General features: G+C 52.4%; 44 protein-coding genes (2 of these 44 cut by a window edge). 22 read left to right on the forward strand and 22 right to left on the reverse strand.

The window, feature by feature from the left end:
• A protein-coding gene (locus KP707_RS09145) for a TonB-dependent siderophore receptor (RefSeq protein ID WP_211503127.1) crosses the window boundary here: on the reverse strand, nt 1-1,077 show its 5' portion. Its footprint begins 1,452 nt before the window's first position; only the first 1,077 of its 2,529 coding nucleotides appear in the window; it begins with the start codon at nt 1,075-1,077; its stop codon lies beyond the left edge, outside the window.
• 848 nt (nt 1,078-1,925) lie between these two features.
• Here KP707_RS09145 and KP707_RS09150 point away from each other — a divergent pair.
• A complete protein-coding gene (locus tag KP707_RS09150) occupies nt 1,926-4,394 on the forward strand; it encodes a Hint domain-containing protein (protein ID WP_215751580.1) in 2,469 nt (822 codons plus the stop codon).
• Between the two features lie 149 nt (nt 4,395-4,543).
• On the opposite strand, the gene KP707_RS09155 is transcribed toward KP707_RS09150, so the two are convergent.
• Nucleotides 4,544-5,284: a helix-turn-helix transcriptional regulator gene (locus KP707_RS09155; RefSeq protein ID WP_252348847.1), complete on the reverse strand. Its 741-nt coding sequence runs from the start codon at nt 5,282-5,284 to the stop codon at nt 4,544-4,546.
• A 276-nt stretch (nt 5,285-5,560) separates the two neighbouring features.
• On the opposite strand from KP707_RS09155, the gene KP707_RS09160 reads away from it, so the two are divergent.
• The 5 genes from KP707_RS09160 to KP707_RS09180 all read left to right on the forward strand — a co-directional run bounded on the left by KP707_RS09160 (nt 5,561) and on the right by KP707_RS09180 (nt 12,699).
• Complete coding sequence (locus KP707_RS09160) at nt 5,561-7,627, forward strand: TonB-dependent receptor (protein ID WP_373687795.1); 2,067 nt, start codon at nt 5,561-5,563, stop codon at nt 7,625-7,627.
• 1 nt (nt 7,628) lies between these two features.
• Nucleotides 7,629-8,912 (forward strand): MFS transporter, encoded by a 1,284-nt coding sequence (locus KP707_RS09165; protein WP_215751583.1) that lies wholly within the window; start codon nt 7,629-7,631, stop codon nt 8,910-8,912.
• The gene (locus KP707_RS09170) at nt 8,909-9,277 is read left to right on the forward strand and encodes a cupin domain-containing protein (RefSeq protein WP_215751584.1); all 369 of its coding nucleotides are present in this window, start codon (nt 8,909-8,911) and stop codon (nt 9,275-9,277) included. The genes KP707_RS09165 and KP707_RS09170 overlap by 4 nt, the downstream gene beginning before the upstream one ends.
• 164 nt (nt 9,278-9,441) lie before the next feature.
• Nucleotides 9,442-10,224, forward strand: coding sequence for a helix-turn-helix domain-containing protein (locus KP707_RS09175; RefSeq protein WP_215751585.1), 783 nt, complete (start codon nt 9,442-9,444; stop codon nt 10,222-10,224).
• 261 nt (nt 10,225-10,485) lie between these two features.
• A complete protein-coding gene (locus KP707_RS09180) occupies nt 10,486-12,699 on the forward strand; it encodes a TonB-dependent siderophore receptor (protein WP_211503121.1) in 2,214 nt (737 codons plus the stop codon).
• Nucleotides 12,700-12,780: 81 nt separating this feature from the next.
• On the opposite strand, the gene KP707_RS09185 is transcribed toward KP707_RS09180, so the two are convergent.
• Nucleotides 12,781-13,686, reverse strand: coding sequence for an AraC family transcriptional regulator (locus KP707_RS09185; RefSeq protein WP_064274858.1), 906 nt, complete (start codon nt 13,684-13,686; stop codon nt 12,781-12,783).
• Between the two features lie 479 nt (nt 13,687-14,165).
• On the opposite strand from KP707_RS09185, the gene KP707_RS09190 reads away from it, so the two are divergent.
• The 4 genes from KP707_RS09190 (at nt 14,166) to KP707_RS09205 (ending at nt 22,322) form a co-directional block, all read left to right on the forward strand.
• Nucleotides 14,166-17,351 (forward strand): efflux RND transporter permease subunit, encoded by a 3,186-nt coding sequence (locus KP707_RS09190; RefSeq protein WP_211503120.1) that lies wholly within the window; start codon nt 14,166-14,168, stop codon nt 17,349-17,351.
• Complete coding sequence (locus tag KP707_RS09195) at nt 17,344-18,525, forward strand: efflux RND transporter periplasmic adaptor subunit (protein ID WP_249210219.1); 1,182 nt, start codon at nt 17,344-17,346, stop codon at nt 18,523-18,525. Before KP707_RS09190 ends, KP707_RS09195 begins: the two co-directional genes overlap by 8 nt.
• A gap of 2 nt (nt 18,526-18,527) precedes the next feature.
• Nucleotides 18,528-19,994, forward strand: coding sequence for an efflux transporter outer membrane subunit (locus KP707_RS09200; RefSeq protein ID WP_211499220.1), 1,467 nt, complete (start codon nt 18,528-18,530; stop codon nt 19,992-19,994).
• Nucleotides 19,995-20,147: 153 nt separating this feature from the next.
• Nucleotides 20,148-22,322, forward strand: a complete 2,175-nt coding sequence (locus KP707_RS09205) for a TonB-dependent siderophore receptor (RefSeq protein WP_211503119.1) — start codon at nt 20,148-20,150, stop codon at nt 22,320-22,322.
• Between the two features lie 21 nt (nt 22,323-22,343).
• On the opposite strand, the gene KP707_RS09210 is transcribed toward KP707_RS09205, so the two are convergent.
• Complete coding sequence (locus KP707_RS09210; protein ID WP_338085326.1) at nt 22,344-23,057, reverse strand: helix-turn-helix transcriptional regulator; 714 nt, start codon at nt 23,055-23,057, stop codon at nt 22,344-22,346.
• Between the two features lie 190 nt (nt 23,058-23,247).
• Between KP707_RS09210 and KP707_RS09215 the strand changes: the two genes are divergently transcribed.
• The 5 genes from KP707_RS09215 (at nt 23,248) to KP707_RS09235 (ending at nt 28,661) form a co-directional block, all read left to right on the forward strand.
• On the forward strand, nt 23,248-24,015 hold the full coding sequence (locus KP707_RS09215; RefSeq protein ID WP_249202923.1) for a class I SAM-dependent methyltransferase: 768 nt from the start codon (nt 23,248-23,250) through the stop codon (nt 24,013-24,015).
• Nucleotides 24,016-24,153: 138 nt separating this feature from the next.
• The gene (locus KP707_RS09220; RefSeq protein WP_249202922.1) at nt 24,154-26,094 is read left to right on the forward strand and encodes an adenine deaminase; all 1,941 of its coding nucleotides are present in this window, start codon (nt 24,154-24,156) and stop codon (nt 26,092-26,094) included.
• Nucleotides 26,095-26,217: 123 nt separating this feature from the next.
• Nucleotides 26,218-27,306 (forward strand): HupE/UreJ family protein, encoded by a 1,089-nt coding sequence (locus tag KP707_RS09225; protein WP_249202921.1) that lies wholly within the window; start codon nt 26,218-26,220, stop codon nt 27,304-27,306.
• Nucleotides 27,307-27,578: 272 nt separating this feature from the next.
• Nucleotides 27,579-27,998: an SRPBCC family protein gene (locus KP707_RS09230; protein WP_211503117.1), complete on the forward strand. Its 420-nt coding sequence runs from the start codon at nt 27,579-27,581 to the stop codon at nt 27,996-27,998.
• A 51-nt stretch (nt 27,999-28,049) separates the two neighbouring features.
• A complete protein-coding gene (locus tag KP707_RS09235) occupies nt 28,050-28,661 on the forward strand; it encodes an NAD(P)H-dependent oxidoreductase (protein ID WP_211503116.1) in 612 nt (203 codons plus the stop codon).
• Nucleotides 28,662-28,693: 32 nt separating this feature from the next.
• Here KP707_RS09235 and KP707_RS09240 read toward each other — a convergent pair whose 3' ends face one another.
• The 10 genes from KP707_RS09240 to KP707_RS09285 all read right to left on the reverse strand — a co-directional run bounded on the left by KP707_RS09240 (nt 28,694) and on the right by KP707_RS09285 (nt 40,632).
• Complete coding sequence (locus KP707_RS09240) at nt 28,694-29,899, reverse strand: MFS transporter (RefSeq protein WP_249202920.1); 1,206 nt, start codon at nt 29,897-29,899, stop codon at nt 28,694-28,696.
• 125 nt (nt 29,900-30,024) lie between these two features.
• Nucleotides 30,025-30,981: a BadF/BadG/BcrA/BcrD ATPase family protein gene (locus KP707_RS09245; protein ID WP_211503115.1), complete on the reverse strand. Its 957-nt coding sequence runs from the start codon at nt 30,979-30,981 to the stop codon at nt 30,025-30,027.
• A gap of 56 nt (nt 30,982-31,037) precedes the next feature.
• The gene (locus tag KP707_RS09250; RefSeq protein ID WP_211503114.1) at nt 31,038-32,234 is read right to left on the reverse strand and encodes a serine hydrolase; all 1,197 of its coding nucleotides are present in this window, start codon (nt 32,232-32,234) and stop codon (nt 31,038-31,040) included.
• Between the two features lie 30 nt (nt 32,235-32,264).
• Nucleotides 32,265-33,029, reverse strand: coding sequence for a GntR family transcriptional regulator (locus KP707_RS09255; RefSeq protein WP_244974248.1), 765 nt, complete (start codon nt 33,027-33,029; stop codon nt 32,265-32,267).
• A gap of 5 nt (nt 33,030-33,034) precedes the next feature.
• Complete coding sequence (locus tag KP707_RS09260; protein ID WP_211503113.1) at nt 33,035-33,964, reverse strand: N-acetylmuramic acid 6-phosphate etherase; 930 nt, start codon at nt 33,962-33,964, stop codon at nt 33,035-33,037.
• A gap of 5 nt (nt 33,965-33,969) precedes the next feature.
• Nucleotides 33,970-35,493, reverse strand: coding sequence for a sodium:solute symporter (locus KP707_RS09265; RefSeq protein ID WP_249202919.1), 1,524 nt, complete (start codon nt 35,491-35,493; stop codon nt 33,970-33,972).
• 203 nt (nt 35,494-35,696) lie between these two features.
• On the reverse strand, nt 35,697-38,063 hold the full coding sequence (locus KP707_RS09270; RefSeq protein ID WP_211503111.1) for a TonB-dependent receptor: 2,367 nt from the start codon (nt 38,061-38,063) through the stop codon (nt 35,697-35,699).
• Nucleotides 38,064-38,428: 365 nt separating this feature from the next.
• The gene (locus tag KP707_RS09275; protein WP_211503110.1) at nt 38,429-39,043 is read right to left on the reverse strand and encodes a nitroreductase family protein; all 615 of its coding nucleotides are present in this window, start codon (nt 39,041-39,043) and stop codon (nt 38,429-38,431) included.
• Nucleotides 39,044-39,070: 27 nt separating this feature from the next.
• Entirely contained in the window at nt 39,071-39,796 is a 726-nt protein-coding gene (locus KP707_RS09280; protein ID WP_211503109.1) for an ABC transporter ATP-binding protein, read from the reverse strand.
• The gene (locus KP707_RS09285) at nt 39,793-40,632 is read right to left on the reverse strand and encodes an ABC transporter permease (RefSeq protein ID WP_211503108.1); all 840 of its coding nucleotides are present in this window, start codon (nt 40,630-40,632) and stop codon (nt 39,793-39,795) included. The genes KP707_RS09280 and KP707_RS09285 overlap by 4 nt, the downstream gene beginning before the upstream one ends.
• A gap of 262 nt (nt 40,633-40,894) precedes the next feature.
• Between KP707_RS09285 and KP707_RS09290 the strand changes: the two genes are divergently transcribed.
• Nucleotides 40,895-42,067 carry an acyl-CoA dehydrogenase family protein gene (locus KP707_RS09290; RefSeq protein ID WP_211503107.1) on the forward strand — a complete coding sequence of 391 codons (1,173 nt, stop codon included), beginning with the start codon at nt 40,895-40,897 and terminating at the stop codon, nt 42,065-42,067.
• Between the two features lie 20 nt (nt 42,068-42,087).
• Here the strand turns inward: KP707_RS09290 and KP707_RS09295 are convergent, their stop codons facing one another.
• Nucleotides 42,088-42,903 carry a class II aldolase/adducin family protein gene (locus KP707_RS09295; RefSeq protein WP_306792306.1) on the reverse strand — a complete coding sequence of 272 codons (816 nt, stop codon included), beginning with the start codon at nt 42,901-42,903 and terminating at the stop codon, nt 42,088-42,090.
• Between the two features lie 24 nt (nt 42,904-42,927).
• Nucleotides 42,928-44,034: an LLM class flavin-dependent oxidoreductase gene (locus KP707_RS09300; protein WP_211503105.1), complete on the reverse strand. Its 1,107-nt coding sequence runs from the start codon at nt 44,032-44,034 to the stop codon at nt 42,928-42,930.
• Nucleotides 44,035-44,171: 137 nt separating this feature from the next.
• On the opposite strand from KP707_RS09300, the gene KP707_RS09305 reads away from it, so the two are divergent.
• From KP707_RS09305 to KP707_RS09330, 6 genes are all read left to right on the forward strand, one after another.
• The gene (locus KP707_RS09305; protein WP_215769415.1) at nt 44,172-45,056 is read left to right on the forward strand and encodes a LysR substrate-binding domain-containing protein; all 885 of its coding nucleotides are present in this window, start codon (nt 44,172-44,174) and stop codon (nt 45,054-45,056) included.
• A 111-nt stretch (nt 45,057-45,167) separates the two neighbouring features.
• Entirely contained in the window at nt 45,168-45,710 is a 543-nt protein-coding gene (locus tag KP707_RS09310) for a flavin reductase (protein WP_211503103.1), read from the forward strand.
• 563 nt (nt 45,711-46,273) lie between these two features.
• Nucleotides 46,274-46,996: a response regulator gene (locus KP707_RS09315; RefSeq protein ID WP_099212967.1), complete on the forward strand. Its 723-nt coding sequence runs from the start codon at nt 46,274-46,276 to the stop codon at nt 46,994-46,996.
• Nucleotides 46,993-48,393 carry a cell wall metabolism sensor histidine kinase WalK gene (locus KP707_RS09320; protein ID WP_211503102.1) on the forward strand — a complete coding sequence of 467 codons (1,401 nt, stop codon included), beginning with the start codon at nt 46,993-46,995 and terminating at the stop codon, nt 48,391-48,393. The genes KP707_RS09315 and KP707_RS09320 overlap by 4 nt, the downstream gene beginning before the upstream one ends.
• Before the next feature lie 223 nt (nt 48,394-48,616).
• The gene (locus KP707_RS09325) at nt 48,617-48,979 is read left to right on the forward strand and encodes a hypothetical protein (RefSeq protein ID WP_211503101.1); all 363 of its coding nucleotides are present in this window, start codon (nt 48,617-48,619) and stop codon (nt 48,977-48,979) included.
• Nucleotides 48,980-49,053: 74 nt separating this feature from the next.
• On the forward strand, nt 49,054-49,761 hold the full coding sequence (locus KP707_RS09330; RefSeq protein ID WP_211503100.1) for a DUF3313 family protein: 708 nt from the start codon (nt 49,054-49,056) through the stop codon (nt 49,759-49,761).
• Nucleotides 49,762-49,838: 77 nt separating this feature from the next.
• Here the strand turns inward: KP707_RS09330 and KP707_RS09335 are convergent, their stop codons facing one another.
• The 6 genes from KP707_RS09335 to KP707_RS09360 all read right to left on the reverse strand — a co-directional run.
• Nucleotides 49,839-50,852, reverse strand: coding sequence for a LacI family DNA-binding transcriptional regulator (locus KP707_RS09335; protein WP_211503099.1), 1,014 nt, complete (start codon nt 50,850-50,852; stop codon nt 49,839-49,841).
• A 137-nt stretch (nt 50,853-50,989) separates the two neighbouring features.
• Nucleotides 50,990-52,609 (reverse strand): ABC transporter ATP-binding protein, encoded by a 1,620-nt coding sequence (locus KP707_RS09340; RefSeq protein WP_211503098.1) that lies wholly within the window; start codon nt 52,607-52,609, stop codon nt 50,990-50,992.
• 10 nt (nt 52,610-52,619) lie between these two features.
• Nucleotides 52,620-53,459 carry an ABC transporter permease gene (locus KP707_RS09345; protein ID WP_211503097.1) on the reverse strand — a complete coding sequence of 280 codons (840 nt, stop codon included), beginning with the start codon at nt 53,457-53,459 and terminating at the stop codon, nt 52,620-52,622.
• A complete protein-coding gene (locus KP707_RS09350) occupies nt 53,456-54,415 on the reverse strand; it encodes an ABC transporter permease (protein WP_249202918.1) in 960 nt (319 codons plus the stop codon). The genes KP707_RS09345 and KP707_RS09350 overlap by 4 nt, the downstream gene beginning before the upstream one ends.
• Nucleotides 54,415-56,079, reverse strand: coding sequence for an ABC transporter substrate-binding protein (locus KP707_RS09355; RefSeq protein ID WP_249202917.1), 1,665 nt, complete (start codon nt 56,077-56,079; stop codon nt 54,415-54,417). Before KP707_RS09355 ends, KP707_RS09350 begins: the two co-directional genes overlap by 1 nt.
• A gap of 43 nt (nt 56,080-56,122) precedes the next feature.
• Nucleotides 56,123-57,671, reverse strand: the 3' portion of a protein-coding gene (locus KP707_RS09360) for a TonB-dependent receptor domain-containing protein (protein WP_211503096.1). Its footprint extends 710 nt past the window's final position; 1,549 of the gene's 2,259 nt are visible here — the last part of the coding sequence; the start codon falls outside the window, past its right edge; the stop codon is at nt 56,123-56,125.

Raw genomic sequence — 57,671 nt, forward strand, 5'->3', positions numbered from 1 at the left:
CAAGCCAAGGGTGACGCCATAGTCGAGTTCGTCATCGCCCGTGATCGGACGTAACTCGTCAATTCCCATGGCGGGCACGACGTAAGGGTATTTGTAGGCCCGCATGCCTGCATGGCGATAGGCGAGAGTTGCCTGTCCATAAAGCTCGATGTCAGCCCCGAGTGGCTTTCCGAAGTTCAGGCCGAAATTTTCGCGCGTTTCTTTAGGGGTGCTCAGATAATCGGTCTTGCGACCTTTCCACTTTTCTGAACCCGGCTTGACGCCGACAAAGTAGTTTTTTGTATCGGCGCCTGCTGGCCAGTAGCCAAGGAGCGCGTGATCCGGCCCCCACGCGACTGCATGTTCGCTGTGATAGATCTGCGCGCCAAGGTGCACATAGCCATCGCGACCAAGTTTGAAGCCGCCGTCTGCATTGAGCTGGAACTGCTCTCCGCTCCCAAGATACGCATTGGCTCCACCCTGTCCTGATAACGACAGGCCGTGATCCTTCTTTTTGGTTATAATATTGACCACACCTGCAATCGCATCAGAGCCATACATCGCGGCGGCGCCGTCTTCGAGAATTTCGATATGATCAATCATGTTCTCGGGAAGCATGTTGAGATCGACACCCGAAGACGCAAATTGCGGGCCTGGCTTCTGCACAATGTTCGCAGTGCTATGCCGACGCTTTCCATCTACCAGAACAAGCGTCTCATTCGGTCCCAGCCCTCTCATCTGGATGGATGACACCAGTGAGTTGGTATTCGATCCGCGGGCGCTCATTGTGATGGATGGATAGATGCGCGTCAGAGCATTGGCGACGTTCATTTCGGCTGAACGTGCGAGGGCTGCCGATGAGATGATAACGACGGGGCTGATGCTTTGTCGAGCCTTGACGTGGGATTCACGCGTTCCCGTTACGATGACCTGTTCGCTCTCGTCTTCATGGGCAGTCGTCGTTCGTTTTGATTTTCCTTTGGCCTTAGCAGGTTTGTCGTCTGTCGTGGCTTGACTGGAGAGCGGTTGAGCCTGCGCGGGCACCAGGAATGCGCCGGTAGCAGTTGTTGCAACCAGAATTAAAACCGTCTTTTTCATCGGAATGTTTCCCAAAAACGCTATTTGTAACGCCTTGGTACGGATTGTTAGTTGGAAGAAATAAAGCAGAAAAGTTAAGGTTTTGTGTCATTATTATTATGTTTCTGGTGTATTTTTTAATATTTCTATATTTTTAGTTCAATATAATATTTGAAATAATAATAAACAATTTTGATATACTTTGAATAATTGAGGGATGTCTGTGACCCTTACAAGGTAAGTGTGCCGCATATGCTGCTTCAGCAGATACAGAAAATTACGCTCTCTGCCGGGTCATGGTTATGCCTCGAATGTGAATAGGTGCGCACTCAGTGATGATGACAGCGGGGCACAAACTTGGTCCGCCTACTCCTATTTTTGGGACTTCCCATTCGTCATTTTTCGAAAATTGGCTTTTTTCCAAGGCCGAAACGCAGCAAACTTCGTGACAAAATATCATTAACTTACGTTCGAATTGACGAAATTTGGGGAATTTCTCTTCGTGAAATTATTATAAAAACCGTATAAATATATGATTATAAAAGAATTTATTAATGTTTTTTCTATGTCACCCACTGGGGTGTCAACTTTTTTTTTACCTTTGGAAAATTCATCCATATTCCGGCCCCTCAAAATTGTGTCTCTATCTCCATGACAAGATTCTGCAAACAATCTGAATGGAGCCATATTCTGTTAAATTCGCCCCTTTACGTAGGGCTGGTTGCGCTAGCCGCCAGCGATCGAATTTTACAGATATCAAAGAAATTCTGACTGTCCGTCCGCAGGGTCACAAAGAAACACCATCGAGAAGTTTGAATTTCTCACGCTCTGGGTGGTTGTACCGTTAACGAATTCTCTTGGAGGGAATTATGAGCCACGTAACGAACGGCGTTCTGTATGTTGATGATACCGTCAACGGAGGAACAAACCCTGGAAGTTTCTATACTTCAAGCTTCTCTTCGGTATCTGTGTCTTCTGGTGGTACTTACGGAAGTGCTTCGATTGTGTCGGGTGGCACAGTCGTGGTCCAGAGCGGTGGCTCAGCGTTCAATGATACGGTCTCTTCAGGCGGCGTATTGACAATTTCTGCCGGTGGTAGCGGCAGTTATATCAGCCTGGCTGCGGGCGCGACATTCAATGTCGGCACTAACTACGACAACCAGCACATGACCTCCCTGACAGCTCTGTCAGGAACAAAAATTAATGTCTTGTCCGGTGGCATTCTCTCCAACGCAGACGCAGGTTCCTCTGGAACCATCGTTGTTAATGCTGGCGGAATTCTACGAAACGCTATCGTTTCCAAAGGCGGCGGGCTGGCAGTAACTGGAACAGCTTCCAACACAACCATTAATAATGGCGGTGTAATGGATATCAGCTCCGGCGGTCTGGCCTTCGGGGGCACCATCAATAACGGCGGCCAGGTCTTTGTAGGCTCTGGTGCGACCCTTTCAAGTGTGATCATCAACACGGGCGCTTCCGCTGTTGTCTCCGCAGGCGCCTCAACCGGCGCCCTGAAACTGAATGGCGGCACGCTCGATACGTATGTTGTCCCCTCGTTTGTCGCCGGTGGAGTTGTTAGCGGGACACTAATCTTTGAAAGCGGGGTCAAAGACGGCGGCTACCAGAAGCTTGGAACTGGGGTCACAATCAACCTGAAATCTGGAGCTGCTCTTTCCAACAGCACCATCGGTTCGGGCAATACTGTTGCAGTTTATTCCGGCGCTACCGCGAGTGGACTGGTTATCAGCGGCGGCGGTCTCGGCGTTCAGGGTGCGACATCAAACACGACCGTTATCAGCGGTGGCGTGGTGGATGTTGGATCTGGGGGCAACGCGACAGGAAACACAGTCAGCAATGGCGGGTACCTTTACGCTGAGTCTGGTGGCACGATTGGTACCACCACCCTTCAGAGCGGTGCAATCCTGAGCGCTAAGGCTGGATCAACGATTTCTGGTACTGTCACAGCCGCCAAGGGCGCTACACTGACAATCCCGACCACGGCTGGTGGCACCATCGACCTGCAGGGTAATGGGAATGTTGGTCTGACCATCACAGGTTCGGGTAACCCGACGACGGTTATCTCCGGTTTCTCGGAAGATAAAACGGCAGGAACCGCAGACGGCATCACGCTGACGAACGTCAAAACCGCCAACGTTGCTTCCGTCACCTATCCTGACGCTGACCATGTCACGTTCACGCTCAAGGACGGTTCAGCCGTCACGCTGAACATCATTGGCGTCCAGAACGTAGGCTATACGCTGGCTTCAGACAGCAGCGGCGATCTTGTCTACGAAGTGTGCTTCCTGGCTGATACCCTGATCGCAGGCCCGAATGGTAATATTGCCGTCCAGGATCTTGCACCAGGCGACACCGTCACGTCCTATCGCGACGGTCAGGCATACAGCAGCACGGTTTCCTGGGCAGGTAAGGCACATTGCGTCGTCCGTCCGGAAAAGGCTGATGATGAGGCCGGCTATCCAGTGCGGATCCTTGAAAACGCGATTGCTCTGGGTGTTCCCTTCCAGGACATGCTCGTGACGTCTGAACATTGCCTCTTCCTGGATGGCAAGTTCATTCCGGCCCGTATGCTCGTCAACGGTCGGTCGATCTATTACGACAAGTCCTTCACGTCCTATGACTACTTCCACATTGAGACGGAAGATCATTCGGTCATCATGGCAAACGGTGCATTGACCGAGAGCTATCTTGATACGGGCAATCGTCGTGCGTTCGAACAGAAGAGCAATGTCTTCATGTTCGGCCAAAAGGCGAAGTCCTGGGAGAACGATGCTGCTGCTGCTCTGACGGTATGCCGTGATCTGGTTGAGCCTGTTTACCGTCAGATCGAACAGCGTGCACAGGAGCTGCAGTTCGCAGTTCAGGCACCGGCTGCTACGACGGTCACGGAAAGCGGCCTGCACCTGGTGTCTGATCGCGGTCATCGCATCCAGCCGCTCCGCACGGTCGATAACCGCGTCATGTTCATGATCCCAAGCGATGTGTCTTCGGTTCGTATCGTCTCGAACTGCAGCCGTCCGGCTGATGCGATTGGCCCGTTTGTTGACGACCGTCGTATGCTGGGTGTGTTGATTGGCGATGTTTCCTTCTTCGACAGTGGCGTCACGGTGAACATCAAGACGCACCTCACGAAGGAAAATCTGAGCGGCTGGCACAGTGTGGAGCACATTCCGATGCGCTGGACGAACGGCAACGCCTATCTTCCGCTTGGTGCACGCCTGCCGGGTGGCATCGGTCTTCTTGCCATCAAGGTCGAGGCTGCTGGCCCTTACGTTGTTGCTCCGGCAGATGACGTGGAAGTCGCTCTCAAGACAGCCTGAAGGTTATTCCCCTGCCCGTAAGAATTACGGGCAGGTTTTCCCTCCCAGCCTAATTAAAATTTTTTCTTTGGCTGGGAGGTTCTTAATATTCAAAAACTAAAGAGTAAGATTTACTAAATCAGTTTCGTGCAAGTCGAAGATGACATTTTTTATTTGCAAGAATGCAGTTGCTTCACTCTGCTTGGCAGATAGCCAAATTTTCTCTGAAAAGCAGCGCTGAAATGACTGACGTTGCTGTATCCAAGTTCCATCGCCGTTTCTGTTACGTTCAAACGCTCTAAAAGGCTTCGCGCGTATTCCATCCGATGGGATTGATACAGCGTATAGGGCCCGCAGCCGTACTGTCGGCTGAACAGTTCTTTAAAACGCGTGGGACTAAGGTCGCAGAGAGCCGCAAGCTGTGGGATTGTCGGAGCTTGGTCGAGACGCGCCAGAAGCGCCTTACGAGCATTTTCCAATCCATGGATTGTTTTGGCAGTTAACTGCGAACGAGCTGTTTTCTGCGCCGTAAACGCATAACCAAGCATAGTCATCGCTAATCCGTACCCCACGAGAGCTTCAGGGGACTGCACGGCAGGAATAGTTCGCAAATAGCCAAAGAGTTTCTTGGCTGTTTTCAGAGCCGGATCCTGAAGTTCGAGAGATCGCCTCTGAATTCTGGGGAGGTGCTCGATTTGCATCTGCTCCAGCAGTGGCGATGGTACGTGAATTTCAAGAGCCGAGAATTCAGCACTGTTTTCGAAGGTAAAAGATTCAGCAGACGTGCGTGCCATAATAAGATCGCAGGCCTGAAAATGATGCACCTGACCGGCTGCCTTCATGCTGCATGCACCTGAGAGGATGACAGTACAGCGGGTGGTTGATCCCGGTTCATCAAAATAGCCATTCAACGCCCCCGCCTCCGGAGCCAGAAACCCGCTTGTGAGCAGGCCACCAGAAAATCCGCGGGAATGCGGATGCAACAGAGATGTGCCTGCTACCCGGTCGGGGTGTGGTTGATGAACCTGAGTTGAGCTGACTTCTGCCATCACAGCGCGGTCTTTCCTGTCCGATCGGGGTAAACAGACTGATCCGGGTAGCGGAGATAATGAGAATTATTATCATCCCGCTCCATGAAAGAAAACCTCTCCCTTCCATGGCTCAGGAGCAGCGTCCGTTTGCGGAGCGTGAGTTCACTGGCTTTCGTCTGTACGGCGCTGACGGCATTACCTGTCCCTGGATGGGCGGCCGCATCCCCTGCGGTGAAGTGCACCGGCGACGATAGCCCTGAAACATCCTGCATCTCTGCAAAAGAGGCCTTGACCGTCTGGGGTAAGCGCGCCGCTTTCGTGAACCCCACGAGCACAACACATCTGTCTGCACAGGACATTCAGGCATACAGAATGCAGACTTTGGGGGACATTGCCGAACGTGTCCCGAACCTGTCATTCACCAATACAACGCCCAACAATCCGGTTCTGATGGTACGAGGACTTGGCGGCACGGAGGATGAAGGGCCGGTTCTCTACACACCCGTCCTGATCGACGGCATACCTGTTCCCAGCTTTGCCCTGGGGCAGATGTTCGATTTCAGCAATGTGGATGTCATGCGCGGCCCTCAGTTGACAGAAGGGATCAATGCATTTGGAGGCATGGTTTCTGCGCAGTCGCGAGACCCTGGAAATCGTCTCGGCGGGGCATTGGACTTCGAGTACGGAACGGGAAATCGCAAAAGAGCGACATTTTCTGGCGACCTTCCGATTGATGCATCCACCAGTCTCCGCCTTTCCGTGGGAGGAGAAACTGCCGATGGTTACATTCACAATCGGGCTCTGGACCGTCGAGATACTGGCGGCTGGCATGGCTGGTTTGGCCGCATCAAACTGCTGCATAAGGATAGTGCTGGCGGAGAATGGCGCTTCAGCTTGCACCATATGTTGAACCATGGGGGTAACGACTTCTTCGAAACGCCGCAACATGCCCGGAACCATGTCTCTTACAACACGTCGGAAGGCGTGAATGACACCGAATATCTCATTGGTTCAGCACAATATCATCGACGCTTCAGTCAGCGCCTGATCTTGGACGTTACGTTCGGAGGAGCCTCTACCGATTGGCGTTATAGCAACCCCTACTCTGTCTTCTCTGCCAACTCTGGCTTCACGCTACCAACACGCCAGATTGGCGGGTCTGTCATGTTCTCCGGGAGTTCAGGAACACTGGACTGGAAAGGCGGGATTTACGGGCAGCAGGCTAAGCGTTGGGCACCCTATACCTTTGACATGTCACCCTATTATGCCAGTCGTACAACTGCGACATTGGGAACAGCCAACGTTGCCTTTATGGGGGAACTAGGGTGGCATTTCTCGAAGAGCTGGCGCCTTGTGGCATCGCTGCGTATCGAGCATGTCGATAGTTCGCTCAGCAACTGGACAAGCTCCATGAGCGGGGACACGCCTTATGCGTATAGCATGCAGGACAGTCTTCCTCGTCAGACACTCTCCAAGACCGTTCCGCTTCCGGGCCTTAAAGTCGAGTATAATCCTCAGCCTTCTGGTCAATTGAGCCAGTTCGGCTGGCTGAGTTACTCCCGCTCCTTCCTGCCGCCAAATTATAGCCCTTACGGTTCCTACAGCAGTACCGTCTCGGTGCCGTATGCTTCCAGTTACGGCAATAATCTGGAACTGGGGTACCGTCTTGGAGATCTCACCGGTCGGTGGTCCGTAGAGGCAACCGGATTTGCGAATTTCCTCTCAAATTTGCAGGTCTCGGCCACCAATGGTGCGGGAGAATCCCTTATCGGGACGGCCGGTACCGCCCACTCACGAGGGGTGGAAGCAACCGCACATTGGAAGCCACTCAATACACTTCAGCTTAACGCGTTCCTTGGGCTGACCTACGCCGCATATGATCGCTTCGTCTTTGGTGGCTCAGATTATAGCGGCAAACAGATGGCTGGCACTCCAAGAAGCAATTTCGGTTTTTCAGGCGAATGGCATCCCGTTCCGGGATGGACCGTCAATGCCAGCGTGGTCAGGCGCGGACGAACAACCCTCTATCCCAGCAGCAGTATTCAGAATGCACCCTACATCCTTGTGGATGCGCAGATCGAGAAGCGCTGGAAGCACTGGAATGTCGCGCTTTACGGCCACAATCTAACCAATTCGAGCTATTTTACGCGTGGCCTGTCGGGTGGGTACGTCGTGGCCGCCAACCCGCGTCAGCTTGGCTTCCGTGTTGGGGTAAATTTCTGACATGAAGAGCGCATCCTATCTCTGTCGGAGTGACCACTCTGAAACCAGGACAACGATCTTAACGCGGCTTCTGGCAATCGGGCTCATGTATGGCTCGCAGGGTATCCCTGCGGGGCTGGCTTTCAACGCATTTTCAACCATTTTGCGCCATAGCGGGACGCCATTGAAGGATATCGGCCTGACAGGGCTGGTGTTTCTGCCGTGGGCGCTGAAATGCTTCTGGTCCGGTATTGCTGACAATGCTGGCAAACGATGGGGCTATGGAGCCCTCGCCTTATGGACGCATATGTCAGCGGTCGTGGTCTGCCTGCTTCTGGGCTTTGCCTCACCTGAGCATCAATTTCTGTTGGCACTGTCAGGCATTCTGCTTCTGAACACGATTTTTTCCACTCAGGACATTTTTACGAATGCGTGCGCCGTTTCACATATGAAGGGACGTAACGCAGGGCTAGCGAATGCCTTACAGGTCATTTCATTTCTTCTGGGCATGGTGGTTGGTGGTGCAGGATCACTGTTCATCTATGAGCGGCTTGGCTGGTCCGGTGCGATGTGGGGTATGGCATGCGAACTCTTCATCCTGTGGCTCGCACTTCTGCCATTAAGAGCTGGCATTGAGCCTAACAGGGTATTCCAGCAGCCCTCCCGTCTTATGGATCTTTTCCGGCAACCGGGTTTTCGGTGGGCGCTTTTGATGGCGCTTACCTTCAAATTTGCAAGTTCAGCGCTCGCGATGCTGCTCCAGCCCTGGCTGATGGACCGATCTTTCAGTCTGGATTTTGCCGGAACACTTCAGATGTCCAACATCATCTGTGGCGCCCTCGGTGGCGCGGTTATCGGCTTCCCGGCAGTCAGGTTTTTGGGTTGTCGTCGCGCGGTTGCACTGCTCATCTGGCCGTCCACTTTGCTGCTTGGAACGCTGGTGTTTCTGCAGGCTGGGAAGATGGCAACACCGGTGCTTCTTTATGCCGGTCTTGGCATGGAAAACTTTCTTGATGGAGGCTTTTACGTTTCCGTCTGGGCCACACTGATGAACTGGTCTTCAGAAGAGCGGCCCGGAACGGACTACAGCTTTCTTCAGTGCGGAGAAAGTCTGGCAAACGTCCTCGCAGGCATGTCGATCGCTCCGTTGGCCTCAGTCATTGGATACAGCAGAACGTTTCTGGTGGCCTGGATCGCTGGCGCGTTCGCACTGCTGCTTGTCGTGACGGCGGCCAGAAAACTCGCAGGCTTATGTGAGGACAATGAGCCTTCCAAACAATCTTTCAAACACATGAGACATTCATGACGATATTCAATCTCCCCAAAGAAGCTGCCGATCTGTCACTTATTGATATTGGCAAAAAAACAGAAACGGTTTCCACAAACGGGTTGAAGATGCTTTTCCCTTTTGGAACCCATGACGTGGGATTACTGCGTTTCAAAGGTTCAACCCCTTGGGAAGAGCATCCAAACGATGAATTTCTTCTTGTGGTCGAAGGAGAAACTACGCTGACACTTCGAACAGAACAGGGCGAGGTCAGTTCTACAGCCAGAAAGGGTGACGTTCTGGTTGTTCCGGGAAAGATCTGGCATCGGCAGGATGCACCCGTTTCGGTCACTCTGATGTTCATTACGAATCATGAGGGTAACCGCCATCATGCCGCCTCTTGATAAAAGTCTGACGACGACGGACAAATAGGCATTCACGTTCTGGCGGCATGTTCTTGATCAGACATTTTTGCCGCTACTGCCAATTCGTACGTCCAGCGTCAGGGGAGCCGTGGCCGGTCTTTGCGAAAGATGTTCTCGCAAAGACCGGCCCAGATCATAACACTATGAAGCGTTCCGCCGATTTACCTGCAAACCCACCTCCCGTTGTCGGTTTTGCAGATTATTATGTCGGCGGCTTCGTAGATGGCTTCCACACACATGAGCGAGCTCAACTGTCCGTGTTCATGGCAGGGAGTGTGACAGTCACTACACATGAGGAAAGCTTCGTCCTTCGCCCCGGACAGGCGCTCTGGCTTCCTGCCCACACGCAGCATCAAGCAACCTGCCGCACCGACCTGTCGTTTCAGGTCATCTATGTTGATCCTGATTTCCCCGGCGCGGGCACGCTTCCATGCAAGATGTTTGATGCATCTTCTTTGATACGAGGCCTGATGGACGAGATCATTGCCATGAGCTTTGAGTTTGCCATGGACAGCCGCATGTCAACAATTGCCGGGCTTCTCATCGATGAAGTGGAGCGCGCACCACGGCTCGCCGAGCGCGTGCTTCTTCCTGCCGACCCTCGTATGCGGCGGGTTTGTGAAGCGATTATCGCCAAGCCGGGAGATTGTCGCGACATCGATCACTGGGCGCGTGAAGCCGGTATGGCGCGGCGTACTTTTACCCGCCTCTTTCAGTCTCAAATGGGTATGGGCTTCGCGGCATGGCGGCGGAGAGTACGGGTTGTGGAAGCCGCTTCCCGAATTGCGACGGGCCAATCGATTGCCGAAGTCGCCTTCGATCTAGGCTACGATAATGCCAGTAGCTTCAGCAGTATGTTTCACAGAACTTTTGGTGTCTCCCCGCGCGAGCTGAGAGCCAACTCGCCTATGGCTGCGAGGCTATAAAGCATCGGGTTACCACACCTGATTGTTCGAGCCTTCCTCTCCTCCACAGCTAAAAATCGGTAACAAACCGTTTCTTTTCCGCTCTGAAAGTGACCCGTTACCAGTGATCGGGCCTTATTCAGTTGCGTTTGGGCCAACTGCGCGCTGGCTGCTTGAAGCTGTTTCCGAAGATGTCTAGGAGCGCAATTAAGTATCATTCTTAACAATAAAGCCGGTCTCTGCCTCGCAACCAGCACGAGCCGGTAACGAAATGAGTTGGGTATGCAGCGCAGCAGGATAGTTTACACGTTTCTTTTCTCCCTCATTTTGAGCGATACGGCTTTCGCGGCTGAGCAGGAGAATAAAGCCAAGGATCCGCAGCAGTCTGGGGCGCCTGCCCCGGCTCAAGAAAGCGCTGACAATGCCAAAGCACGGAGCGCAAGGGTGGAACGGGTTGAGGTTCATGCTCGCAAGTCTTCAACCATTGCTTCTTCCGCTACGAAAACAAACACACCTCTTGTTGAAACCGCGCAGTCCGTCACCGTCATCACCCGTGACGAAATGGATGCACGCGGTGTTCTGACACTGAATCAGGCTGTGCGGTATGCAGCAGGCGTTACAGCGGATACGCGCGGTGGTGAAGGCACTCGCTATGATCTCTTCGATCTTCGCGGCTTTACAGTGCCGACTTTTCTGGATGGACTGAAGTTCCAGGATAGCCCGACCGGCTTCGCCGTCGCCCAGACCGATACATTCCGGCTTGATCGCGTTGAGCTGCTTAAAGGGCCGGCTTCTGCCCTTTATGGGCAGTCCAGCCCAGGTGGTCTGACGGCATTATCCAGCAAGCTGCCGACGGATCAGCGGTTTTATGGCAGTGTCAATACAACTGGCGGCATGTTCGATCTGTATCGTGTGGATGCGGACGTCGGCGGATTTGCGACCAAGGACGGTCTCGTTCGCTACCGGCTTTATGGAACAGTAAACGGGCAGCATACCCAGCTCAGCAGAACCGGTAGCCGACGCTTCAGCATTAGCCCGGCCTTTACCTTTGGAGGCGACGGCCCGACCACCCTCACCCTGCTGGGTAATTACCAGTACGATCCTGAGAGTGGTTCTTATGGCGGCGTACCGCTCATTGGGTCGCTCAAACGCGCTTCCTACGGCTATCTGCCCCGGAATTTCTATGACGGGGATGTCCCATCAGAAAAATTCAATCGCAAACAGGGCGCAATTACCTATATCTTCAATCATCGCTTCAACGATGACTGGAGCTTCAGTACGCGCGGCCGCTACGATGATATCAAGACCATCTATCGCAGCGTGTATAACAATGGCTACTACGACAGCGATGACGGTACGAGTGGGCAGATGTTATCCCGCTCTGCATATGGAACGCACGAACACACCTATAATCTGGCGTTTGACAGCCAAGTCAAAGGTCGCGTCCGCACTGGCCCGTTGCGGCATGCCCTGATGTTCGGCTTCGACTATATGCAGCAGAAGGCCAATGACACAGAAGCCTATGGCGATGCTCCGGATCTGGATGTGCTCCATCCCGATTATCACATGGTCATTCCGGACCTGTCCCCGTATCTAAACTATGTCACTCATTCTCATCAGATCGGCGCGTATGGTCAGGATGAAATCCGCTGGCATCGGCTGATCCTTACGGGAAGTATTCGCAATGACTGGTATCGCTCGCATCAGGTTGAGTCTCTGACACCCTCTGACAACCGCCAGAGTTCAAGCCAGATTACATGGCGTACTTCCGGTCTTTATCACTTTGACTTCGGCCTCTCACCTTACATCAGCTATTCGACGTCTTTTCAGCCGCAGTCAGGCTCTGTTTCCAACGATGGCGGGGCGACCGTTCGCCAGGCTAATCCATCTATGGGCAAGCAGCTTGAGGGTGGTGTGAAATATCAGCTTCCTGGAACATCCATCCTGCTGACAGCAGCGGGATTCCATATCGAGCAAAGCAACGTACTCGTCTCGGTTGCGAACACGGGGTACAGTGTGCAGAGCGGACTTGTTCACTCGGACGGTTTCGAATTTGAAGCCCATGCTGAGCCGTTCCGTAACCTCATGCTGACAGCCGCAGTGAGTTTCCAGAAGATTAAGGATGATTCAACAGGTAAGCCGTTGATCCAGTCTGGGAAAGGGAATGCTTCCCTCTTCGCGTTCTACACAATGCCCTCCGGGCCATTGAAGGGGTTCGGATTTGGTGGCGGTATGCGCTATTCCGCAAAAACTTACGGCGGCGAAGCAACATATGGCAGCGTCTGGCTTCCTCAATACGCTCTCTTCGATGCGTCCGTGAGCTATGATCTGGCGAACATGTCTCATTCGCTTCACGGTTGGAAAGCCTCTGCTAGCGTTCGCAATCTCTTTGACAAGAAATATATCGCGAACTGCTTCGCTTACGGTGCAGACGGACAATATTGCTACTACGGCGAGCGCCGGAATGCCCAGGCCAGCATAGGGTATAGCTGGTAATTCCTTCCGGAGAGGGTTGCCAGAATAGTCTCTCGCAACCCCTTTCAAGAGGCTCATACCGCCATTTTTTAAGCCTTTTCGTTAGGCTGGAAGCATTCCGTCTCCCGCATATTTAAGGCGTTGTGCGTCCCGTGCGGGAGGAACCCCAAACATGCGCCGGTACTCTCTACTGAATTGGGACGGGCTGTCGTACCCGACCGCAAATCCGGCCTCAGCAGCATCGACCGTGGCACTGAGCAGCCTGCGGCGCGCCTCCTGAAGGCGAAGACGCGTGCGATACTGCAAGGGGCTCATCATCGTGGCTGCCCGGAAATGCCGATGGAATGATGAAGGGCTCATCCCGGCAATTTTCGCAACAGATGCAATGTCGAAAGATTCTGCGTAATGCGTTCGTATCCAGCCAATCGCCCGATTGAGCTGGGAGAGATTTGTCCCCGCGGTGGCAATCTGCCGCAGAACATAGCCTTGAGGCCCTTGCAACAACCGATACAGCAGTTCGCGGAGGATGGCGGGCTGAAGAATGGGAATGTCTTCCGGATTTTCCAATAGCCCTACGAGGCGGGTCACTGGATCCAGGATTTCATGGGTGAGTGCACTGACCGTCATGCAGGATGGGCATGTCGTCCCGTTTGTAGGAAAGGCATCCTTCATTTCGAGTAGCAAATCAGCAATTTGCGCAGGGTCCAGAGCCAGGCAGAGCGCCAGATATGGCTTCTCATGCGTGGCTTGTGTCACCTGCCCGGTAACGGGAAGGTCAACGGCCGTTACGAGATACTTGCTGGCATCATAATCGAAGACCTTGTCACACAGCATGACCTGTTTTGACCCCTGGACGATCACACAGAAGCGGGGTTCGTACACCACATCCATTGGTGTCGTGGGGGCATCGGCACGAAAGAGCAACAGGCCCGGCACAACCGAGCGGGTTGTTGGTTCGACGCAATGGCGGTCGATCGTGTCTCGAAGCCGTGACAGAATATCCTGCATGAAGCGAAATTTCCGATTTTTTCAGTCAGTCGTTTGGGTATTGCACATTTATGGGCATGCCTGATCCGCCCAGAAGGGTAGTGTGAGACTTTGGTCGGATTGTGCAAGTATATGATCGAATCAGGCATCTTTTTGAAGTTTCGTTCTAATCCATTATGGCACTGCACCCACTTTTGATAGCGCTTTAGGGACTATTGGCTTTATTTCATCTCCTCGCCTTCAGCTCGATATGGCAGGATTGTGCAATCATCTGATTGGATTGCTCTACCGGATGTTGCGCGTGGAGTTGCATGATCCGCCCAAGCCTTCCGCGGCGGTTATGCTCCTTCCCTGAGAACGTCGTTTCCGGTGGGAAGACGGCAAACGCGGCGCGGCATCATGTCATGGCGAAAAGCTTGCCGATTTGTCCGCACATGGATTGTGCCGGACAAGCGGGGTGCGGGTTCCGTGCTCCAAAGCCATCTGAACAGAGATATTCAATGGGGATCGTCGCCTTTGCGCTACGACGGCCTTACACGTTCCTTGTCGCAGGGGTACTCATCCTGCTTCTAGGCATCACGGCCGTCTTCAGAACGCCTACCGATGTGTTTCCAAACATCGATATCCCGGTCGTCACCGTCGTCTGGTATTATGACGGCCTGGATGCAGCCGAGACCGAGAAGCGGATCAGCACTTATACAGAGTTTTCCGAAAGCTTCTTCGTCAACAATCTGCGCACGATAGAGAGCCAGACAACGCCGGGCCTGGTCCTGCAAAAGCTGTATTTTCAGCCCGGCGTAAACGTGGATCTTGCCGTAGCCCAAACTGTTTCGGCTACAAACTCAATCCGCGCCCTGCTACCCCCCGGCATTCAGCCCCCAATCATCATGCAGTACAGCGCTTCCAGTGTGCCGGTTCTGCAGCTTTCCCTCTCTTCGGAGAAGCTGACGGAAAGCGAACTGTATGACTATGGCATTTACCGTATCCGTCAGCAGCTCGCCCCTATTCCCGGCACGATGCTGCCCCCGCCCTATGGCGGAAAGATCCGTCAGGTCATGGTGGATATTGATGAGACCAAGCTGGCGGGTGTCGGCCTGACGCCGCTGGATGTTTCCAATGCCATCAACGTGCAGAACCTGACGCTGCCCGGCGGAACAGTGAAATTTGGCGCCACCCAATACGACGTGCGTATGAACGGCATGCCAGACGTTGCAGCGCGCCTGAACGATGTTCCCCTCAAGCGTGACCCCAAGACTGGCGCTATCGTTCGTATTGCCGATGTTGCGCAGGTTCGTGATGGAACGGCCGTGCAGCAGAATGTGGTGCGCCGCGAAGGCCGCCGCTCCGTACTGCTCTCTATCATGAAGGCCGGAAATGCCTCGACGCTGAGTGTTGTAAACGCCATTCGTAATCAGGTTCTTCCTGTCACGCGTGCAGCAGCCCCGGCAGGCATGAAGATCGAGGAGCTGTTTGACCAGTCCCTGTTCGTCAAAGCGGCAATTACCGGAGTGGCATCTGAAGCCGTCATCGCTGGCCTGCTGACAGCGGCAATGATTCTCGCGTTTCTTGCGAGCTGGCGTTCGACCATTATCGTTGCCGTCTCCATCCCTCTCGCCATCCTGTCTTCGATTGCCGTGCTGTCGTGGACTGGCCAGACACTGAATCTGATGACCTTGGGAGGCTTGGCCCTTGCCGTCGGTATTCTGGTGGATGATGCGACTGTAACGATCGAAAATATCCATCGCATTCGCCATGAGGGAACAGAACTGCGACAGGCCGTGCTTAACGGCGCGTCGGAAATTGCACTGCCAACGCTGGTTTCGACACTAGCGATCTCCAGCGTGTTTGTGTCGGTAGAGTTCCTTGTCGGCCCGTCCCGCTTCCTGTTCACACCGATGGCCCTTGCTGTTGTGTACGCCATGCTCGCCTCCTATGCGATCAGCCGGACGCTGGTGCCAATCTTCGCAGCTATTCTTCTGCGGTCTGAAGAACGGCAGACCATACGACGCCGCGATGCCGGGCTGCCTCCTGATGTCATTACCCGATTCGGCATTGCTTTTGATCGGCGCTTCAACCGGCTGCGGGATGGCTACGTCCGTCAGTTACATGGCCTCATCGAAAGTGGCTGGAAAGTTCCTGCGCTGGCAGGTGTGACGGTTCTGGCTGCCGGTTTCCTTGCAACTCAGGTCGGGCAGGATTTCTTCCCCACGATTGATGCCGGCGAATTCAAGCTGCATGTCCGTGCGCCGGAAGGAACACGCATCGAGAGCACGGAACGACTGTTCGATCAGGTTGAAGACGTCATCCGTGAGGTCGTGCCTGAGAATGAACGGTCATTGGTCCTCGATAACATGGGCGTTCCATTCCGGTACTCCATGCCTTTCGACGACGGCACAACCGTTGGACCGAATGACGGTCAGATCATGGTGGAGCTGAAGGAAGGGCATCGCCCAACCGCCGACTATATCCGCACACTTCGGACCGAACTGGCACGCCGCTTTCCGGACAGCGTGTTCTATTTCCAGCCAGCCGACATCGTGACCCAGATCCTGAATTTCGGGCTTCCCGCGCAGGTGGATATCCGCATTTCGGGTTATGACGCGGCAAATAACCGCAAGGTCATGCAGGAAGTCCGTCAGGAAGTCTCCCGCATTCCCGGCCTGGTAGACGTCCATCTGCATCAGCAGATTGCCGCTCCAGAACTGGCAATTGCGATTGATCGTGAGCGCGCTCTGGACCTCGGCCTGACACTCAATGACGTTGCGCGCAACGTGATGGTGTCACTGGCATCCTCCAATACTGTAACCCCGAACTTCTGGGTCGATCCGGCAACGGGCATCCAGTACCCGCTCGCGGTCCAGACGCCGCAGTATCGAGTCAACAATCTGGGTGATCTTCGTAACACCGTCATTGCCTCCGCACTCGGGTCACAGCACTCCTCGGCTCTGCTGAGCAATGTCGCAACCATCAAGCGTGGCACGGCACAGAACGTCATTTCACACAGCAACATCCAGCCGACACTTGATGTCGATGCGAGCGCGGAGGGGCGTGATCTGGGAAGCATTGCCCGGGACATTGATCGGGTCATTGCGCGCCATCGGGGAGAGCTTTCACCGGGCAATGTGATCACCGTTCAAGGGCAGATTGAAAGCATGCATTCTGCCTTTACCCGGCTGGGTATCGGCCTGATGGTTGCAGCGATTGCGGTCTATCTTCTGATGGTCGTGAACTTCCAGTCCTTCATGGACCCGTTCGTGGTCGTCCTTGGCCTTCCCGGCGCCATGTGCGGGATCGTGTTCATGCTGTTCGTTACAGGAACAACGTTCTCGGTTCCTTCCCTCATGGGGGCGATCATGAGTGTCGGTGTGGCCAGCGCCAATTCGATCTTGCTTGTAACCTTTGCCAAGGAAAGACGTGCTGAGGGCTTGAGTGCCGTCGAAGCCGCCGTCGCTGCCGGACAGGCACGCCTGCGCCCCATTCTGATGACGTCGCTCGCAATGATCATCGGCATGTTGCCCATGTCTCTGGGGCTCGGAGATGGCGGCGAACAGAACGCCCCGCTCGGACGCGCCGTGATTGGCGGCCTGATGATGGGCACCTGCGCTACGCTCTTCATTGTGCCCTGGCTCTACACACGCCTGAGAAAACGAGAAAGCCGCATTCTTGAGGAATACAGTCATGTCTGAACCCGTTTTATCCTCGACCGGCGTCCGTGAAGAACGTCGTGGGCCGCCCATCGTGCCGTTGATTGGCCTGGGAGCTATCCTGCTGCTCGGCTACGGGATCTACGCGCATAGTGAACGCGGCATCGCGGTTCGTGCTCTCGCTGAAACGCGTCAGAACCAGACGCCAGATGTCAGCTTCATGATTGCTCACAGAGAGACGAAGCCTGTCTCTCTTGATCTCCCCGGAGAAACCGCCCCTCTCGAGACAGCGGCAATTGGTGCGCGAGCATCAGGGTATATTGCCGAACGACGTGTTGATATCGGCACTCGTGTGAAAGCGGGAGACGTTCTGGCCATTATTCATGCGCCAGAGCTGGATCGACAGGAAGCACGCGCCAAGGCCGCGGCCGAACAGGCTCGCGCCAATCTGGATCTCGCCCGTGTTACGGCAAGGCGCTCTGGCGGGCTCGTCGGTGGCGGCGCGGTGAGCAAGCAGAACTTCGATACGGATCGCATTACCCAGCAGGCCCAGAATGCTGCACGCGCGGCAGCCGACGCAGCCTTGGCGGAAAGCGCACAACGACGCGCCTACACGACCGTGACGGCCCCTTTCGATGGTGTTGTGACGGTACGGAACGTGGAAGTTGGTGATCTTGTAAGTGCAGATAGTGCTCAGTCAGTTCCCCTGTTTGTGATCGCTCGCACGGATAGACTGCGTGTTCGCGTGCATGTGCCACAGGAGGAGGCCGGTACAGTGCAGTTGGGTACACCTGTCAGTCTGACTGTGCCGGATCATCCGGGGGAAAGCTTTGCAGGCACCGTCACACGGACAGGCCATGCGCTGGAACGTGAGAGCCGGATGCTTCCAGTTGAAATCGAGCTGGATAATCGTGACGGAAAGCTTTCCTCCGGTGTGTATGGTTCCATTCATTTCGACTTGCCCCGCCCTGCCCCGACCCTGCTGATTCCAACGGAATCACTGATTTACAACGCGGACGGCCTGTCCGTGGCCACCGTCGAAGATGGGAACCGACTGCGTCTTCACAAGGTGACTGTCGGACGGGACTTTGGAGATCGGATTGAGATCCAAACCGGTTTGGCTGAAGGAAGTCGCCTGATCATGCATCCTCCCTCGGCTTTGACAGATGGCCGTCAGGTTGCACCGCATGATGTGAATGGATCGAAGGGAGCGTGAAGATGCGTTCTTCCACCACAACTCTTACGGCTGGATTGGCGATCCTGCTGAGCGGCTGCACGATGATTCCGGACTATCATCGCCCTGCAGCCCCAGTGGCAACCGCGTGGCCCAATAAAGCCGCCGATGTGGCGGCTACGGATGGGGGCAGCCTTGAGAACTGGCGTACATTTTATCGCGACCCCGTTCTGCAATCGCTGATCGAGACGGCTCTGGCCAATAACCGGGACCTTCAGATTGCCCAGCATCAGGTCGAAGCGTCCAGCGCGCAGTTCGACATTGAAAATGCCGCCCTCTTCCCAACTCTGAATGGGACGGCGGGAGCGAATGTTCAGAAGATGAACTCCCGGATCTGGAGCCTGTCACAGGGAAATGGTCCATTCTACATGCGGCAATATGCCGTGGGGTTTGGTGTCTCGGCTTATGAGGTCGATCTGTGGGGACGTATCCGGTCGGCCTCTCGTGCGTCGTTTGATCGGTATGTTGCAGATGAACTGGGGCGTGAGAGTATGCGCCTCAGCATCATTGCAAGTGTTTCGACAGCAATGCTCAACTGGGTCGCTAACAATCAGGCACTTCTGGTTACACAGAACGTCCTTGCGAACCGCCGTCACACTTATGATTTGGTCAAGCAGACAGCCGATGTCGGCACCGGAACTCAACTTGATGTTGCCGAGGCGGAAGCTGCTCTGCGGGACGCGGAAACCAATCTTCAGATCTACACCCGTCAGCGGGAGCAGGCGATGAACCAGCTTGAACTCCTGGTTGGCACACCTCTGACGCCTTCTGTGCGTGCTGATCTGGAACATAAGGCTGCCCTTGAAGATATGGTGCCTTTTCCGGATGTTCCCGAAGGACTTCCTTCAGACATGATTGCACGTCGGCCTGACATCCTTTCGGCAGAGCAGGTTTTGCGGGCGGCGAATGACGATATCGGAGCGGCGCGAGCTGAGTTTTTCCCCAAAATCCAGATCACTGCGGCGAATGGTACGGCGAGCAACAATATCACTCGCCTGTTCCAAAGTGGGATGGGTGCCTGGAACGTAGCCCCTCAGATCACTCTTCCACTGTTTGACGCCGGGCGTCTGACAGCAGAGCTCCACCAGGCAAAGGCTCGTAAGAAGGAAGAAATCGCACGGTATGAGAAGACGGTTCAAACTGCGTTCCGGGAGGTGGCCGATGCCTTGGCAGGACGCGGCACCTACCTGGAGCAGTTGCATGCGCAGAACGCCTTAGTTCAGGCTGGTGGGCGCCAGTATCAGCTCGCACTTGCGCGTTTTAAAGGGGGGTATGACCCCTATCTTGATACGCTCGTCGCACAACGGACACTCTATAGTGCTCAGCTTGGAGCGATCACGACCCATCTTCAGCAGATGTCTAATACGGTAACACTCTACAAAGCGCTTGGAGGCGGATGGAACGAGACCCTTCCGGCTCGTAAGGACGCCATGATCAACCACGTTTTGTAGCGCTTCCTTCCCTTTGGACCTTCCTTGGCGGCGAAATTCCCGATTTTGCCGCCATTTACGAAAATGTCCGATATCGTTTGTCATAACTCTCCCAATGACAAACCTTCCGTAACAAACGTAAATGAGAGTAATTATCATTTGCGGAAAAATCAGATGGCTGCCCTTAGGACATTCGCTTTTGCATGCGCGGGATTATCTGTTTTCAGCGGGTTTGGTGCAGAAGCCTCATCCAATGACGCGCCCTCTTCCACATCAAGCAGCAAGGAAGATCGTTACAAAAAGCCCAAAACCGTCACATCGCACGGTAAGGCTGAACATATTCGTGTTCATGCAGATGCACATTCCTATGGAGCCACATCCAGCAGCATAGCGGACAAGCTTCCCACAACATTTCTTCAGCAGACCCAGACGACAAATGTTGTGACCCATCAGGTCATTGAAGACATGACGCCTCAGACGATGGAGGATGTGGCGAAATATGTGCCCGGCATTTCCATCGGCAATAACTTTGGCGGCACCCAGGACGATCTGATGAAACGCGGTTTCGGAGCCGTGGACGATGGTTCGATCCTGCGCAACGGAGTGCGGATGCCGACTGGCCGGAACTTCGATCTCGCCACAACAGAACGCGTGGAAGTGCTGAAAGGGCCAGCGTCCCTTTTCTACGGAATGCAGGAGCCTGGTGGCGTCATCAACGTCATTACAAAGCAGCCCCGGAAAACGTGGGGAGCCAATCTCGGGACGACATGGTCTTCGCTCGGCGGCGGTTATGGCCACTTTGATGTGGGTGGCCCCCTCACCCATGGTTTGAGCTTCAGGCTTGTCGGATCCTACAAGAATGAGAATTACTGGCGTAATTTTGGCTCCAACAGGCAGAAACTTCTGGCACCGTCACTCCGTTTTGAGCACGGTCGCTTCACAGCAGATGTGTCTTACGAATGGGCGAAATATAACAATACGCTAGACCGCGGTGCTGTCTTTTCGAATGGACGAGCGGTCAGTGGTCCAGCAAAGCGGTTGGATGAAAGCTGGGCCAAATCCTTTGGCGAACGGCATCTTCTGGCCACGACGATGGAGTATCGTCTGACGGAGCATGACCTCATCCGCCTGTCCGGAGGCTGGAACCGGGACAATTATCATGATCGGCAGGCTGATCCATCCGCCTATAACGCCATTACGGGCATCCTGACCCGCCGATATAGAAGCAATACCGGCACCATCCGTGCCAATGGCTATGCGTCTTTAGATTATCTCTCAAATCACGTCCTGTGGGGTATGAAGCATGACCTTGTTGTGGGCGCTGACTACGAGAACCGCCAGCAAAACCAAGGCGCTTTCATTGATGGGACGCGACAGGGTGGGTTCTATCCCGCTGATCCTGTGTATGGGCTGCTCAAGCCTGTCGGCCCGATAAACAACAGCAACAGTGACTGGCGGCAGCACATCAACAGTGTCTCAGGATACCTCAAAGACAATATCCATCTGGGTCATGGGCTGATTTTAGCACCCGGTGTGCGGTATCAGTTTTTCCACATCACATATGGAGGCCGCCGTCCATACGTGCAGACAACCGATGCATCATATACCAAGCCTCTGCCGTTCGTAGCGCTGGTGTATCAGTTGGGGAAACGCGTCTCTTTCTATGGAGATTATTCCCAGTCTTTCACACCCAATCAGCTTGATGCTGGCAGCGTTCTTGAAGGGGGATACAAGCCCACCATGGGGCGACAGTTTGAAGTCGGTTCGCGCTATCAGGATCGTTTCCTGACGGCGGATGTGGCTTTGTACAATATCCACAAGAAGAACGTTCAGCAGTCCGCGGGGCTGGATGAGACAGGAAATACGCTCCAGCGTTTGGCCGGCCTTGTGGGTTCCAGGGGAGTGGAAGCCAGTGTGGCAGGCAAACTGGACAAGCACTGGAACATTCTGACCAATTATGCCTTCACCTATGCGCGTATCCTGCGTGACACGCCTGCTGATGAAGGCAAGCTTGTCGCCAACGTGGCCAAGCATACTGGTGGTGGCTATCTCACTTATGAAGCAGCTTTGCCATGGCTTCAGACGACTATGCGGATCGGCGCAGGCGCTCGGTACGTTGGGCGACGGGCAGGAGATCTGAACAATACCTTTTGGCTTCCAAGCTACACAACAGTTGATGCCTTCGCGTCATGGCACACGGGGCGACTGTTGGGCCATGACACGTCTTTGCAGGTCAATGCGGTCAATCTGGCCAATAAAGCCTACTTTGTCTCAACCGCCGGGACCCCGCTCCGTGTTTCCTGGGGGCAAGGCCGTACGGTGCATGTGGGCATTGAGGTCGGGTTTTGAACGCTTAAGGGATTTTGAGCCCTAATTGCTCTCCTGCGACTTTCGAAAACGTACAGGTGATTGACCAAGAAGGTGTGTGAATGCTTTTGCGAAGGCGCTGAGTGATGCGTAGCCCACCTCTGCACTCACATCGGTCACGCGCTGACCTTCGGCCAAGAGTGTCGCAGCGTGGAAAAGGCGAGCCTGCGTAATCCACGCCTGCCACGTCATTCCGGTTTCATTGAGAAAATGACGTCGGAAACTGCGCTCAGACATGCCGGCTTGATGCCATGCCTGCGTCAGGCTGGCATGGCCGGGATCGACAAGAGCACTATCCATAGCGCGCACCAGCGATGGATGGGTGACGCGCGGTAGAGTGAACGTCTCAGCAGCTTTCTGCTTCATCTGTTCCTGACACAGCAGAAACAGAGCCTGAAAAAACGTTTGTTCGACAGGCATCTTCTCCGCTGATTTATCTGACCAGCGAAGCGTGTGAAACAGCATCTCCTTTATGACGGCCGTCACTGGGAAGGTTTGAATGCGTTCCAACGTTTCTGCAGAAAAATGCGCGGGATCAAAGTAGACCGAGACACCATCCAGATTACGCATCATGGTGCGATGTCGCGTTCCTGCGGGTATCCATATGGCATGAGACGCCGGCAGAAGATGTCGCCCTTCCGGCCCTTCAATCTGCGTTGTACCGCGTCTGGCGTATGTGATTTGATGCCGTGGATGCTCGTGCCAGTCATAGAACACAGCTATTGACGGATTGCGAAACCCGAAACCAAGACCACCTGAGGTATCGATCCGGTTCTCAATCAGGATGCTCTGTGTTTGGTTGGCAGTCAGGTTTTGAATTGGCCGGTTCCCGCTATTTTATGGCCGAGCAACGTTAGTCGGCCAGCCACTCAGTCTTTATCCTGAACCCATTCGGAAAGGAATAAAGATGTCCCGTTCTCCCGCATCCCACGAAACCCGGATTGTTGATCAATTCACACGATGGGCAAAACCGTTTGCGGAATTGCCCATCCATGCAGACGCCGAAAGCATGGCACAGACCGTTTCCGCCTGTTCTGTCACCAAAGGCATGAAGGTACTGGACGTGGCATGTGGGCCAGGCATTGTTGCTTGCGAACTCGCCCTGACAGGCGCCGACGTCACAGGAGTTGATCTTACCCCTGCTATGATCGAACAGGCCCGTCGGCGAGCAGGCAAGGCCGGTGTGAGCGTGAAGTATCAGATTGGTAACGCGCAGCATCTCCCTTTTGAAGCGGATAGCTTCGATCGTGTTGTGACACGTTACAGCTTTCATCACATGCAGGAGCCGTCTGAAATCCTGGCTGAGATGGTGCGTGTATGTCGGCCGGATGGGCGGATCATTGTCATTGACGCAACGCCAACCCCTGACTGTCAGGCACACTATGACCTTGCTGAGACCCTGCGTGACCGTTCTCATACAAGCGCCCTCACCTTGCAACAGTTACTGCTGATGGGCACCGATGCGGGCTTGTTCCCTCTTGAAACGCAGCAATATCGCCTTGAATCCCGTTTGCAGGATCAGGTTGCCCCCGAAGACTGGTCTGCTCTGAAAGCAATGTTCGTGGAAGATATTGCCTGCGGGCAGGATCGACTAGGCATGGGGGCATGGAACGCTGAGGACGGCATTCATTTCTACTTTCCGATCTCAATCGTAGTGTGGCGCAAAAATTGCTAGGCGAGCGGGGTGGCTATCAGTTGCCCCAATATCCAGAAAAAACATTATGATGCCGGTACGGTCCACGCTAGAATTCGGCACCGTTTTCTGCTGCCGGATGTCTAAGAGATGTTTTTTCCGTTGTCTTTCCGAAAGTTCTTGAATTTTTCAGCAAAGACGCTGGCCTGTTCGCTGTCGTGTATCTCTCTGACATCATCATATGCCGTCGCTGGTGAAACGGCAGCCTCTCCGGTTCCCACAGCAAGTCGGGTGGCGCACCCCGTTGCCTTCAGTGATGAAGTTAAAACACGTCAGTTGTTGGTCGCGGTCGCCCTGGGTCATGCCCCAGCTGACCTTCTGATCCACAATGCAAAGGTTCTGAACGTCTACACCCTGAGTTGGGAGGATGGACAGGACATCGTCATTGCAGGGCAACGGATTGCCTGGGTAGGGCCTGCTGGGGCGTGGAAAGGTCAGGCGCTTTCAACCTTCGATGCCAAGGGGCTCCCGGCTGTCCCCGGTTTCGGGGAATCCCATAAGCACATTGAGAGTTCAATGCTCTCACCCGAGTGGGAAGCGGCCCTTGTCGTCCCACTGGGAAATACCTGGACCACGGAAGGCTCTCATGAGTTTGCGAATGTCAGTGGTACGCATAACGTTGAATTCTGGCTGACGGCAGAACACCTTGGCAGTCCGTTGAAAATTTTCCCTGCCCTCGGGTCAGCCACCCCGCCTTCTGCCTTCGAGCAAGGTGGTGGAAACTATGCTTACAAGGAAATCTCTGAAAACATTCGCGATAATCCACGCGTCCAAGGGCTGGACGAAGTGATGGACTGGCCCGCCGTTTCAAACCCTTCTCATCCTGGACACCAACGGATCTGGGAAAACATTCAGGCCACATTCGATAATCGGGGCGTCGTCGATGGGCACGGTGCAGGATTATGGGACATGGACACGATCAATGCGTTTGCCGGAGCGGGCCTCTCCAGCGACCATGAAACCCGGCTACCTGAAGAGGCATGGAACAAGTTGCAACATGGCCTCTTTTTACAGCTCCGTGATGACAATATTGAGCGGGCCGTCCCTTACTTTGTGCGTAAAGGGCTGAAAAACTGGAATAATATTGCGCTTGTAACAGACGACAGGAATGTCGCGGATACGCTGAAGCAAGGAACAATGGATTATCACATTCGTCTTGCAATCAAGATGGGTGCGCCCATTGAGGCGTCATACGCAATGGGTAGCCTTTATCCGGCCCAGCATGGTCATATGGATCAGATTGTCGGGTCTATTACACCGGGTCGGTATGCGGACGTTGTCCTGCTATCTTCTGTGCCGGACGTGAAGATCAAGTATGTTTTTGCGAATGGAAAGCTGGCGGCCCAGGATGGGAAATACTTGCTTCCAGTGCCCAAAATTACATGGCCGACATGGGCATCCGATACGATCCATATTGGTAGAAAACTGACGGCAAAAGACTTTGAAATCCTGGCACCCAAGGGAAAAACGACCCAGGTTACGGCTGCTATTCAGGCCCCGTTTTACACTGATCCCGTTCAGAAAACTGCAACGCTCTCTGTTGTGAACGGGGTCGTTCAACGTGATATCGCACGTGATATCATCAAAGTTGCAACAGTAGATCGGTACATGGGACAGGCTCGGCTGGGCAAGATGTTCTGGACGGGTAATGGCCCTAAAACGCCCGATAGTGCCATCGCTACGTCCGTCTCCCACGATCTCCACAATATCACGGTCATGGGAACCAGCGACGAGGCAATGGCGCTCGCGGTCAATCGTATCGCCGAGCTCAAAGGTGGGATCGTGATGGTCAGCCACGGTAAGGTTCTTGCCGAAATGAAGTTGGAGATCGCGGGTCTGATGACCAGTCGTCCCGTGCAGGATGCCGCTGCGAGCATGGAAAATGTCTACGCCAAAGCCGACAGCCTTGAATGGATAGGAGCGCCCGGTTATCCGCGGAGACTTCTGATTTCGATGATCACATGCAGCCCATTCACATGGCGCCTGGTCGTTCCGTACCCTGGCAATCCAAGCGGGCTGGTTCTTCTCCAGACGGGGCAGACAATGCCGACTGTCTGGTAAGGTATGAAGGCTGTTTCCCCGAGCATCTTCCATGTTAGTGGAAATGTGAGAAAACCAATTCAAGTTATTGTTTTTGCATTTTTATTTCTAGTGATTTTCCCTGCGTTCGCCGATCCGGAATCCATGACGAGAGTCCTGGTCTCGCTGGATCGGCCCGACACAGCGACGGTCATGATCGATATGGATCTGACAGTTCTTATGGGTGACCCTGCCAGATATTATGTGCTGGCGACTGGGCGCGGCTCACAACATGAGGCTGAAGTCAGATCCGTTGCTCAGGAAATTACCAAGGCCTTACCGCTTTTTTCGGGTCATTCTCCCCTTCACGCCACTCTTGTGACCTACAGTTTTTCTAGCAAGAGCCGGGATGAGTATATGGATCTGGCAGCAGACAAACCTGCTCATTTCCAGTTCGTGATACCGCTTCCTGCCAATAATGGCCCGTTACAGCTGCGTATTCCGCTGGGGGCGCAGATTGATTACCCCGTCGCCTATACGGTGCAGATTCCTGGACGGAATTTTTCACAAACGCGCTGGCTCGATGCCGGGCAGCATGAGAGCGTCACCTTTGATTATAGGGGGAAGCTCCCCACGGGCCATGTCGATCAGCCTGTAAGTTTTGATCCGGATACGCTGTCATGGTGGCAACAGCTTCCGGTTTATCTGAAGTTTGGATTTAAGCATATCGTCCCGGAGGGGACAGATCATATTCTCTTTGTCTTAGGGCTTTTCTTTCTTGGAATTAGCTGGCGCAAGCTGCTGTCCCAAACAACGGTCTTCACAATTGCCCATGCCACCACATTGTTTCTCTCAACCTATGGAATTTTTGATCTTCCAAGCCGTTTTGTAGAGCCAGCAATCGCGCTGTCGATTTCGTTCATAGGTCTGGAAAATGTCTTCAGTCCAAAACTGGGACGAATACGTCTGTTGGTTGTTTTTGCTTTCGGGCTGATTCACGGCTTTGGGTTTGCCAGCAGCCTGAGTGAAGTGCCCTTCCCTCATCGTGACTTCATTGCGGCTCTCATAGGCTTCAACTTTGGCGTTGATGCGGGACAGCTATTTATCATTCTCCTCGCAACACTGGCTGTAGGCGCTTTCAGAAACCGCCCGTGGTTCAGAAGACGAATTGCGATCCCTGCGTCGCTTCTCATCGCAGCAGTTGGCCTATTCTGGGCTGTTCAACGAATTTTAGCTTACCATTTGTTAGCCTGAGGATCAGCCATTTATTGTGTTTTACTTTTTGCTACGAAGGGCCATGGGTATGGCGGATGACCAAGGCCTAGCATCACAGGGAAGCAAAACTTTCACGGTTAGATTTGGTCTGTGAATTCTGTTCATAATTCATATGCAGAGATACGCTATTATCGCACAAGATTGAGGACTGCATACTGCACATCTGATGTAACCGAGCCGAAGGGAGGCCTCATGCTCTATCTTATGAACGGCATGGTTTCTTCCGACCGGCGAGCTGTAGAGATCAAAAGATGATTGAAGCAAGCAGCGATGTAGATGTGGCGGTGATTGCCGATAAGGCGTGGAGCCTGTTAGGCGGCTTCGATAATCTTCCCCTCTGGATCCCAATGATTACCAGGAGCTTCCTGGAAGACGGAGGTCGCGTTCGACGACTGACGGCCAAAGACGGGTCTGTGATTGTAGAGCGCTTGGTCAGTTTCGATCAGCGCAAACGCACTTACACTTATGCCTATATCGAGGGGCCGGATCCGGTTGAAGACTACCTCGGGAAGGTCACAGTTACATCCCTCTCCCCTGAACGCTGTTGTATAAGTTGGGGAAGCCGGTTTAACCCCGTTGGAATAAGAAGCTCAGAAGCTGAAACGCTTTATCGCTCTGCTTATGCATCCGCCCTAAATCACGCAAAGATACTTCTGGAACAGGCGACGTAAGGTCCATTTCCAGTAATTTCCTATAACATTCCGGTTTTCAGGATAACTTTGATGAAAAATATTCTTCTTCTGAATGGTTCGAAAGCTTTCGGTCACTCTCAGGGCCGTCTCAATGACACGCTCCATGAGGTTGCTTACGAAACTCTAAAAAGCGCCGGGTTCGATATTCGTCAGACCAAAATTGATGCAGGCTATGATGTGCAGAGCGAGGTCGAGAACTTTCTCTGGGCAGATCTGATTATTTATCAAATGCCAGGCTGGTGGATGGGCGCGCCGTGGATCGTCAAGAAGTATGTCGATGAAGTTTTCACGGCTGGTCATGGCTCCCTGTATGCCAGCGACGGACGAAGCCGCTCCAATCCCAATCAGAAATATGGTTCAGGCGGCCTGATTCAAGGTAAGCATTATATGCTCTCCTTAACGTGGAATGCACCGGAAGAAGCTTTTGAAGATCCGGCCCAGTTCTTTGAAGGCAAAGGGGTCGATGCTGTTTACTTTCCTTTTCACAAGGCAAACCAGTTTCTGGGAATGAGTTCTCTCTCTACGTATCTGGCAACGGACGTCATCAAAGTCCCTGCCGTCGATAACGTCATACGGCGCTACCGTGAACACCTTTCAAAAGTGTTGGGATTTGTTCTTCCCGCAGCAAGCGTTGGTTCATGAGAGAAAACAGTTTTGCTCTGATGATGTGCCCGTTATGAATTGTTCCAATTGCGCAGTTGGAGCAAAGTAGCCGAAAGTGCCAGTCCCGCACCAAGAAGGACAATTCCAGTCCAGCCGAATGTGGGCCAAACCATCATCGTCGCGGCGGAGCCAAGAGCTCCGCCAAGAAACATTGTTCCCATAAAAATGGTATTCAGGCGTGCTCGCGCTTCAGGCCGCAAGGCATAAACGACATGCTGATGCGACACGAGCGCGCCCTGAATTGCAAAATCCAGAACGATCACCCCAGCGATCAGACCTGGAAGCGAATTCCAGAGACCGAAAATGCCCCATGACAGAAGTGTCAACATGGCCCCAAGAATAATCATTTTATGAGGGCCGTGTTGATCGGCAATTTTTCCGGCAATCGGGGCCGCAAGAATGCCAACGGCTCCGACAATGCCAAACAGACCGGCAGCGCCCGCCCCTAATCCAAACTTGGGCTCTTGCAGGTGAAGGGCGAGGATCGTCCAGAAGACGCTGAAGGCTCCAAACAGGAGACTTTGAGTGACTGCTGCGAGGCGTAACTGTGGAAACTCTTTCCAAAGGCCTGCAAGGGACGCAAGTAATTGCCCATAATGCATCTTCGAGTTCGGCTTACTGGTGGGAAGAACCCACGCCAATAAGGCACCTGTGCCCAGCGCGATCGGAGCACCGAGCCAGAACATCTCGCGCCACCCGGCATATGTAGAGACGACACCGGCCAAGGTCCGACTTAGAAGAATGCCGCACAGGAGCCCTGCCATAACAATGCCGACAGTGTGGCCGCGTCTTTCCGGAGACGAAAGATGCGCGGCAAAAGGAACAATAAGCTGTGCAACAGTTGCGAGTGCACCAACCGCGACAGATGCCACAAGCAGGAGGGCTGCGTTGGGTGCAATTGCCGCAGCGGCAAGAGCAAGCGCGAGCAGAACAAACTGAAGAACAATCAGCCGTTTGCGCTCCAGAAGATCCCCGACAGGAACAAGAAGAAACAGTCCCGCGGCATAACCAAGTTGAGTGCCGGTTGGAATCAAATTTGTGGTCGAACCTGGCAGGTCACGCTTCATGATGCCAAGCATAGGCTGATTATAATAGATGTTCGCAACGGCAACGCCGGCAGCTATAGCCATGCTGAGCGTCAGAAATGCGGAGAGCGTGTTAGCACTGTCAGGGCGATCAGCGTGGCTGGAGGCGGTCGTAGGAGTTTGATTGCTCATGATACTCGTTCCTTACCATGCCCCTGAGCAACATGGCGACAGGCTCCTTAAATCATGGGATTTTGCCATATTGTGCTGAGATACTGCATACTCATAGCTCACTCGTCACGGCCTCTGTTTTCGTTTCATGAACTGATGCCCGCTAACCGTAAGGTTTCAGCTGTTTTACAGATCCAGCGTTCATCGGGATTCCATCCGGCCATTTGAGCGGCGTTGAGCAAAGCTCCGCCCACCGGTGGCAGACGGGGCACCAAGGGCGCACCGTGATGAGCGGCTAGTGTTTCTCGAAGGAGACGACTTTGGAGAGCTCCGCCAGCATAGCTCCAGGGAAGAGATGTATCTGGAAATTTACGCCTCGCAGCAGTGATGTGAGCCCCTAGAAGAGCTGCGGCTTCAACTATTATACGCTGAGCTGGCATAATGCCCAGCTCAGCCAGATCAGAAACCGTTTTTGCCAGCGATGCCACTGATGCACGAGGATTTTCGAGGCGGCTGTACCATTCCATTAGCCCCGCATCATAAGGATGCGCGTTAGAAGATAACCCGAGAACGTCAGCAAACGGTTCGAGGAATGTCCGATCTTTCTGATTGCGGCCATCTAACAGCGTCGCCAGTAATGACAGCGCCTGTCGGCCAATCCAGAACGCACTGCCTTCATCGCCAAACAGACTTCCCCATCCGCCAACGCGATCTTGTTCTCCTTTGCCATTGACGACCCATGCGACAGAGCCTGTTCCTGCCAGCAGAAGGACGCCGCCATGCCCGGCAAAGGCTCCGGTACAGGCAATATCCACATCATTGGTAATATTGAAAATATGCGGGAAATTTGCCGCTACGACGTCTTTCTGTTTTCGGCCGGATGGCCGCATCTCCCCGTAGCCCGCGAGCCCAAGAGAGAGGGTTTTCGTGGTTGAGGGAAGACGGGACATCAAGGATATCAGGATGGACTGCCAGTCGACTTGATCGAATGGGTTGGAGCCAGGAGCTCTTATAACAGGGCCTAGAGTGCCGTCTCGGTTGAGAACGACAAGCAATGTTTTGGTGCCTCCGCCATCTATTGCCGCGATGCTGGAACAGGTCACGGATCAATCCAATCAGACATGTCGTGCAGCAGTCGTTTCAGTGCTCATTGTCTGCTTTAGGCCCTGTTGTAGAGACCGAGTGCATGCGCGGCTTCCGTGGCAATATCGTATCGAAGCTGAGAGACATTCCCGCTCCCATTCGGGTGGACCCTGTTGGTTAAGATTAAGACGTATGAATCACTGGCCGGGTCGATCCAAAGCGACGTTCCAGTGAAACCTGTGTGACCGAAGGACGTGTCAGAGAAAGAGCTGCCTCTGGGCGAGGAGTAATGCGTCGCAATATCCCATCCAAAGCCACGAAGTTCTGTTTTTCCTTGTGGTTGTTGTGGGGAGATCATCTGTTGCAGAGTTTCCCGCCGGAGTGGAAATGCACTCGGCCTGCCCGCAATCCGATCCAGCAATGCTTGTGCGTACAGGCACATGTCATGAGCGTCTGAGAAGAGACCTGCGTGCCCGGCCACTCCGCCCATACGACGCGCAGTGGGGTCGTGTACCACGCCACGAAGCATCATGCCGTGTTCATCATATTGTGTTGGAGCGATGATCATTTTGAGTGATGGATCAGGCGAATAGCTGGATTTTGTCATCCCCAGAGGACTCAGAATTTCCTTTTGAACGTAGGCGTCCAGAGAAAGCCCGCTGACTTTCTCGATCACAAGTCCCAGCGTGATAAAGTTGATATCACTGTAAACAAATTTCTCGGCTGGGGGATTGGCCAGCGAAGAAGTCATCGCACGACGAACGGCTTCGGCTTTACCATACCACGCATCGTCCAAAGACAGGTCCGGTGGCAAGCCGGAATAGTGCGTCAGGAGCAGGCGTATCGTGACAGGCGCTTTCCCATTCGCTGCAAAGGCGGGTAAATAACGGCTGACAGGTTCGTCCAGGCCCACTTGGCCCCGTTCGACAAGTTGCATGATAGACAATGCTGTCATGGTAGGCTTGGTCAAAGACGCCATATCAAAGCGCGTATCCCAGGTCATCGTTTCTCGATCCGGAACCAATGCTCGGTTGCCGCAAACGTAACGATGTACAATCTGCCCCTGATGCCCGACTGCGAGAACAATCCCCGGTACCTCACCTTTCCGGGTTGCTCGCTGCGCCAGGGTATCTACTTGCAAGAACCTGTCGTCTGAAGATTGAGCGCAAGCAGACAGACCGCCACAGACCAATGTTGCGGTGCCCGTCAGAAAAGTGCGCCGACTTGTAACAGCTAGGTTGCGTTTGGACGATGAAGGATTGGGACTTTTCATCCTGCTTTTATCTCCTGAAAGACCACACGGTCAGCCACGCTCTGCTGATGTTCGGAGTTCCACGACAAAGTCATAGAGATCGGCGCGATAGCATGAGAATGTCACCTCAAGTATTCGTCCATCCGCCAAAAAAGATCTGCGTTCAATTTCAAGAATGGCACTTGGCTGCACAAGGTGGAGGAGCTCCGCCTCTTGAGTAGTCGCCATTCTGGCACGAATGCGCTGAAGAGCCCGGACAGGCAACAGGCCTCGCTCTTTCAAAGCCTCATAAAATGAATCTTTGACCAGCTCGGGAGATGCCAGATCCCTGCGAGAAATAACGGCAGTCTCGATGGCCAGAGGTTCCCCATCTGCGGTTCTGATCCGCTTGAGGCGAAGTACGGGTGCGCCCGGAGCCATACCCATTGCCATTGCTTCGTCCGGGCTGGCTCCAGCCATGCGCTTGCCTAGCCAGATCGAGCCAGGTTCGTAGCCCCTCGCCCGCATATCTTCGGAAAAGCCCATCAAAGCAGACAGGGGTTGCTGGATGCGTCGGGTGACAAAGGTTCCGGCACCCGGGCGTTGAGTTAGAAGTCCCGCATTTACCAGCTGCTCCAAGGATTTGCGGACTGTCACTCGTGAAACACCGGTGAACTCTGCAATTTCCCGCTCCGGGGGAACAGCATCGCCACCCTTAAGGGCTCCACTCTCAATCAATTCCCTTAATTGCTCAGCAAGTTGCAAGTAGAGAGGCTTGCGGTCTGCGGGATCAGGCGTCAGTGCAGCGAACAGCTTTTGGGAACTCATCACGTGCATGAAAATTACTCGTGTTCCTGGCGGGACATAAGAACAGCGCGCAAATTGCCTTCGTGGGCAACAAGGGCACTTTCGGCGTCGTCAATTGTCATGCCAGACCGAACGAGCACGGCCCGCTTGACGTTTTGACCACTCACTGCAAGTGCATCAGCGATTTCCGATGAAGTTCCGCCCGCTAACAAGTGTACCATCTGTGCCGCTCGTCTTTCCAGTTTTGCATTGACGACGCGCATGTCCACCATCTGCCCCCGGTAGCAATGACCCATCTGAATCATGAGCGTAGTGGACAGAAGATTTAGAGCCGCTTTTTGTGCCGTCCCTGCCTTCAAACGCGTTGACCCTGCAATAACTTCGGGACCCGTGACGATGCTGAGACCCATCTCTGCCTCCCTGAGAAGTCGACCAGCTGGATTGGAGCTTATGCCGACAGTCAGCGAGCCCATTTCTCTGGCGGCTGCAATCGCGGCACACGTGTAGGGTGTTGCACCACTTGCTGCGATCCCGAGGACAACATCATTCGGCCCTGGAGTGTGAGACAATATCTCGGCACGAGCCGTATCCTCGCGGTCTTCCGCGCCTTCCACAGCTTCGAAAAGCGCTTTGGTCCCTCCGGCCAGCATGAGAACCAGACGCTCAGGCTCCCACCCAAACGTAGGTGTGAGTTCTACACCGTCCTGAAGCCCGACACGCCCAGACGTACCGGCACCCACGTAAAAAAGGCGCCCTCCTGCCCGTAGCCGAGGGAGTGCTGCAGCTACGATTTTCGCAATTTGCGGGACAGACGTTTTAACAACTGCTGTTGCGGACATCTGGGCTTCCGCCAGTGCGTCCAGAATGGAACTGGCCGGCCAAAGGTCAACGTCCACATAACGGGGGTCCTGAGATTCCGTGCCAGAAGAAACCTTTGAAAGGTTATTGGGGTCCTTGATGGCCATGATTGTCAGTCCTTTGAAGTGTCGGGAGCGGACGGAAAGTGTTGGAGCCCGCCTTTTGTGAACATTATTGAAATAGATCCCGATATGAGCATCAGGGTAATTCCTAACGGCACTAACCAGGGAAAAGCCACGTGCCAGTTATAATACTGTAATGCCCCCATCATGACGGCCATGCCTGCCAGAGAAACAAAAAATCCCGTTAACGCATCTTTCAAGCGTGCTGATGGATACAGCATTCCAAACAGGAACGTGCCTAGTGTTGGCCCATAAGACCATCCTGCGATTGTTAAGCCCAGAATGACCGCTGATTCTCGGCTTCCTGTGAACCACAGCGCAGTCAACACAAGGGCAAGGCTGCACACTAACGTTAGTACTCTCGGTGCGAACAGCTTACCCTGCCCTAAATTTAAGCGTGTTTGGCAAGTCTGAAGGGCACGTGCAGGTAAAGGGCCAAAATCCGTTAAAACAGCACTCGCCATTGCGTTCAGTGTAGATGATAGCGACCCCATCGTCGCGCTCAGTACACCTGCCAGGAGCAATCCGCCTAAGCCGGCCGGTAGCCCTGAAACAATAAAAGTCGGGAAAAGGTCGTCGGGAGAGTGCAGTCCCAGAGACATGAGCGAGGTGCCTCCGTTGCGTATCCAGAGCTGCACGCCGATCAGGGAAAGGATCCCGAATAAAAACGCGATAACAATTGCACTTCCCATCAGTGCAAAGCGCGCATCTCTCAAGCTGCGTGCAGCCAAAAGGCGCTGAACCATGAGTTGGTCAGTTCCATGAGAGGCAACTGAGAGAATAGCCCCTCCGACTAACGCAGCTAACAGCGTAAAGGGATCAGATACCAAATTGCCCATAGTCAGGTGATGAAAAGGTGTCAGATGCCCTGATCTCCAGGCACTGGACCAGCCTTCAGGAGAGATCTCGTTATTCAGCAGTACAACACAGATGACTGCGCCAAAAAGATAAATGCATAGCTGAATAGTATCAGACCACACGACCGCGCGAAGACCACCCATCATCGTATAAGTCAGCGTAAATACCATAATGATGCCCATGACTAAGGCGCGGTTTATGCTAATCCCTTCATGATCAAGCATCCACATGATTGGGATAAGCCCTGCCGATAACCGAACGCCTTCCGCAAGCAGTCGGGTTATCAGAAATGCGGCTGACGCGGCTCGCTGCAATCCAGGACCGAAGCGATGGCCCAGATACTGGTATGCACTCGTCATGAGCCCCTGTGCATACAGCGGTAAAAACCATATGGTCACAATTAAACGGCCAATAAAATATCCTGCCGCGAGCCCCAGAAATACCATACCGCTTCCATAACTTACTCCCGGAATGCTGATGAATGTCAGGGTCGAGGTCTCGGTAGCGACCAAAGACAGGCAGATCGCCCACCACGGCAGGTCATGAGCGGCTGAGAGGAAATCTCCGGATGACTTCTTTTGGCGGGAAAGCGTGATCGCCAGGACAGGCAGTGCAATGAAATAAGCACAGATTACAGCAATATCGGCAAACTGCATGAATGTTTCCTCGTAAACCTCAATTGCCATAGAACCTTAATAATACCAAAAAAATACCTGATAACTCACTCCTGCCCTTCTCATCAGATATGGAAACACGCATTTAAGCTCTACTTTAGATCTCTGTTTGAAATTGCTCATGCGATCGATGAGCGCTTGGGATAGTCTTGAACATTTCCAGAGCGCTCATTTTTTCGCGTGTCTCAAAATCCAGAGGAGACCGAGACAATTCCTGCAAATCCACCTGCGACGTTGTAGGTTGGTGCGCTGGCGGCAATCGCTGTGCCATACACGCCTGTCGTGGCATGAGCGTTTGTTGCAACAGAATACGTTGAAGAGAGGTAGCCCTTGTTACCAAGCCCAAGATTAACCAAATTCAGCTGAATTTGCGGGCGATGCAGGAAACCAACAGACTGAAATCTGTAGCCAAAATTCATATTCAGAGTTTCATATGCTGGCATCTTCTCATCGTTCATGAATGTGGAGTATTGACTTCCAACATAGTTGAACAAAAGGCCACCAAAGGCGCTGCCATTATCATACAAAATTCCGACAGATGCTGTGAATTCTGGCGTATTGACAGCCAGTTTTCCCTTGGTTCTCAGATAGTCACCGCTGGACGCTCTCAAGTTATTATCGATCGTCGCGTGGATATACTGTCCTGAGATATATGGGCTTAAATGATGCCAAGGCTTCAATCCCAGTTCAATAGTTGCTCCGCGAGATGTTTGTCCACCACCATTAATGGATGAACTCACTCGCGTTCCGCCCACAACTTCTGTCGTAGAAACCTGACGGTTTGTAAAATTGTAATTAAATAGGGCAATATTGACGTTTACAAAGCCATGATGGCGATATCCCAGCTCTTCAGAAATTGCGTATTCTGGCTTTAGATTTTGTGCATGGCCACGCGTCTGTTTGCCGGTGGCGACGCTGATAAAATCAGCGTAGCTCGGCCACCCAGCAGGTTCGGCAAAGCCCGTTGTTCCGTTAACGAAAATTTGGTCATTCGGTGTGATCTGATAACTTGCCATCACTTGAGGAAGCGGCACGGCATCGCTATTGCCATTTCTGTATGAGGGTAGCCCAGGCATGATTTGCGTGAGTTGTCTTGTAATCATGCTTTCTTTGAATGCGGCAGAAAGCTTTAAGCGGTCATTTAGCGCACTATATTCATCGACAATATAGGCTGTATTGGTCTGCTGCATAAAGTTTATATTGTAACTGTGCAGCACGTCTCCCGCCGCAGAAACAACCGGGTATTTTCCAGACATGCTGGCGATACTACCGTTCGCATCCGCCGCAGCATATGTTGCAGCTTCGGGCTGCGCAAAATATGCGTACCAGTACCCGACCGTTAGGGTGTTGTGACCATGTTTCCATGACAACGAGGCATTGAGCCCGGCATTGTTCTCTTTGAACGTGTCCGTAATCGAAACGGGGAAAGAACCGTTATAAGATGGGGATACGTTCAGGTTCCCGGCTGGAATGTTTCCGTAATAGCTGCCAGTGTTGCTCAGACTGCTACCGACGTCTCCATACCCATCGGAATGCATGTAATAAGGGGTCAGGTTGGCAGTCAGTTGATGTCCCAAGTCAAAATGCATCGGAGCGCCAATCGTAATGGCGTTTCGGACGTTCTGCTGGAAACGGTAATAATTGGCGCTGCCTGGGATATAGTCCTTTTCCCAGTTAAAATTGGTACCGTACTGCTTCCACTGAGTCAGTGTCGGGAAGCGCGGATAGAAACTGGTCGTGGTGTTGTATGAAACCAGTAGTTCCGCCCCGCTATGTCCCCACTCTTTTACGGTCTTATTGTCCATATGGTAGCGGGTTGTGTAGCCCGGACCACGCCAGTCTTCTGCATGTGTATGGGAAAAAGACGCATAGGATCGGATGCCGGTATGTCCGATTTCTCCGGTATCTATCCGAAAAAATTCACGGTCCAGGCTGTAGGACCCCCCGCTGAAGTCTGCATAGCCACCAGCATGATCTGAAGGCGTTCGCAGAGTCTGTGTCAGTTCACCACCGACAGCATTATACAGGGGAGATGTAGGTGAAGCTGAGCCTTGCGTTAGGTCTACGCGAGCCAGGTTTTCATTATCTACGTTCTGCGTTGTGTAAAGCTTGTAATTCGACGGGTCCGCAGCAGGAATTCCGTCCATCAGATAGCCAATTTCCGTTTGTGCCATTCCTCGAACCGTAAGGTTGATGCGTTGATCATCAAGTCCGAGTGGATCATTTCGCCCAACGGCCACACCCGGCATGCTGGCAATCATGGATGCGGTATTCTGCGTCGGCGGCTGATGCGCAATAAAGTCTCGAGCAAAGGCACTCCGGGCCTTGGGGACTGTCTGAACAGGCATCATACCCGCTCCAGCCGAATGCCCGCTTGCTCCATCGGGAGCATTCTTCGCCGTGACCTTTACTTCTTCAGCGTCACCCGAAGCGGAAATGGATTTTTCCTTTTTATTTTCGGATGCAGCCTGCGACGTAGATTTTGCCTCTACGGAAGCTGTCGCCCAAACGGCACACCCTACCCCCAGCATAAGAACCTTACGATAACGCATCGTTCTCTCTCCCAAGCCTCAGCCCGTCATAGCTAAACCATGAATAATACCTTTTTAATACCTATTAATTACGATTGTAAACCGATTCTGCCTTTGGCTCCTTGGTACTGAATTTTTTTGACATAAGAGGGAATATATTTTTAGGAAAACCTCAAAAGAACAAATTTATTGGTTTAATAAAGTAATTTATGCTATAATTACCAATTATATAAAATAAACAATGGAAGTAAATTTCCATAACTATCCATATTTATTTTTATTGAATAAATTATTATCGATATGGTATGTATAATTATTTTTTAAACTATAAGAGAATGATGCGGCTTACTCGCAAAATACCCCTCGCGAGAGGTAACCCAACGTGATCAGTCTTCAGATTTTTCCGACGCGTTGAAATGCCCTTCAAACGCCAGTTCGTTAAGACTGACTCGACTGGAGGGCTGCTCACGTTTCAGCAGTTCCTCTGAGAGGTTCTCCCCATTCGCCTGCTTTCCAATGACCAATGCTGCATGAAGCTGATAGTCTTCCGGTAATTCAAGGCCTGCATGGGCGAGATCATGATCAAAGCCACTGATAGGATGAACGGCCCACCCTGCTTGAGATGCTTGTAACTGAACAAGCACAGAAGCCGCGCCGGCATCAAATGCGTGCGTCGTTAGAGGAGATGGCTCGCCAGTTCGACTTGAAATTGTAATCGTTCTGGATGCGACAAACACGATAGCCGATGCGTTTTCTGCCCATGACCGGTTAAACGGGATTAACCACGATAGAAAACGCTCCCATTCTGGCGTGTTACGCCGAGTATAAATGAAACGCCACGGCTGACTATTATACGCTGAAGGTGCCCACCGTCCTGCATCGAGAAAGGCCAGAAGATCCTGAGGATCAATGTCTACCGGGCTAAAAGACCTTGGAGACCAGCGATTAAGGATGAGCGGTTCGACAGAAGAGTGAGCAATGCGCTCAGGAGCGGTCGTCATAAATATAGCCTTTTAAAAAAGAAATGCTCATGCACCATGAACACCTAGCGCATTGAGCAAGGTCGTCCGGAGAGCCTCAAAACCACTATCCGAGTGTTTTCTTGGCCGTGAAAGAGGGATTGGAAGATCGACCTGGATCTGCCCTTGTTCGAGCACAACGGCTCGATCTGCAAGTAACAGCGCCTCATCCACATCATGCGTGACAAGAAGAACAGCGCACCCATGTTTCTTCCAGAGGTCGGCGACCAATTGCTGCATTTTCAGACGTGTGAGTGCGTCAAGGGCCGCAAAGGGTTCATCCAGCATGAGAAAGGCAGGTTCCCGCACAAGTGCCCTAGCTAGGGCAGCCCTCTGCGCTTCACCACCAGAAAGGGTCGCAGGCCATGCATTGGTTCGATGTGACAGCCCCACTTCTTCCAAAACGGCTTCTGCACGCTGCCTGGTACCCACGTCTTCTTGGCCTAGAACAATATTTTTCCAGACCTTTTTCCAAGGCAGAAGCCGAGATTCCTGAAAAACGACCGAAACGCGTTGTGGTCTGCTCACAATGCCCTCTGTCACTGGATCAAGTCCTGCAAGTGTCCTCAGGAGAGTTGATTTTCCTGAGCCGCTATGCCCGAGCAACGCTACAAATTCGCCTGGAGCTATGGCCAGATTGAGCCGGTCCAACACGGGAGGGCCGCCGTCGAAGCGCTTTGTCAGTTGTTGGATGCTAACTGCTGTTTCTTGTGGAGCAGTTTTCAAAGCAGTCATGTCGTGCGCTTCTTTTCATTGCTGGGGCGCCAGGCCAGGAATATGGCTTCCAGAAAGCGGATAATTTGATCTGACAGAAGGCCGAGCAACCCGTAGACGAGAAGTCCGACCAGAATGATGTCCGTGCGCATGAAATCCTGCGCATCCATCATCATATGGCCAATCCCGCTTTCGGCATTCACCTGCTCTGCAACTACAAGCATCATCCAGGAAACCCCTACGGCGTACCGCAAGCCTGTCAGGAAATCTGGTAGCGCTCCCGGTAGAAAAAAGTCCCTGATTGTCTGCCAGCGTGACAGGCCTAGTGTGGACCCCATCTCCAGAAGTTTAGGGTCAATGGAGCGAATTCCACTGTGGAGATTCAGATAGATCGGAAATATGGCGCCTAGCGCGACGAGCAGAATTTTAGGCGTTTCACCAATTCCAAACCACAGGATGAATAACGGAACCAGCGCCAGCGCAGGAAGGGTACGTAATATCTGTAGGGGCGCATCGACAATGTCCTCACCTACTTTGGACAGGCCTGAGAGAAGAGCCAGCAAGACGCCTAAAATGAGGGCTAGTCCTAACCCACTTGCAGCCCGCAGAAGGGAGACACCAAGATTATATGGCAACGTTCCGTCACGGGTGAGTGCCCATCCTGTGACAGCTATCTGAACAGGAGATGAGACGAGTCGCGTTGACAAGAAACCTGAGGAGCACGCTGCCTGCCAGCAACAGACCAAAAAAACGGGGGACGCGTATCTCCGCAAAGACGCAAGGCTTGCAAACGACAATGGCCCTTTTGGAACTTCGGTGGCGCTTCGCGTCTCGGTCAAGACGACGGTGTCTGACATTGGCTTGCTCCACAACCGAAAGAAGCAATGATTGTTTCAACTCTGCGCGGAGATGTCAGATGAATATTCTAAATGTGAGAGTTTTACAGGACTTGACGATCGTCACGCGACCTTTCCTGCCCGACACACTGGCGTGTGCAGCTTTTGTAACGGGATAATCCAGAAAGGAGAGCGTGTGTTGTGCGGGATATTTTCAGCCCTCGGTTTCCGTGTCCCGTCAAAGATGTTGTAATCTCGGCCGGACTAAGATCGGAGATCCCCCATGGGTGACAAGCCATTTTTAGAGCACTGCCTCCCAGAGGGCATGGACGAGGTTCTCAAAAAGCTCACTCCATTGTTCGAAGAGCGGGCTGCGCGGTATGACCGGAGTGGCAACATTTCCCTCGAGAACCTTCAGGATCTTCAAGATGCAGGTTTTTTATCGCTCGCTCTTCCCAGAAGCGCAGGCGGACAAGATATTTCACTGAGCGCGATAATCAGGATTGTCGGACAGATCGCTCAGGGAGACCCTTCAACCGCGCTTATTCTGGCAATGCAATATCTTCAAACCGCAGCTTTTGCTCATTCGTCCGAGTGGTCGGAAGAGGTCAAACAGGAGTTATTCGAGAGCGTTCTTCAGGAAGGGGCGCTTATCAATGCTCTGCGTGTAGAGCCGGAGTTAGGAACGCCTGCCAGAGGCGGTTTGCCAGCTACGACTGTCAGTCAGCGCGGACAAGCCTGGTGCATCAGCGGCCGCAAAATCTTCTCAACAGGCTCAACTGCCCTGCAATGGGGAATTGTCTGGGCCAAAACGGACGGGACTGATCCCAAGGTTGGTCCTGTCCTGGTTCCGCTTGATCTTCGAGGTGTCCGCATTGAGAAAAGCTGGCACCAGATGGGTATGCGCGCGACCGGAAGCCATACAATCATCTTTGATAATGTGGAAATTCCAGAGCGATACCTTGGTCTGCTCTCAGCCCCTGCGTCAAATGAGGGTAGCCCTACTGTAGCCATCGCCAGTTGGCATGCCATTGTTGTTGCTTCGCTGTATAATGGTATTGCTGTAGCGGCCCGTAATTGGCTGATTAACTTCCTGCACCAGCGCGTCCCTTCTAATCTAGGGGCGTCTCTAGCGACTTTGCCGCGGTTCGAGGTTCTTCTTGGCGAAATCGACGCACTGCTCCTTTCTAATGCCGGCCTCATCGACCAAGCCCTTCAGCTCCAAGAGCAAGGTATGGAAATCACCATACTGGCGGGTTTAACCAAGCACTCGGTCACTGAGAACGCCATCCTTGCCGTGGGTAAGGCGGTGGCAGCCATTGGGAATCCAGGTCTAAGCCAAGATAATCCTTTGGAACGCCACTATCGGAACGTCCTGTGTGGGCGAATTCATACGCCTCAGGGAGATAGCGCTCTTCTGGCGGCTGGCCGCGAAGCACTGAAAAAACAAAACTAGATTCGTTGGGATCGTTTGGGTCAGTCAAAAAGGTCAGGCTCAAGGGCCACAATCCAGTCCCACAGGGGCTGAAACGAGTAATAGGCGCCTTCTGCGCTCCCCACCTGCCCGGCAGTCAGTTTTGCAATGTCTGGTGCGATGAGTTTTAGAGGGCCAGCAGCCTGTGCCAGAAGCTGTGTGTGTGCAGCGTTATCCATGGCTAAAAACCACCAGGCTACGGCTTCCACGGTAGGTCCTGCGGTCAGAAGGCCGTGGTTTTGCAGTATGAGGGCTTTTTTACTGCCCAGAGTTCGCGCAAGGCGATCGCCTTCCCCGTCATCCAGAACGACCCCGCTGAAGGGATTGAAGATTGCATGATCTTCATAAAACGAGCAGGCATCCTGAGTGATCGGAAGGAGTTCGGTTCCCAAGGCGGAAAAGGCCTTCCCGTATGTCGAGTGGGTGTGTGCAGCAGCAATGATGTCGGGTCTGGCACGGTGAAGCGCAGAATGAATAGTGAATCCAGCCGTGTTGATAGGTCGCTGTCCAATCAGGATATTGCCGTCGTGGTCTACCAATTGAAGATCCGAAACCCGGATTTGCGAAAAATGGACAGCGAGGGGGTTGATCCAGTATTGATCCGGAAATTCCGGATCTCGCGCGGTAACATGGCCAGCCAGGCCTTGATCAAATCCATATCGACTGAATAATCGAAATGTTGCGGCCAACCGCTGTTTTCGATGAAGACGTTCTTCTTCAAAAGTTTGTGCGGGCATCCGAGGCTGCAAATGGAAAGTTCTTTTCCTGAAGCCATTTTCAGAGCTTCTAATATTTTGTGATTTGGTAGTCATAATCATTTTCCCACACTGAAATAATTTCGTCTATTTTCTTGAAATTTTCATCCCTTCTTCACCGTTGAGGTGATCTTCTTTTTCAATCAAGGCATGCACTCGGGGTAAAAGATCCCGGCCATATTCAAAAGCATCTATGATTGGATCAAAACCCCGGATCAAAAATGACGAGATTCCCAGGCGATAGTAATCAAGAAGCGCATCAGCAACCTGATCTGGCGTTCCGACAAGGGAGGTTGAATTTCCTTTTGCGCCTGTCAGAGCGGCGAGGCCGGTCCAGAGGCGTTTATCCAGCCGCACCCCTTGCGCAGCGGCGGCTAATAGTCGACGGGACCCCTCATTTGGAATGCATGTGGCCCGGATGTAACCCGTCTCGTTCTGAAGAGACCGGGCTTTGGCAAGAATATAGTCCGCTTTGGCCCAAGCCTTCTCTTCCGTATCCGCCAGGAGGGGACGCAACGACAGCGAGAAACGAATGGGCCGTCCCGCCTTATCCGCAATAGCGCGTACCCGAGCGATGGTTTCCCGTACTTGCTCGTACGTTTCTCCCCAAAGTGCATAGACATCTGCCTGCTTTCCGGCGGCAGCGATGGCTTCGTCTGAAGAACCGCCAAAATAGATTGGGATGGTGTGACCCTGATAAGGCAATACGCGTGATTGACCGCCATTCACGCGATAAAATTGGCCCTGATAATCAAAGGGGGAATGACTGCTCCATTCCTGCCGTAGGATTTCTATATATTCGTTCGTCCGGGCGTAGCGCTCAGCTTTGGTCGTGTGGTCTCCGTCAGCCTGGAGTTCAATATCGCTTCCACCCGTGATGATATGCACGGCAGCACGTCCACCGCTGATGTGATCAAGAGTTGCAAACTGTCGGGCTGCAAGCGTGGGAGCTGTGAAGCCAGCACGATGCGCGACCATGAGTCCAAGACGTTCTGTCGTGGCTGCAATGTGCTGTGAAAGCAGAATGCTGTCAGGAGAGTTTGAATGGAAGGCTACCAGAACCCTGTCAAAGCCAGCAGCTTCATGGGTTTTTGCCGCAGCTTCAACATGAGCAAGATCAATGATTGGGCCATGAGCCGGAATGATCTCTGAATGATTGCGACTGCCAACAAAGCCGATGAAGTCCACAGGCACGGCACAGTCTCCTTAAAAAACGATATTATATTGTTGTATTGACAATATACACTTTTTTGTACGTCATGACTCAAGTGAAAAATATAAATACAACTACATAATATAGTTTTATGTCTTGTTCGCCTTGGAGTGTTGCTATGTCCACCTCTTCTCTGCCCCAGCGCATGGCACGCAATGTTCCGACTGAGCTTCTGCGTTCTTTTGTCGCAATTGTTGAAGCTGGTTCCATGGCTCAGGCGACCGAAACCATTTTTCTGACTCAGTCAGCTTTAAGCCTTCAGATGAAGCGTTTGGAAGACGTGCTTCAACAAAAGCTGTTCAGACGTGATGGACGAAAGCTGGTTCTGACGCCTGCGGGTGAAGAATTGGTGGCATATGCCAGGCAGCTTCTCACTCTCAATGACCGTATCATGCATAAACTTGGGCATGTTTCTGATCCTGAGCCGATAACCGTTGGGATGGTGCAGGACTTTGCCGACACGCTCCTGCCAGATGTTTTGGCGCGTTTTCGACTGGAACATCCCCGGTGCCGTCTGACAATCCGCGTAGGCGGCTCAGTGGAGTTGCTGGAGATGTTTGACCGCTCCCGGCTGGATATTGTCCTGTGCCTTGGCCAACACGGCGATCGACCCAACTCAAGCTGGCGTATTGTCGGGCATGATAAAATGGTTTGGATAGGAGATCCCAGCACTTTGGATCAGCCTGAAATTCCTCTGGTTTTGCTGGAGCCGCCATGCCGTTTCAGGGATGCCGCGCTTGGAMCCCTAGCGAAGGCCCGCCGTGATTATCGCATCGTTCTCGAAACGCCACACCTTCCTGCCATGCGTGCCGGTGTCCGGAGCGGCTTGGGTGCCAGTTGCCGAACGCGTCGCTTTGCTGCTGCGGAGGGGCTTTCTACTCTTCCTGCCGGATTACTTCCCGAAGTCCCCGAAATTGAGACGATTTTGATTCAAAGAAACGGCCTGCCCGATGCGGCTCAAGATCTGGCGGAGCTACTTGTGCAGGCAGCTTCTGACCAATGAGCAAAGCCGAGGTACCACAGGCAGCAGGCTTTCTGGTGCCTCGTGAGGCCCTTGCCATTTTCTTCGGCAGATATGCCGTCCTGAACCCTAAAGCTAGTAAAGGTAGTTTTCATGCCAAATAACCCTGCCGCTGCGTTGCTTCCCGAGCATAGTTCTTCCCATGTCAGTCAGGAAGAGTTTCGCGAGGCAATGAGCCTACTTGGGGCACCAGTCGTTCTGGTTACGACAGACGGCCCTGGTGGACGCCAAGGCCTCACGGTTTCAGCCATTAGTAGCGTCAGCGATACCCCGCCGACAGTGCTTGTCTGCCTGAATCGCAGCAATCGATCGCATCGGTCTTTTTTGCAGAACGGTATTGTAGGAATTAGTGTGTTGTCGCCAAATCATAGCGACCTAGCACGCGTATTTGCGAGCCGGTCTCTTGATGCTCAAGAGAAATTTTCTCACGGTACGTGGGAAATTGGTGAAACTGGTGCTGCGCTTTTGTCAGACGCTCTTGTAACGCTTGATTGTGTGATACGAACGATACATAGCGCCGGAACACATGATGTGCTCTTTTGCGAAGTTCAGTCCATATATAACAACTCTGAAGCCGAACATGGCCTTACGTGGTTTTCTCGTGACTTTCATCACCTGCCGATCAAGAAGCAGTAAGAGCTATCAAGGTCATTTCTAACGCGCTCCCGTACTTGCGACACGCGCATATCACGGGGATGCGTTGGATAAAATCCTAAGTATAATATTAATTATTAACAGAGTAGCTTTCTAAAGCGTCTTTCTTCGATTGTTCAATGGTGTGGTAAAATTCAAGAAAAAATTTTCCGATAATATGCTTGATAACTGATATTTTTTCAAAATAAAGATAAATATTAAATGGATTATTTATAACATCCATTGTGCACAAAGCTATGTATGCTATGCATCCAAAATTAACCTTAAAAATCGCAACTCGCCCCAGCATAATAGCACCTTTTTCTACAAATTCTTAGGGCCAACCTGAAGGAAGGACTACCTTTAGCCGTTGTAGTAGCGATTGTTTTCGATGAGATGTCCGTAATATGTCAGCTTAGAAATGCTATACCTTTTAGATATCAAAACGGCACTTGATGGATTGAAAGGCAAAAGGAAATTGTGGATGAGAGGAATATGTCCGTGCTGAAATAATTTGCTCACATAAGAGACATCATCAGGATGATCTCACATGCTATCAAGACTGGATGACTGTGATGCCTCATCTCCTTATCGTGGATGACGACAAGGACATTCTCGCCTTGTTGACAAACTTTCTCGGTAAACATTCCTATACCGTGTCCATAGCTGAAGATGGCGTAGCCATGTTCTCCGCAATATCGGCAGGAAATGTTGATCTGGTCATTCTAGATATCATGCTACGCAATGAAGATGGCTTTAGCCTCTGTCGTCGGCTGAGAACGTCCTCGAATGTACCAGTCATCATGCTCTCTGCTATGGCAGAACATACGGACCGGGTCGTCGGTTTGGAAATCGGAGCGGACGATTATCTGACAAAGCCGTTCGATCAGCGTGAGCTTCTTGCCAGAGTTAAAGCAGTTTTGCGGCGAACATCCGGCAAGCATGAAATTTCATCTGAGAATGAAGCACGTCCCCTCCTGGCATTTGGGGGCTGGCGCTTGGACGTCGCGCGCCGTGAACTGCGATCCGAAGATAATGCCCTGGTTCTCCTGTCAGGTGGAGAATTCGAGCTTCTGTTAGCTTTGGTAGAGCATCCGCAGAGGGTTCTTACCAGAGATCAGCTTCTGGATTTTGCCCGGGGACGAAACCACACGGCCTATGACCGCAGCATCGATGTGCAGATCAGTCGTCTACGGCATAAACTTGAAGATGACCCTAAAAATCCGACCGTAATTCGTACTGTTCGGAATGGAGGGTATTTATTTTCCCCTGCGGTCAAACGTTTATGAAACGCCGTCTGTGGTTTGAAGACACCATTACCCTTCGTCTCGTCACTACCGTTGCACTTGCAGCCGCTACGACAATTGGTTTTCTCCAGTTATTCTTCATGTTTGGCGGGTATTGGGCAGCACCCAATATTGAACAAACCGGACTTTTACAGGAAGTTGCTACAGTAAGCCGCGTAATCAGTGCTGCCCCACAGTTTGATCGCGTCAAGCTTTCTAGTGCAGCTTCAACTGAGAGGCTGACGTTTGAGTGGTTTGAAACGGGAAGCAATACCGCAAAGGCCCTTGAAACGGCACATTATAAGCCTTCCGAAGTTCAGTCCGGGGAACAATTGATTTCTTCATTCATCGGAAATACAGCGCGGCGCCTTGATGCATTCTCGATAGAAAACCCTGTTTCCGCAACGGAGGGTATTCGTGTTGATAAGCGCAAATACCCGAATGCGACTTTTCTGGCTCTACAACTCCAGGACGGTAGCTGGCTTCTTTGCTCCGCGCTTGTGCGTAGTTGGGGCTTTTACGCCCGCGAACGCCTTCTTTTAGAACTCACAATTCTCGTATCATGGATTATCGCAGTATCGCTTATTGCCTCACGTCAACTATCCCAACCGATTGAGAAACTTGCAAAAGACGTGGGCCGTTACGGCGCTAAACCATATACTGCCCCCATTCCGGAAACCGGGCCCCGGCAATTACGGTTGGTTGTAAGAACGATCAACGCCATGCAGGCACAGATTCAGAAATTCATTGCTGACCGTACAACCATGCTCGCAGCGATTTCTCATGATCTGAGAACACCCTTGACCCGTATTCGTCTAAGAGGGGAGTTCATCGAAGACCCTGAGCAGCAGGCAAAGCTGTTTCGTGATGTTGATGAAATGCAGGCGATGATTGATGGCGCGCTCTCTTTCTTTCGTGACGATGCCATAAGTGAAAATATTACAGTATTTGATCTCCCCGGAATTTTGCATACGATTGTCAATGATTTTGCGGACCAGAATATTTCAATAAACTACATCGGCCCAGTCCGCGCGACATGCCAAGGTCGACCATTTGCTCTCAAGCGTGTTTTTACCAATCTGGTAGAAAATGCGATCAAATACGCTACTCCGCCGACGATAGAGTTGATATGCACCAAAGAGCGGTACATCGTCTCCATTCGAGATAAAGGCCCTGGCATTCCTGAGAGTGCGATCGAGCGAATATTTGAGCCCTATTTTAGGGTTGATAAATCCCGCAACCGAGAAACTGGCGGGGTGGGCCTGGGTCTTACATCGGCTTTATCAATTGTTCAGGCTCATGGCGGCTCAATTGATGTTTGCAATCATGTCGAAGGCGGCCTTGAAGTACGTGTCAGTCTGCTTAATCAGAGTTCTATTTTCTTGCCCACATCAAAATAGTTTCAAGTAAAAATTCTACGGATATAATTCATTCTAATTTTAGAAAAATATTATCTTATGTATCAATTTTGAAATAATAGAGAGATATTTTAGAAATCCTTATCTTGTAGATTAACGACATAGAGGGTCCTCGATATTACCTTTGAGGTAATCCTCTCTTGTAGTCTATATTCTGGTGAGGTTTATTCAATGGAATTATCTGTTTCATCCTTTCTTGGTAAAAATGGCTGAGCAGATGCGCTGTAAATTCGCCATGGCGGCCTACTTACGATTTCTCGGCTATTTGTTTTGCATCAACGCTATGAGTTTTGCGTTCACCGTACATGCTAAATCACCAGATAAATGCCCTGAGACAGTAGTTCAGAAATCAGGCTTTGCGTCCTTAGATGCAGATCATGATGGTCGTCTTTCTTGGCCAGAATTTAGAATTGCGCTTGAGACGATCATCCGTTGCAAAAACGGTATACACGCACGCGAATTCAAAGCACTTCCAGAGCCACAACAGGAATCTATTCTACTCTATTTCTTCTTTGCCATGGATCCGCAGCAAAAAGGATTTGTAAGCGAATCCAACTGGAAACCTTAAAGAGAAAAAACAACAATATTTTCTCTTTTTATAAATAGAAACGCAAAACCAAACTTAATAGAAGGAAAATATCCATGTTAAGAGTAGTGAAAAATACCGTGCAATTAGGAACCTCCATACTCCTGTTTCTGGACATAACGGGCTGCGCTGGACAGAAAGTAACGCATTCAGGTTTTCTACCGGAAGAGACCTACACTGAAATGACACCCCAAAAAGGGCATGTGGATGACCATATCTACGTAAAGCCTGGCTTGGAGGCTTCTAAATACAAAATTGCGGTGATTGATCCTGTTGCATGGCACCCTGTTGCCAACGCGCCTCACCTCAAACCCGAAGTAGCTGCACGTATGACTGATGCGTTCACTACAGAAATTAGAAAGCAGGTCGGAACGATCTATAACGTCGTCGATGCATCAACATGCGCACCTTGCACAGGCGCAATACATATTCGCGCTGCAATTACAAATATTCGCCGTAGTAAATGGTACTACAACGCTATTCCTGTCGTTGCAGGGTTTGCCGCAGGTGCCGCCGGAGGTGGTATGCCTCCCATTCCTCCGCCGTTCCCAGGCGGTGCTAGCGAAGAACTCATTGCGGTAGATGGTTCTAATAACGAAACACTTGTTGCTATCGCTACGTATAATAATGGCATGCCATGGAACATGATGGGACAATGGCTACCATATGCCCACGCAAAACGTGCATTCCACCTTGCCTCGACTCTGTTAGTAGAAGAATTCAAAAAGAGTGGGGCAACGGTTATTCCTACAGAAAAAAAATAAAGAACCTGTGGCATCATCAGGACCAATCTTGATGATGCCAACTTTACATAATGCTACGGATTAATACGGATACCTACTCAGGTAGACTGCCGCACCAGTAGGGATGGCACTAACGCTGCAAGGGTGGGTTTCAGTATTTTTTTGTTCCAGATATCATTTAACATTCGAACAGCAATACATCCCATCTCAGAAGATGGCTGTGATGATGTTGTGAGCGAAGGCGTTGTGAACGCCGTATAATCAAGGCCATCGTAGCCTGCTATTGCTACGTCTGCAGGCACCTTCAGTCCGGCATTCTGAACTTCATGCAGGAAGCCGAAAGCCAATGAATCACTGCAGCAGATGACAGCCGTTGGCCGTGTCCTGAGTTTCAGAAATGCTTGTGCAGCGCGTTTCCCAGATTGTAGATCGAATGGACCCCCTTCCAGTCTGACGAGGTCCGCTAAAAGGCCTAATCTTTTCAGGTAGCTGGTAGTCGCTTGAAATCGTATTTGCTCATGGGTGGTCTCGCGTGGTCCAGAGACGAAAGCAAAATGACGATGACCGCGTGCAGCCAAATGATCCACAATTTCCGAGAATGCCTGTTTTTCCTCTGCTACCACGCTAACAAGGCCATAGGATGTCAAATCGTTCAATACACTGATAACAGGAAGGACGTGTTCTTTCGGTCTGAACGCATGAGGCGTTGTCCATTTCTCTGCTGCGAGAAGTAATACCCCGTCTACCGTTCCAGCTCTTAAAAATTTGGTAGCATCGTCAGACGAGACCGCCTGACTTAGATTTTGTTGCAGCATTACGCTCAATCCGTGAGCTTCGGCCTCTTCGCAAATTCCTCGAAGAACTTCAGTAAAAACGGGCGAGATCGGTTGTCCTGGAAAGGTCGGAATTAGCACCATGATGGTGTCCGTTTTTCCAAGGATTAGATTGCGAGCTGCGGCATTGCCAACGTACCCCAGTTGCGCGGCCACTTCTTGAACAAGCAGGCGTGTCTCCTCACTCACGCGCTCCGGATTTGAGAGTGCACGACTGACTGTGGAAACATTCAGGCCGGTTTTCTTTGAAATGTCAGAAAGCTTAACGCGCCCGTTCAATGCCTTGCCTCATGCCTGCGTCTACCGCGCGGGTTCATACCTTGCATGAGCTCTTATAATAATCCCGTTTAGATTGAAATTATTATTACTAGAATCACCTTAAGGGCCCTCCAAAAAAAGCAGAGATCGCCTTTTTACTATACATAATTCGGCAATTTTGAATTGAGTAAAAGCCGCGTGAAGTTATGCTGTGGCGCTTCAAAGACGTGTTGTGTCGGTCCGGCTTCCACTACGCGACCATTCTGCATTACAAGGACGTCGTCACTGACCTGACGAATGACGCCTAAATCATGAGAAATGAACAAATAAGAGATATTGAGGCGTTCTTGTAGCTCTGTGAGCAGTTCCAGCACCTGTGCCTGAACTGAGACGTCAAGTGCTGAAACCGGTTCATCACAGACGATCATCTTGGGATTTCCCGCGATGGCACGTGCAATTGCGATGCGCTGGCGCTGCCCACCTGAGAGCTGAAGAGGAAACCGGCGGGATATATCTGGTGTTAACCGCACTAATGTCAAAAGAGCCGCTATGCGATCATTATGCTCGGCGCGTGGGATGGCACTGGCTTTTAGAGCATCAGCAAGAATACGCTGAACAGTCCAGCGTGGATCGAAGGAACTGAGTGGATCCTGATAAACGATACCCATTTCATGTCGAAACGGTCGGCGCTCATGTTCTTCAACGCTTCGGTTGGTCTTCGCTTGAACTCCGCTCCATAATCTCCCGTCAAACCATACATTCCCCCCATCAGGTTCCAGAAACCCGGCGACGATCCTTGCTGTTGTCGTCTTCCCTGAGCCAGATTCACCCAAAATGCCGAGTGTTTTGCCTCGTCGAAGGGTAAAACTGACATGATCTACTGCGAGCCTCGATGCTCCAGTCGTATTAGGGTAGCTTTTGACGATATCATTCACGACGAGTAACGGGCTCTCGTCTTTCGCTTGCAGAGTTGAAGGCTCTGGGGACTTACGGTTTTGCTTCGGAACCGAACTTAGTAGCAAGCGCGTATAATCCTGCGAAGGATGGCGCAAAATTTGCTTAGTCTCGCCCTGCTCTATCATTTCCCCGTTCTTGACGACGATGATCGAGTCAGCGACCTGAGACACCGTTTCGATGTCATGGCTGATCAACAATATTCCGTGACCTGCATTTTTCAGGTCACGAAACAGGCCGAGGACACGGGAGACCGCACTGGCATCCAGCGCAGTCGTTGGCTCATCAGCAATTACTATCCCTGGGTTCAGAGCTATTGCAGAGGCGATGAGCGCTCTCTGGCGAAGCCCTCCAGAGAGTTTATCGGCCCGTTGCAGTGCACGTATTTCAGGCTCCGGCACAGATGTGCTTTTCAAAAGCTGCAGCACCTGCTTTCGACGCGATGCACGATTACGCAAGCCGCGCCACTTGCCATCTGCCGTCAGGGATTCTTCTATTTCCTGCCCGACTGTTCGTAACGGATCGAGTGATGTCAGCGCATCCTGAAGGACGAACCCTATCTTCTGCCCACGAATCACGCCCCAGCCAGTGTCATCCAGCGGCAGGAGTTCATCATCACCGAGGCGAAGGCTGGCTGCTGTCACCTGAGCCCGGTCGCCCGCTAATCCGACGAGACTGCGCGCGGTTACGCTTTTGCCCGATCCGGACTCACCCACCATAGCCAAAATTTTGCCAGGTGTTATTTGAAAAGAGAGGTCGTGTACGACCTGCTTTCCACCGAATGATATGGAAAGCTTTTCAACCGTCAGGTCCTGTCCGGTCATAGTGAGTACCTCATGAGGGTCTGCCTTCGAGGCAACGTTGTAAGAAGCGCCCGATTATTGTTGTGGACAGCACAGTCAGCACGATGAAAAGGCCGGGAAAGAGAGTGAGCCACCAGGCATCAGCGATGAAGTCGCGGCCCATGGACATCATGGTTCCCCACTCCGGGGTCGGCGGGGGTGCTCCAAGCCCCAGAAAAGATAATCCTGACGCCCAGACAATTGTCTGGCCCACGCCCATCGTGGCGGTCACAACGAGTGGTCGGAGTGCGTTGGGAAGAATATGCCACTGAACGATGGAGAACGGCGTGTGACCTAGGGCACGAGCGGCCTCAACGTATCCGGAGTATCTGACTGATAGAACCTGACTGAAAACCATCTTGCCATAGCCGGGCGTCGCAGCGATCCCGATAGCCAAGGCCAGCGGCCCTGCCCCGGTTCCTAGACTTGCAGAGAAGAGAAGCGCCAGTATCAGGGCGGGAAACGAAAACAGCACATCTATGATCGCGCCAATACTTTTCTGAAGCCATCTAGGGCCAAGCCCACCTGCCAATCCAAGGATAATCCCACCGGAAAAACTGATTGTGACAGCCCCTGCCCCCACAAGCAGAGATTGGCGTGTACCGTGGATGACACGTGTCAGAATATCCCGTCCAGATTGGTCTGTTCCGAAAGGGTGGTTCCAGTCTGGGGATAAGAAAGCGTGCCGTGGTGCGATGGCATAGGGATCAGTTGCGCTGATCGCATTGGGAATGATGGCTGACACCAAAAGGAACACCAGAAAGCCTGATGCAGGAAGGGTTGCAAGGGGAATCTGCTTCCACGCGATGAGCCTCTTTGCAGTTATGGTCATGGCGAAACTCTCCGCCCACGAGATGTTGCGAGGCGCGGATCAACCAGTTCATGGATGAACTCGATACCCAGGCTGGCAAATATGTATGCGACCGTGACGAACAGAACGATGCCCGTTGTTAGGGGCATATCTTGCGCGGAAACGGCATAGACCAATGTGCGTCCAAGCCCCTTACGTGAAAATATGGCTTCGATGACCGCAGTCTCACCAAGAAGAGCGCCGAGAGCCCACGCTGAGAGTGCGATACCCGGAAGAAGCGCGTGACGCAGCGCATGACGACGCAAAACCTGCCCCAGACTAAGCCCTCGCATTCTTGCGCTAAGAATGAACGGCTGATCGAGGGCAATTTCCAAAGACTCACGCGTGACCTGTGCCAGAAATCCCCCCAAGGGAATGGCGAGAGAAAATGCCGGCATTAGGAGAGAGGCGAACGATGAGCTTCCAGCAGGTGGTAGCAGGTGTAATCTGAACGCGAATACCCAGAGCAGCACAATTCCAAGCCAGAATGGTGGAAGCGCCGCAGCGGAGATGTCGAAAGAGGCTCCAATGGTCGAGAGTACTCTTCCGCGCCGCACTGTGCAGAACACTGACAGCAGTGCGAGTGTCCATGCGAGGAGCAGAGAAATGGATGCCAGTGCCAGCGTGGGTAGCATCTGCTGGCGTAAAACCTCTGCAACACGCAAATGCTGGCTGAAGGAGACGCCCAAATCCCCGTGCAGAAGACGCCATATATAGAAACCATATTGCACGATAAGGGGGCGATCGAGGCCGTACTCCTTTGTTATCGCTGCGACCGCACCCGGTGTGGGGTTGGCCATAGCCCCACCGAGAATGATCGTTGCCGGGTCACCTGGCATCATACGTACCGCGAGAAATGTCAGCGTGGCAGATGCGAACAGCATGCCGAGACTCAAACCAATCCGACCGATGAGGCGCTGGGAAGCCAAGTGTTTCATTATGGCGTCATCCAGGCATCATGAAAATTGATGACGCGTAATGATGGCTCGATGCGTACACCGTGGACATTGCTGAACACCCCTAGGCGCGTGGTCTGCGAATACGTTGTGATCTGAAGCTGTGCCTTGGCGATGATCTCTTGCGCCTGTTGGTAAAACGCTTTCCGTTGCTGTTGGTCCTGCGTGGCCAATGCCTGTTGCACGACACCGTCGAAGAGCGGGCTGCTATAGCCTGAAGCATTCTGATGGATGCCGTGCCGGAAATGGTTGGTAAAAGCAGATCCGAAGACGATGCGAAGAACATCCGGAGTATTTGTGTTCCAATACCCGATCCGCACATCGTAATCCCAAGCGTCACTCCGCGCGATATTCGCAGTCTCACTTAAAGGCTCCAGGCGGACATCGAAGCCTGTCTGGCGGGCGGTGGCCTGTACCTGCTCCCAAAGAGTGCGATCTGCAGGTGCAAGAACCGTGGAGATCGGGATATGTACGATCAGTCTCTTGCCGTCCCGGATCCGGTATCCATCGGGATCGCGCTTTTTCCAGCCCGCGTCATCCAGAAGTGTATTGGCGCGTCTCGGATCGTAGTTCTTGGTATGCTCGAAATCCGGACTATAATCTGGTGTGGACGGACTTAGCGGGCCACCTGCCCGCGCATAATGATGGAAAAATATACTGCCTAACGCCCCATCAATATCTGCGGACCGAATGAACGCTTCACGGACACGGATGTCGCTAAATGGCGGTCGAAGGGTGTTTAAGGTTCCGTTAGTAGGATTTCCCGGTCGATCTGCCATCAGTAATGATATGTCCGGATTGGCTTTTGCCGGCGTTTCGCCCTCAGGGGGTACGCTATCAATCACACCAACTTCACCTGCCTGAAGCATGGCAAAACGGACTGACGGTTCGGAAACGAAGCGCCAGACGATACCTTCAAGCCATGCTGGTCCCTGATGGCGTGCGGTAGGAGGCGCCCATGCATAGGCTGGGTTTCTCTTGAGAACGACCTCGCTCTGATGATCCCAGTGGCTGATAATGAAGGGACCAGAGCCCACAGGGCTTTGGCAGTTTACATCGCGAGGCCGTGCCAACGCTGTAGGGGATTCAATTCCAAGAAAACCCTGCGCCAGAACGTTGAGGAACGCTGAGTATGGCGAAGACAGGTGTACCGCTGCCGTATAAGGATCGAGAATATCGGTTTGGGTGTATTGGCGGATGTATCCCCCCGCAGTCCCCGATTGGGTCGTGGGGTCCACCATATGGTCCAGATTACGCTTTACGGCCGCCGCATCGAACCTGGTCCCATCAGTGAAGGTCACGTCATGACGGAGGTGAAAGATGTATGTAAGTCCGCCGTCCGTAATCTCCCATGACGTTGCCAGCCACGGGTGAATAACGCCCTGTTCGTCCATTGAAACGAGCCGGTCCAGATACTGTTCGGCAATATAAACCTGCGGCATGTCCCCATAAACATGGGGATCAAGGCACAAAGGCTCACGTTCAGTCGCAAAGACAAGTGTCCCGCCTTTTTGAGGCACTGAACTCTGCTGCCGGCTCGTATGTCGCGGTCTACTGTCTGTATCATGCCGATAAAACAGGACAGCTAAAGACACCACGATCGGAGCGAGTATCAAAACCTTTCTGCGGTTATGATGTTTGCTCATGTGTCTGACCAACGTGTCGCTTCAGGAAAAGACCGGCGCATCATCAGAGGTGCTTCCCCAGGTCACTGAGGTGGACAGTCACGCCGCCAAACACACTGAACCCGTCACCCGGGTAAAACATTGCGGAATCCGTATGGTTCAGGTTGTAGGCGGTATAAGCGGCTGTGGCGTAATGCTTGTTTCCGAGATTACGGAAGTCAAGAAAAGTGCTCCAGATTTTGCTTTTCGCCTCGTAACCGAGCTTCAGACCAAAGATCCCGTATCTCGGCGCCTTCAATGTGTTGGCATAATCAACATAATAGCTTGAAGACGATCTGAAATCGAAGTTCGCATAGAACCCCAACGGATTATTATACTGAAGTTCAGCCTGATATTGCCATGTTGGGATAGACGGGAGTTTGTTCTGTCCGAGAAGTGGGTCATGTCTGTAATAGAAGTCATTGACCGTGAGAGCCTGCCGGAATGACAAAGCACCATATTGATGCAGATTAAAAAGCTTCGTTGACAGACCCGCTTCAATGCCCTGATGAATAGTCGGACTGGCGTTAGATGTTGTGGTGATCTCTGCTGTTGTACTGGTTGCGCGCGTGACCACAACGGACAGTAGTTCATCTTTGACCCAGCTCCGATAAAGAGTCAGGTTTCCATCGAATATGCCGACATGGCCTCTGATGCCGATTTCAGCCGAATTAGCCCGCTGGGCTTTTAGTGGCCCTACAGTTCCTGTGTCATTGTAGGGACTACCCCCTTTGACATCATGGTAGTTCCACGTCACAGGCGGGTCGATCAAACGGCTGAAATTGGCGAAAACGTCAACGTCAGGATTAATTTCGTAACGCAAGCCTACGCGAGGCGTAATGAAGACATTATTATAGTGTTCACGACTCTGAAGAGCTGAGTTGGGTATTAGACGGTCAACAACGCGAATATTGCGGTCAATCCAGATAACTGAAAAACCGCTGGTCAGCCAAAGCCGGTTGAAAATGTTAAAATTATTTCCAGCTGCAAAAACCAGATCATGTGATCCGCCATATTTGACACGCTGATGAAGGGTCCAGTCTTCACTATTAGACTGTGTAGAGCGGACGGACGATGTGTAATATCTGGAATCTCCAGAGACCATATGCACGTCACTCAGAATGAAGTTGCTTTCGATCCTCCGTCCGAGAAGACGATCGCTCCGGTTATATTTGATAGAATTATTGATATCCGTGGAACGCCACAGGTTAAACTGCTGCGTATTCGTCCCATTAAAGAGCGGATAATCATTCCAGGTAATACCGTATTCCAGCCTGGAATCATCATCGAAAATATAATTGGTTTTAAAACCCAGCATTGTGCTTCTGGTCGGGCGCCCTCCCCAGTCATTTGGGTTGATGCTCGGGCTTTTGCGAAGCTGGGCAAGCGTGAGCAAGCCACCGTAGTGGCCGAACCCCTCATCCCACTTGAAAATAAGGCGAGCAGATAATTTGTCGGTGAAACGGTATCCAAGATTTGCGACGACATCAGTGCGATGCATTGCCGTATAGCTCTGGAATCCTTGGCGATTAGTTCGCGCTGCGGTGACGTAGTAATCGCCTTTCTTGTTGCTG

The sequence above is a fragment of the Gluconobacter sp. P5E10 genome (assembly GCF_018812145.1).
GTDB classification, from domain to species: domain Bacteria; phylum Pseudomonadota; class Alphaproteobacteria; order Acetobacterales; family Acetobacteraceae; genus Gluconobacter; species Gluconobacter cerinus.

Bases quoted from the DNA above. Each gene is read 5' to 3' on its own strand.
- KP707_RS09150 (WP_215751580.1), top strand. From the start codon at position 1,926: ATGAGCCACGTAACGAACGGCGTTCTGTATGTTGATGATACCGTCAAC.
- KP707_RS09165 (WP_215751583.1), top strand. From the start codon at position 7,629: ATGAAGAGCGCATCCTATCTCTGTCGGAGTGACCACTCTGAAACCAGG.
- KP707_RS09170 (WP_215751584.1), top strand. From the start codon at position 8,909: ATGACGATATTCAATCTCCCCAAAGAAGCTGCCGATCTGTCACTTATT.
- KP707_RS09175 (WP_215751585.1), top strand. From the start codon at position 9,442: ATGAAGCGTTCCGCCGATTTACCTGCAAACCCACCTCCCGTTGTCGGT.
- KP707_RS09180 (WP_211503121.1), top strand. From the start codon at position 10,486: ATGCAGCGCAGCAGGATAGTTTACACGTTTCTTTTCTCCCTCATTTTG.
- KP707_RS09185 (WP_064274858.1), bottom strand. From the start codon at position 13,686: ATGCAGGATATTCTGTCACGGCTTCGAGACACGATCGACCGCCATTGC.
- KP707_RS09190 (WP_211503120.1), top strand. From the start codon at position 14,166: ATGGGGATCGTCGCCTTTGCGCTACGACGGCCTTACACGTTCCTTGTC.
- KP707_RS09195 (WP_249210219.1), top strand. From the start codon at position 17,344: ATGTCTGAACCCGTTTTATCCTCGACCGGCGTCCGTGAAGAACGTCGT.
- KP707_RS09200 (WP_211499220.1), top strand. From the start codon at position 18,528: ATGCGTTCTTCCACCACAACTCTTACGGCTGGATTGGCGATCCTGCTG.
- KP707_RS09205 (WP_211503119.1), top strand. From the start codon at position 20,148: ATGGCTGCCCTTAGGACATTCGCTTTTGCATGCGCGGGATTATCTGTT.
- KP707_RS09215 (WP_249202923.1), top strand. From the start codon at position 23,248: ATGTCCCGTTCTCCCGCATCCCACGAAACCCGGATTGTTGATCAATTC.
- KP707_RS09225 (WP_249202921.1), top strand. From the start codon at position 26,218: ATGACGAGAGTCCTGGTCTCGCTGGATCGGCCCGACACAGCGACGGTC.
- KP707_RS09230 (WP_211503117.1), top strand. From the start codon at position 27,579: ATGATTGAAGCAAGCAGCGATGTAGATGTGGCGGTGATTGCCGATAAG.
- KP707_RS09235 (WP_211503116.1), top strand. From the start codon at position 28,050: ATGAAAAATATTCTTCTTCTGAATGGTTCGAAAGCTTTCGGTCACTCT.
- KP707_RS09240 (WP_249202920.1), bottom strand. From the start codon at position 29,899: ATGAGCAATCAAACTCCTACGACCGCCTCCAGCCACGCTGATCGCCCT.
- KP707_RS09250 (WP_211503114.1), bottom strand. From the start codon at position 32,234: ATGAAAAGTCCCAATCCTTCATCGTCCAAACGCAACCTAGCTGTTACA.
- KP707_RS09255 (WP_244974248.1), bottom strand. From the start codon at position 33,029: ATGCACGTGATGAGTTCCCAAAAGCTGTTCGCTGCACTGACGCCTGAT.
- KP707_RS09260 (WP_211503113.1), bottom strand. From the start codon at position 33,964: ATGGCCATCAAGGACCCCAATAACCTTTCAAAGGTTTCTTCTGGCACG.
- KP707_RS09265 (WP_249202919.1), bottom strand. From the start codon at position 35,493: ATGCAGTTTGCCGATATTGCTGTAATCTGTGCTTATTTCATTGCACTG.
- KP707_RS09270 (WP_211503111.1), bottom strand. From the start codon at position 38,063: ATGCGTTATCGTAAGGTTCTTATGCTGGGGGTAGGGTGTGCCGTTTGG.
- KP707_RS09275 (WP_211503110.1), bottom strand. From the start codon at position 39,043: ATGACGACCGCTCCTGAGCGCATTGCTCACTCTTCTGTCGAACCGCTC.
- KP707_RS09280 (WP_211503109.1), bottom strand. From the start codon at position 39,796: ATGACTGCTTTGAAAACTGCTCCACAAGAAACAGCAGTTAGCATCCAA.
- KP707_RS09285 (WP_211503108.1), bottom strand. From the start codon at position 40,632: ATGTCAGACACCGTCGTCTTGACCGAGACGCGAAGCGCCACCGAAGTT.
- KP707_RS09290 (WP_211503107.1), top strand. From the start codon at position 40,895: ATGGGTGACAAGCCATTTTTAGAGCACTGCCTCCCAGAGGGCATGGAC.
- KP707_RS09295 (WP_306792306.1), bottom strand. From the start codon at position 42,903: ATGATTATGACTACCAAATCACAAAATATTAGAAGCTCTGAAAATGGC.
- KP707_RS09310 (WP_211503103.1), top strand. From the start codon at position 45,168: ATGCCAAATAACCCTGCCGCTGCGTTGCTTCCCGAGCATAGTTCTTCC.
- KP707_RS09315 (WP_099212967.1), top strand. From the start codon at position 46,274: ATGACTGTGATGCCTCATCTCCTTATCGTGGATGACGACAAGGACATT.
- KP707_RS09320 (WP_211503102.1), top strand. From the start codon at position 46,993: ATGAAACGCCGTCTGTGGTTTGAAGACACCATTACCCTTCGTCTCGTC.
- KP707_RS09325 (WP_211503101.1), top strand. From the start codon at position 48,617: ATGGCTGAGCAGATGCGCTGTAAATTCGCCATGGCGGCCTACTTACGA.
- KP707_RS09330 (WP_211503100.1), top strand. From the start codon at position 49,054: ATGTTAAGAGTAGTGAAAAATACCGTGCAATTAGGAACCTCCATACTC.
- KP707_RS09340 (WP_211503098.1), bottom strand. From the start codon at position 52,609: ATGACCGGACAGGACCTGACGGTTGAAAAGCTTTCCATATCATTCGGT.
- KP707_RS09345 (WP_211503097.1), bottom strand. From the start codon at position 53,459: ATGACCATAACTGCAAAGAGGCTCATCGCGTGGAAGCAGATTCCCCTT.
- KP707_RS09350 (WP_249202918.1), bottom strand. From the start codon at position 54,415: ATGAAACACTTGGCTTCCCAGCGCCTCATCGGTCGGATTGGTTTGAGT.
- KP707_RS09355 (WP_249202917.1), bottom strand. From the start codon at position 56,079: ATGAGCAAACATCATAACCGCAGAAAGGTTTTGATACTCGCTCCGATC.